The following is a 57,671-nucleotide window of genomic DNA, read 5'->3' as shown; positions in this document are numbered from 1 at the left end:
CTGGTATTGTTGACCGGTTCAATGAAGGTGAAAACGTTAAAGTTTATTTCAATATTAAAGGCACCAGATGGGAAAAGGATGGTAAAGTAAATTACATCACCAACCTGGACGCATGGCGTATGGAATCTGTAATGGCAGCACCTGCTCCAGGCGCAGACCCAATGCCTAACTACAACGCACCACAAATGCCTGCCGGTGACGGTGGAGACGATCTTCCGTTCTAAGCAGCACAAAGCATAAGGCGAAAAGCGAAAAGCTATTGAAGCGAATAACTGTTGCGAAAATGACATACGCACCGGCCATTCTCTTCAATAGCTTTTCGCTTTATGCTTTCCGCTTTTCCATATCTTTGCCACAGTTTTAGGATAACCACCTAACCGCTAGCATGATACAACAACTATCTCTTAAATTACTGCCGGCAGATGCCGCCTCTCATACACATATCATACAGCATGCCGCTGCTGCACTGAGTGTGAAACCCACTGATATTACCGGATTCAATCTACTGAAACGCTCTATAGACGCACGTTCCAGGCAGGTATTCTTTGTACTCACCTTACAGGTGTTTGTAAAGGAACCATTCATTGAACGCCAACATACCCATCCGGTATATCCTTCACTCCCGGCCAATGCCCCAAGAGTACTGATTGCAGGCGCAGGCCCTGCAGGGCTCTTTGCTGCACTACGACTCATAGAAGCTGGTCTGAAGCCCATTATTATTGAACGTGGCAAAGATGTTCGCGCCAGACGCAGAGATCTTGCCGCCCTCAATAAAACCGGTATCGTAAACCCAGACTCCAACTACTGCTTCGGCGAAGGTGGCGCCGGCACTTACTCCGATGGTAAACTATACACCCGCTCTAATAAGCGTGGCGATATTAACCGCATACTCAACATTTTTGTTCACTTCGGCGCAGAAGAAAAAATAATGATCGATGCGCATCCACATATCGGTACCAACAAACTCCCGCATATCATCACGGCCATGCGCGAGCAAATTATCAACAGTGGCGGAGAAGTACACTTTGAACAAAAAGTATCGGCCATACAAATAAAAGATGGCGCCGTTACCGGCGTGCAAACCGCCTCCGGACAACAATTCGAAGGCAAACACCTCATCCTCGCTACCGGCCACTCTGCCCGTGATATTTTTATCATGTTACACCAACAGGGCATTTTGCTGGAAGCCAAACCCTTCGCCCTCGGCGTGAGAGTAGAGCATCCACAGGAACTGATCGACAGCGCCCAGTATCACTGCCCTACACGCGGCGAATTCCTCCCACCCGCCAGCTACAGCCTGGTGGAACAGGTAGATGGTCGCGGTGTATTCTCTTTCTGTATGTGCCCTGGTGGCATTATCGCCCCCGCCGCTACAGATCCGGGCGAACTGGTGGTAAATGGATGGTCACCCTCCAAACGCAACAACCCCTTCGCCAATTCCGGTATGGTGGTTACCGTAGATGAATCCGACTTCGTACCCTTCGCTAAACATGGTCCTCTGGCTGCTATGTATTTCCAGCAAGCCGTAGAAAAACAAGCCTATATTGCCGGTGGAGGCAATTTCGTTGCCCCTGCACAAAGAATGACCGACTTCGTCAGCAAAAAAGTGTCCACCTCTTTGCCCGACTGCTCCTATGTTCCAGGCCTGCAAAGCGCCGACCTGCGCACCGTATTACCCAAAGTAGTACACCAACGCCTGGCAGGCGCCTTCAAAGCTTTTGGCCGCAAAATGAAAGGATACTACACGGAAAACGCCGTACTGGTAGCCACCGAGTCGAGAACCTCTTCTCCCGTACGCATTCCCCGCGACAATGATACACTGGAACACCCACAGGTAACCGGGCTGTATCCCTGCGCAGAAGGCGCCGGATATGCCGGCGGAATTGTTTCTGCCGCCATGGATGGAGAACGGGTAGCCGCCATCATTGCGGATAAACTGCGATAAGTAAGCAGGCAAACGTTGATGATTATTTATTGCCGATTAATCATTAATTTTTCACCATGAACTTACTCGAAGTCAAACACCTGAAAAAACATTATCAAACCCATAAAGCGGTAGATGATGTGAGCTTTGATATACAGCAGGGCAGCATCTTCGGACTACTGGGACCCAACGGCGCCGGTAAAACTACGCTACTACGCATGATTACCGGCATCTTCTATCCCGATGAAGGAGAGATACTTTTTAACGGCCAGAAATTTAACCCGGAAAGCGATGTACATCACATCGGCTACATGCCCGAAGAACGAGGACTTTATAAGAAGATGATGGTAGGGGAACAAACCCTGTACCTCGCTCAACTAAAAGGCCTTTCCAAAAAAGAAGCCACCAAAAAGATCAAATACTGGTTCGATAAGTTCGATATCAACTCCTGGTACCATAAAAAGGTAGACGAACTCAGTAAAGGCATGCAGCAAAAAGTGCAGTTCATTTCCACCATCCTACATGAACCTAAACTGCTGATACTCGATGAACCCTTTTCCGGTCTGGATCCTATCAACTCTAACCTGATCAAACAGGAAATTTTTAATCTCAGCAAACAAGGCACTACCATCATCTTTTCTACCCATCGTATGGAACAGGTAGAAGAAATCTGTGATCATATCATGCTCATCAACAAAGGGCATAAGATACTGGATGGCAGCGTACAACAGATACAACAGGACTTTAAACAGGGCCTCTTCAAAATAGGCCTGGGCACCATGCCTAACCCGGCGCAAATGGCCACCTGGCACTTCAACATCGTGGAAACACATGACAAAGCATTCACGGTAAAAATGAATGAAGACAGTACCACCAACGATATCCTGCTACATTTCATCCGCCAGGATATCCCGGTTACTTATTTCGAAGAAATGCTCCCCTCCATCAACGAGGTATTTATCACCCAGGTACAGCAAACAGAAACAGCCAACGCCAACCTGGCGGCTGTGCCACTCACCTGATTACGCTACTTACTTATGGAAAAAATATGGCTTATCATAAAACGGGAATTTTTTACCCGCGTCCGTAAAAAATCCTTCCTGGTTACCACATTGCTGGTGCCGCTTGCCTTTGCAGCCATGATTATTGTGCCCATCCTGCTGGCTACTTCGTCTTCAGCACACAAACGTATTGCAGTGGTAGACAACAGCGGCTTATTTGATAATAAATTCCCGGACTCCAAAGGAACCTATTTCAAATATCTCCATGATCAAAACATCGACAGCCTCAAACAACACTATGAAGATCAGGGCTATGAAGGCCTGCTCTACATTCCACAGTTTGATATCAACCGCCCTTCAGGATTTGAATTCTATAGCAGCGGTCAGGCCAGTATTACAGTAGAAAGCAGTATCAATAAAGATATCAACGATATCATTGAAAAAAAACGACTGGAGCTGCAGGGGATCGACCAGTCCAAAATGGATGGTATACGCTCCAATGTGGAAGTTACCTTCAAAAATGGCCGCGACGAGAAGAAAGGCAACTCCTGGGTGGCCTATGGTGTTGGCTATGCCAGCGGATTTATCATCTACATTGTGTTGTTACTGTTCGGTACCTCTGTGATGCGGGGCGTGATGGAAGAAAAGGTAAGCCGTATCGCGGAAGTAATGATATCCAGTGTTAAACCCTTTCAGCTGATGATGGGTAAAATCATTGGTATTGCAGCTGTAGGCCTCCTGCAGTTTTGCATATGGGGTATCCTTATCACAGCCATCTACTCTCTGATACCGTTATTCTTTTCTCCGGAAAGTATGCAGGCCGCTGCACAGGGTGGTGGTGCTATGGCGCAGGCCAGTCATGCTGACCAGGTAGAAATGATTCATAAAATGCGGGACGTGGTAGGCAGCATTCCCTGGGGCTTGATTATACCCTGCTTTATTTTGTATTTCCTGGGTGGCTACCTGTTCTATTCCTCCCTGTATGCAGCTATTGGCAGCTTAGCCAATGAAGATGCCAGCGATATACAACAATTAACGATTCCGGTTACAGTGCCCATCATCATTGGCATTATGATCATGATGAAAGCAGTGCAGGATCCGGGTAGTCCGCTGGCCGTATGGGGCAGTATTATTCCCTTTACCTCACCAATGGTGATGATGGCCCGCCTGCCTTATGGTGTTCCCGGCACGGTGCCTTACTGGCAACTGGCGCTCTCACTACTATGCCTGATAGGGGGATTTATTGGCACTACCTGGGTAGCCGGCAGAATATACCGTACCGGCATCCTGATGTATGGTAAAAAGATTACGCTGAAAGAAGCCGCAAAGTGGGTGGTGAGGAAGCCGTAGGAAGCTTTTAGCTTTTAGCAGTTAGCTTTTAGCAAAATGCAGCGAAGATGATGAGGATTATTCCCATATCTCCGCTGCATTTTGCTAAAAGCTAACTGCTAAAAGCTAAAAGCTAAAGGCTAACAGCCAACCGCTGTATCGTTTCCCGGTACTCGGTCCAGATTTCTTCCACTACCATCGCTGCCGGTTTTATTTCATGTATCAGCGCGCTTACCTGGCCTATTTCCAGTTCTCCTTCTTCGAGATTACCTTCAAACATACCAGCTTTAGCACGTGCGCGGCCCAATAAGGTTTTAAGGGCCGCAGCATCTGCGCCGTTATCTTCTGCAGCCTTGATGGCCTGGTAGAAATTGTTTTTGATTAAACGCACCGGGGTTAATTTCTTTAAACTGAGCATGGTATCCCCTTCTTTTGCATTGATCACCGCTTGCTTAAAATTTATATGGGAAGATGCTTCAGGTGTTGCTACAAAACGGCTGCCTATCTGTACACCGGAGGCTCCCAGCGCAAAGGCTGCTGCCATCGCCTTTCCGGTAGCAATACCGCCTGCTGCTATCACCGGGATTTTTACCTGTTCGCATACTGACGGAATCAGCACCATGGTGGTGGTTTCTTCGCGGCCATTATGGCCGCCTGCTTCGAAGCCTTCTGCTACCACGGCGTCTACGCCGGCTGCTTCACTTTTCAACGCAAAGGCAGCACTGGAAACTACGTGTACTACTTTTACACCAGCAGCTTTCAATACGGGTGTCCAGGTTTTGGGATTGCCGGCAGAAGTAAACACTACTTGTACCCCTTCTTCCAAAATAATATTTATCAACTGGTCTATATCCGGGTATAACAAAGGTACATTCACGCCAAAAGGCTTATTGGTAGCTTTTTTACATTGTTGTATATGTTCCCGCAATACATCCGGGTACATACTCCCGGCGCCTATCAGCCCAAGGCCACCGGCATTACTAACCGCACTGGCTAAACGCCAGCCACTTGCCCAGATCATACCAGCCTGGATAATGGGATATTGAATATTGAATAAAGAAGATATACGATTACTCATGAAACGAAATTACGAATTACGAATTACGAATTACGGATTTGGGGGTAGACAATAGCGCATATTCTTCGCTGATATCTACCCCCAAATCCGTAATTCGTAATTCGTAATTCGTAATTTTTTCTTACCCTAAATCTATTTCGGTATTATCGCCAATATTAAGGCTTTGGCTCAATCCCCGGATATTGGCATCGCTACCAATCAGGGAAGATTTCAATACTACTTCATATAGGTTACTGAAGGAGCCAATGATGGAGTCCTTCACAATTGAATAGTTGATCACGGTATTGTCGCCAATGGCCACGTTAGGGCCTATAATGGCGTTCTTAATATTACAGCCTTCCCCTATACTCACTGGCGGGATGATGATGGTATTTTCGTAAGGTAATACGGGGTTATTAGCCAGTTTATACTTCTTCAGCAGGATGGCATTGGTTTCCAGCAGGGTATCTTTCCGTCCGCAGTCAAACCAGTTGGATACTTTAAAGGCATTGAACTGTACGCCATATTCGATCATACATTCCAGGGCATCTGTCAGCTGAAATTCATCATGCGATTTTATCTTATTATCGATATTACGCTGGAGGCAATCGTACAGTTGCGTGGTTTCTTTGATCTTGTAAAGTCCTACCAATGCGAGGTTCGATTTAGGAATCTGTGGTTTTTCCACTACGCGGGTAATTTTGCCATGTTCATCCAGTTCTGCTACCCCGAAATTACGAGGGTCATCTACTTTCTTGAGCCCCAGCATAGAGTAGGGCGAAGCTATGATTTCCTTGAAATCACATTCACAAATGGTATCGCCTAATACAATCAGTATTTCGTCGTTACCTACTATATCGCGGGTAAGTGATAATGCGTGTCCGGTGCCTTCGCGACTGTTTTGTTGTACAAAGTGACAGGTCAATTGCGGGTATTTCTTCTCCACATAGTGCTGAATCTTTTCACCCAGGTACCCCACCACAAATACAAACTCTGTAATGCCTGCATCCACCAGCTGATCAATAATGATACTAAGAATGGTTCTGCCGGCTAAAGGTATTAATGCTTTAGGCTGTGTATATGTATGTGGACGAAGCTTGGTGCCTGCCCCTGCCACGGGTATGATTGCCTTCATTATCTGTTGTAGTTAGGATGTTACTATTGCACTCGAATATGCGAAAATACTATATTTAGCGGAAAGCATAAAGGTGAAAGCAAAAAGCCACGTGCACAAATGATTCACGCAACAGATCATTAAATATCTGCTACTATCTTCGCTTCTATAGCTTTTTGCCTTATCCTTTCTGCTTTCCGCTTGCTATTCATCCTCCTTTCATTTAATTTTGCCCAAAAATTTGGGCAACATGCAAAGAGACCAGCAAATATTTGATTTAATTGGCCAGGAATTGGAGCGTCAGCGCCATGGCATTGAATTAATCGCATCTGAAAACTTTACCAGCTACCAGGTAATGCAGGCAATGGGGCAGGTGATGACAAATAAATATGCCGAGGGCTATCCTGGCAAAAGATATTATGCAGGTTGTGAAATTGTAGACCAAAGCGAGCAACTGGCTATTGACAGAGCCAAACAAATATTTGGTGCTGCTTATGTAAACGTACAACCTCACTCCGGCGCACAAGCCAATGCGGCAGTGATGCTGGCTATCCTCCAACCTGGTGATAAAATACTGGGACTGGACCTGAGCATGGGCGGTCACTTAACCCATGGGTCAGCGGTAAACTACTCCGGAAAGCTCTACCAACCTCATTTCTACGGTGTTAACAAAGAAACCGGCCTGGTAGAATATGATAAGATGGAAGAAATTGCACAGCGCGAAAAACCAAAGTTGATTGTTTGCGGTGCATCTGCTTACAGCCGCGACTGGGATTATAAACGTATCCGCGAAATCGCTGACTCAGTTGGCGCCTTCGTAATGGCGGATATTGCACACCCCGCCGGTTTGATTGCCAAAGGTTTGCTGAACTCTCCATTTGCACATTGCCATTTCGTTACCACTACTACTCACAAAACACTGCGTGGACCTCGCGGCGGTATGATCATGATGGGTGCCGATTTCGAAAATCCATTTGGTCTGAAAACACCAAAAGGCGAAACCCGCATGATGAGCTCCCTCATTGATACTGCTGTATTCCCAGGTATCCAGGGTGGTCCGCTCGAACATATCATTGCTGCTAAAGCAGTGTCTTTCTTCGAAATATTATCTGACGATTATACCGTTTACGCCAACCAGATCCTGAAAAATGCACAGGCCATGGCGAAAAGCCTGGTAGGTAAAGGCTACGAAATCATCTCAGGCGGCACTGATAATCACCTGATGCTGATTGACCTCCGTAACAAAAATATCTCCGGTAAAAAAGCAGAACAAACACTCGTTAAAGCTGATATCACTGTGAATAAAAACATGGTGCCTTTCGACGATAAATCTGCCTTTGTTACTTCCGGTATCCGCGTAGGGGTGCCTGCTATCACTACCCGTGGCCTGAAAGAAGGTCATATGGGCCAGATCGTTGACTGGATCGACCAACTGCTGATGGATGCCGATAACGAAGCACTCATCACCAGCATCAGAGGTGAAGTAAATACGTTCATGCAACAGTTTACCCTGTATCCTGAACTGTAATAGCGCAGACAGCGTAAAGCAGAAAGCAAAAAGCCATTATCGCGTACATCACTCGCGATAATGGCTTTTTGCTTTCTGCTTTACGCTTTTCCCTTCCGAATCTTTTCTCTCCCGAAAAAATTCTTTGAAATATTAAAATCTCCCTTATCTTTATAGTGTACTAGTTAAGTAGTACACTAAATCACACGATATGATTAACATCCAATCCCTGACATTCAGCTATCGGAAAAACAAGCCGCTGTTTGAGCACCTGCAACTAAAACTGGAAGCAGGCCATATCTACGGTTTACTCGGAAAAAATGGAGCAGGTAAATCTACTCTCCTGAAGCAAATAGCCGGCCTGCTATTCCCCGATGGCGGCACCTGCGAGGTAATGGGCTATACCTCCGCCAAAAGGCAACCCGCCTTTCTCCGTGAACTGTTCCTGGTACCCGAAGAATTCTATTTGCCGAAAGTGAGTGTTAAAAAGTACGTCAACCTCTATGCTCCATTTTATCCCAACTTCGACGAGGCCGCCTTTTCCAGGTACCTGAAAGAGTTTGAAATTCCCCGCGAACAGCAGTTAACAGAGATGTCTTATGGTCAAAAGAAAAAAGTACTGATCAGCTTTGCTTTAGCCACCAACACCAAAGTGTTGATTATGGACGAACCCACCAATGGCCTGGATATCCCCTCCAAAAGCCAGTTCCGTAAGGTAATTGCAGCCGCTGTTACAGAAGATAAGTGCATTGTCATTTCTACCCACCAGGTACGTGACCTCGACAACCTGATAGATAGCATTGTGATCATAGATGGTCATAAAATTATTTTCCGGGAAGATGTACAAACGGTAACGGATAAACTGAGTTTCAAAACGGTGAGCCGTATGGAAGAAACCTCCGGTGTATTGTTTGCCGACAGTAGTCTCCGCGGCCATACCATTATTACTAAAAACACCGGCAACGAACAAAGTAAAATCGACATGGAACTCTTGTTTAACGCGGTATTGACTAATCAGCAACCTATCAGGGAAATATTCAACTAATTATATCTCATGCAAGCAAATAACGTTTTCAACCTACAGCGCATGCAGCTTTACCTGCAGAAGCACTTCGCAGATCAACTCCGGTTTTACCTGATGGGAACCTTAGCGATACTCGGATTAGCCGCTGCATTTGGCATACTAATGCCCCTGGCACATACCGAGATTCGTCAAACTAGTAATGTTGTTCCATTTTATTATATAGGCTTGTTTGCCGGCGGCCTGCTGTTCACCAGCAGATCTTTTAATGAACTGGCTCATAAAGAAAAAGGAATAGATTTTCTCCTGCTCCCGGCATCACAATTCGAAAAATTCCTGACCACATTTCTTATCAGCACTATTGGTTTCTTCGTGTTTTATCATGTAAGTTGCTACCTGGCTATCAATATCTTTGAAAAGGTACAAGTGTCTCTGACAGGCCGCCATATAGAAAGAGATTATAAATTCTTAAGTAACCCGAACGAAAAAGTATATTTCTACTACGCTTACTTTGTACTGCAATCCATCTTCCTGTTTGGCGCCACCTGCTTTCATAAATATAGTTTCATTAAAACCCTGCTCTGCATATTCGTCTTTCTGTTTGGACTATATGTAATTAATTGTGTACTGATTACGGTCCTCTTTGGCTGGCAAGGGGAATTCTGGAAAAGATCTGTACCCTTTTTCATGGTAGCTAAACTGGATGGGGGGCCTATCAGCTGGCATACTACTGTCTATGTCATTCCCCGCTGGTTGTCAGATACATACCTGTTTATTGTCCGGTTTATATTAGCCCCTGTATTTTGGACATTGGCCTATTTCAGATTGAAAGACCAGGAAATATAAAACTTTTGTGAGATGGAATTCAAAGAAACACAAGCCATATACGTACAAATCGCGGATTACGTCTGCGAGCAGGTACTCCTTCATAAGTGGCAACCAGAAGAACGTATCCCCTCTGTGAGGGAACTGGCGGTTTCACTGGAAGTGAACCCCAATACCGTGATGCGTACCTTCGAGCTGCTACAGCAACAGGAAATTATTTACAATAAAAGAGGTATCGGCTACTTCATCAGCCCTGATGCACTTAAAAAAATCAGACAGGTTAAAAAAGAAGCATTCATCAGTAATGAACTGCCCAGCTTCTTCCGCAACCTGTATTTGCTGGATCTCAGCGTGGATGAACTGAAACCTCATTACGAGAAATTCAAAAAAACTAATTTCAACTGATATGAAAACGAGTAAAAAATTAATGATCGGTTTTGCTGGTATACTCGTGCTTTTGATGCTATTTTCTGCTACGCTCTTAAGAGTGAATTATAGTAAAGGTATTACCAACGAGAAACAATACAATGCAACTCCGGATACAATTGACTTACATATTCAAGAAGATGCACTTGCCCCATTTCAGGTAGTCGTATTTAGGAATGGTCAGGATGATTTAGCCACGGAGAAAGTGCTCACCAGGGGCGATGGCGCTACGTATACTGAACAGATTACACAACGTGTTAATAATGTCAACATTCAACACGGGGAAAAATTTGAGCTGGTCCATAACGACAGTATAAGCAAGCGGCAATCGGGAGATACGCTGTTTGTCACGTTGATTAAACAGGGCGACATCACACTTATTTGTCCATCATTAAAAGCCATTCAAAACAACTATTGCAATATTTCTTTGAGTGAATTCAACCTGCCGCAGCTGCAAATTACAGCTGGTGCTAAAACAGAAGTTCATCTTACCAATAACCAGATAAAGTCTTTAACCTATAGCGGCGAAAAGGAAAATAGTCTCTCCCTGAATAGCAAGAATACCCTGGATAGCTTAAAGATTACCATGGGGAAAAATGGGGCACTCCGGATGGAAGATATCACCTACAAAGTAGCTGACATCAAAGTAGATAGCTTAAAAGCACTGGAAGTGTATGGCGGGACTATCAGCAGCATTAAACAAATTCATTAACAAGCGCGACACACGCTAAGCAATAATTTCTATCGATATAGTAAGGGCTTATTTTCTAATCAGCCCTCTTTCTTCAAAAAAATATCTAATAAAAAAAGCCCCGATTTTCATCGGGGCTTTTTGATGTATAGTATCTTAAAACTGCGTTGCCAGATAGGCCATGGTACCCATTCCTACCTCTATCGCCTGTTCATCAATATCAAAAGTAGGCGTATGTACACCGGAAGTAATTCCCCTGGCTACATTACCGGTACCCAACCTGAAAAAGCAGGCAGGTACTACCTGTGAATAAAAGGCAAAATCTTCTGCCCCCATCCTGATTTCTGTATCTCCTACATGCGCTGCATCAAGATACTCCGTAGCGAAATGACGTGCTTTGCGGGTTACTTCTTCATTGTTATACAACGTAGGATAACCCACCAGTATTTCAATGTCGATTTCAGCTCCCATCGCTTCTGCAATGCCGATGGCCTGCTTGCGGATCAACTCGTGTGCCTTAAAGCGCCAGGTTTCATCCATCGCCCGGAAAGTACCCATCAGCTTTACTTCGCTCGGGATAACATTGGTGGTAAATCCACCGTTGAAAGCACAGATGGATAATACAGAAGGAGAGAAAGGATTATTGTTACGGGAAATAATTTGTTGCAGACTCACTACCAGCTGGGAAGCCACGAGAATAGTATCTACGGTCAGATGTGGCTGCGCCGCGTGGCCGCCTTTACCCTTGATCGTAATATATATTTCATCGGCACTGGCCATGTATTTGCCTTCGCAGAAACCCAGCTTACCCGCTTCCAGGGAAGGATGCACGTGCATACCCAGGATAGCATCGGGGCGTGGATTTTCGAGCGCACCTTCTTCAATCATAATACTGGCGCCTCCGGGATGTTTTTCTTCTCCCGGCTGAAACAATACTTTGATCGTTCCTTCAAACTGATCTTTCAGTTCATGTAATATTTTGGTAGCGCCCAATACGCAGGAAGTATGTACATCATGTCCGCAGGCGTGCATAACGCCAGGATTGGTAGATTTATAAGATACTTCATTGGCTTCTGTAATCGGCAGTGCATCGATATCGGCACGGAGGGCAATTACTTTGGAAGCGGGGTTCTTTCCTTCAATCAGGGCAATGATGCCGGTACCGGCAACACCTGCCCGAAAAGGAACACCATAGGCAGTTAATTGCTGCTGTATATAAGCAGTAGTTTCAAATTCCTGGAAGGATAGTTCCGGATGTGAATGTAAATGCCGCCTGATGGCAGTAAATTCCGGTGCATAAGCCTTCGCCAGCTCTTTAATACGGTTCTTCATTCGACAGTTCTTTATCCAGTGACACGTTGATAATGGCAGGTACTACAAACACACCTCCTGAAAACAGGTCGGATAATTTGTCCCGTAATTCGGCTGCTTCTTCACGGGTTTTAAAATCGCCTACGCGCACTTTAAAATAGGGGGCCTGGTAATCGAGATAGGTACGATAATCGCCATAAAGCTGCATTACTTTTGCTTTGGCTTCATTGGCATCGCCGCGTTTGTTGGTGGAAATCACCTGTACCCGGAAACCGGACTGGTTGCGGATGGCGAGTGTGTTAATGTAGATCTGTTTTTTAATCAGCACATCCACACGACTATCTTTCACCACCCTTACGCCTCCGTTGGCGGCTGTTGCATTGTCTTGCGCCATGGCCGCCCAACTACTTCCCAACAAACAGCAAACCAGGATGAATAACTTTTGCATGAATACTGTATAATTAACTATGAATAATTATTTATTGCGCTGACGCGTCCTTACTTTCCTTCACAATGTTCACACTGGCACTGGCTCCTATTCTGGTCGCTCCGGCCGCTATTAGCTCCTGGGCGAATACAAAGGTACGAATACCACCCGAAGCTTTTATTTGTATGTTAGCCGGTAAATTAGCCCGCATCAGTCTTACTGCTTCTACAGTAGCTCCTCTTTCTGCATAACCGGTAGAGGTTTTCATGAAATCAACCCCGTATTTGGCATATAGCTGGCAACATTTCACGATCTCTTCTTCCAATAATATGCCACTTTCAATAATGATCTTGATTACTTTTTGCTTTTCCCGGATGATATACATGATATTGGCAATCTCTTTTTCCAGGTATTCCCAGTCATTGTTTTTGATAGCGGAGATGTTAATCACCAGGTCCAGTTCATCTGCCCCGTCTACAATGGCCAGTACAGTTTCAGCTACTTTAGCCTCTATTGCAGAATAGCCGAAGGGGAATCCTATTACGGTGGCTACTTTGGTATTGGTAGCACCCAGGAATTGTTTGGCCAGCTTCACATACAACGGGGGTACGCAGGCGGCTGCAAAATCGTACTCTACGCATTCCATGCACAATTTCTTTACATCTTCCAGTGTAGTAGTAGGTTTTAATATAGTATGGTCTATGTATTTATTGATATTCATGGAACAAAAGTAAAGAATTACGAATTACGAATTACGAATTACGGAGTTGTGGGGGAGATCTAAGCGGATTTTGATGGAGGATCAATGGTATTTTCTTTGTCTTTTATTGTTTTCTATATTGATCCAATAATGCGAAGTAATTCATTACAGTCAGTCATTAATGATGTAGCCAACACAGGCTCAAGTAATTGACAGTCTTTTAATATTTTTAACCAATAACGGGTTTCTCTCGCCTCCTTGTAGGATATACTTAATTTATTAATGAAATCCTTACGTGAAGAAGCCCCCACGGCTTCTTCAATATTAGCCCCTACTGAGGTTCCCGAGCGTAAGACCTGAAGTATCAGGGTCCTTTCAACACCATTCTTAATCAGATATTGGAACATTTTCACTATTCTAAGGCTAAATAAGTAGCTCTTATCCAGGAGTATATTCTTTTTCATGAGAACAAGGCATTAACAAACAAAAAAGGGCCGCAGTTCAGCATTTTAATATGCTAAATCTGCGACCCATAAAAAATATAATCTGCGTTTACTACATTTACCTCATCCTCACAAATCTTCCCACAACTCCGTAATTCGTAATTCGTAATTCGTAATTCTACTACGCATTCTTACCATGGCATTGTTTGTATTTCTTTCCGCTACCACAAGGGCAAAGGTCATTACGACCAATTTGTGGTCCCTGATGACGGATAGGCTCTGATTTCACTTCTTCTGCAGTCTGGAAATCCGGGCCGGCGACCTGATGACCGTTATGGTCTAACAGGTCTTCATGAGAGGCACGCATGCGGCTCATATCTGTTTTTTCTTCCACTGCTTCCCTGATTTCAGGCTCTGTTTCCTGTGCCTGGTTATTATTTACAGGGATACCGCATTTAGACAGGAAGGAAACGATATCGCGGCTGGTTTCACCATCCATTTCCCTGAACAGGTTGAATGCTTCAAACTTATAGATCAGCAATGGATCTTTTTGTTCGTACACCGCACTCTGTACAGATTGTTTCAGGTCGTCCATGGCGCGCAGGTGCTCTTTCCAGGACTCATCGATCAGGGCCAGGGTGATGCTGCGTTCCAGGGCGTTCATGGTTTCTAGCCCTTTGGTTTCTACTACTTTCTGTAGGTTCGCCATTACATTAATACCTTTCTTACCGTCTGTAAACGGAATAGAGATATTTTCGATGTGTTGACCCTGTTCTTCGTAGATACGCTCAATCACTGGCAGCGTGTTGCTGATCAGTTCATTTACTTTGCGGGTATAGTTACCTTTTCCTTCGTGATATAATTTAGATGCCAGTGTTGAAGCATCCGTTTTATTCAGTTCTTCACGGGTGATAGCCGTATCGATAGAGAAGTTCATGATAGCATCCATTTTGAACGCTTCATAATCTCCGCTTCCTTTGTGGGTATTCACCATGTTTTCCGCTACATCATAGAAAGCGTTGTCGATATCGATAGCCAGGCGTTCGCCAAACAATGCGTGGTTACGTTTTGCGTAGATCACGGTACGTTGCTTGTTCATAACGTCATCGTATTCCAGCAGGCGCTTACGGATACCGAAGTTATTTTCTTCTACTTTCTTCTGTGCTCTTTCGATGGAGCGGGTGATCATGCTGTGCTGGATCACTTCTCCTTCTTTGTAGCCCATACGGTCCATGAGGCCGGCAATACGTTCTGAACCGAACATACGCATCAGGTCATCTTCCAGGGAAACGAAGAACTGGGAAGTTCCCGGATCACCCTGACGACCGGCACGACCACGTAACTGTCTGTCTACACGACGGCTTTCATGTCTTTCTGTACCAATAATTGCCAGACCACCGGCTTCTTTCACGCCAGGTCCGAGCTTGATATCCGTACCACGACCCGCCATGTTGGTGGCGATGGTTACGGCGCCAGGCAAACCTGCTTCCGCTACGATCTGTGCTTCGCGGGCGTGCTGTTTAGCGTTCAATACGTTGTGTGGCACTTTATCGAAAGTCAGCATTTTACTCAGCAACTCGGATACTTCCACGGAGGTAGTACCTACCAGTACCGGGCGTCCTTTTGCCTGTAATTGCTTGATTTCATCGATAACGGCTTTATACTTATCCCTTTTGGTTTTATATACCAGGTCTTCCGCATCAATACGGGAGATGGGGAGGTTAGTAGGAATGGTTACCACATCCAGTTTGTAGATTTCCCACAGCTCACCAGCTTCTGTAGAAGCGGTACCGGTCATACCGGCCAGCTTGTGATACATACGGAAGAAGTTCTGCAGGGTAATGGTAGCAAAGGTTTGGGTGGCGGCTTCCACTTTCACATTTTCCTTGGCTTCAATGGCCTGGTGTAAACCGTCGGAGTAACGGCGTCCATCGAGGATACGACCTGTTTGCTCATCTACGATTTTCACTTTACCATCCATTACAACGTATTCTACGTCTTTATCAAATAAAGTGTAGGCTTTTAATAATTGTTGTACGGAGTGGATACGATCTGACTTAGCGGCAAAGTCTTGCAGTAATACATCTTTCTGCTGCAGTTTTTCTTCAGGAGAAACTGACAGTTTTTCAATTTCTGCCAATTCAGAACCTACGTCTGGCAGAATAAAGAAGTTAGCATCTTCTCCACCTTGTGTGATCAGGTGAATACCTTTATCGGTGAGGTCTACGCTGTTTTGTTTTTCTTCAATTACAAAGAACAGGCCTTCATCTACTTTAGGCATTTCGCGTTGCTGATCTGCCAGGTAGTAGTTTTCTGCTTTCTGTAAAATAACACGGTTACCGGCTTCACTGAGGTATTTGATCAGGGCGCTGCTCTTTGGCAAGCCTCTCCAGGCGCGCATCAGGGCCAGACCACCAGTCTTCGGATCATCTTTACCTTCCGCAATCAGCTTTTTAGCTTCCTGCAGGTATTGGTTTACCGATTTCTTCTGCATTTCCACCAGGTATTCGATACGTGGTTTCAGTGCGTGGAATTCCTGTTCTTCTCCGCGGGGGATAGGACCGGAAATGATTAATGGTGTACGGGCATCATCCACCAATACGCTATCCACCTCATCCACCATGGCATAGTGATGTTTACGCTGTACCATTTCATCGGGATTGTGTACCATGTTATCACGGAGGTAGTCAAAGCCGAATTCGTTGTTGGTACCATAGGTAATATCTGCCAGGTAAGCGTTGCGGCGTTCGGCCGTATTAGGTTGGTGTTTATCGATACAGTCTACTGTAATATCGAGGAATTCGAAGAGGGGGCCGTTCCACTCAGAGTCACGACGAGCCAGGTAATCGTTCACGGTTACGATGTGAACGCCTTGTCCGGCTAATGCGTTGAGGTAAGCAGGCAGGGTAGATACGAGGGTTTTACCTTCACCTGTAGCCATTTCTGCGATTTTACCCTGGTGTAATACGGTACCACCAATCAGCTGTACATCGTAGTGTACCATGTTCCAGGTAACGCGGCTGCCGGCAGCGTTCCAGCTGTTTTGCCAGATTGCTTTATCGCCCTGGATGCTCACGTAATCCCCTTTCAGGGCCAGTTGGCGATCCAGTTCAGTAGCGGTTACGGTAAGAGTGGTGTTATTAGTGAACCGGCGTGCAGTTTCTTTTACAACGGCAAAAGCCGCAGGCAGCAATTCTTTCAGTACTACTTCCAGTTGCTTGTCGCGGTCTTTTTTAAGTGTATCTATTTCCTGGTAAATGGCGTCTTTTGCGGTTACATCTTCTTCTTCGTCTGCAGCGGTTTGCTTATCCGCTATTTCTTTATCAATACCGGCGAGATGTTCGGCGATGCGCGCGCGGAAATCCTGCGTTTTACGGCGCAGATCATCTATTGACAGGGATTGTAGCTTTTCGTACTCCTCATTAATCTGCTGCACCACTGGAGCGATGGATTTAATATCCCTTTCTGATTTATTCCCTCCAAATAGCTTTGATAAAAAACCTAACATGTTAAATGTTTAATTACGAATTACGATTTCTATTTTATTGTAACCTAACCCCATCCAGGCTGAGTTCATTATCAGTTGATATTTCCTGCTTCCCCAGCCTGTGGCACTTAGGCGGCGGGCTTAGTCAGTTGGATAGACGGCATCCTGATTACTCAAATATTGTGCTTGTGAGGAAAGACTGTCAAGGTGTCAGTTTTACAGCTTTCTGGGCAAGGCCTGTAAAAGTAGGAATAAATTTGGTGATTTGGGAGAGATTTTACGGGGATTTCGCAATTTATCTACATCAATTAACATATCCTTGATATTTGGGGTAAAAGCAGGCAGGGGAGCGGTTTGTGAGAGAACAACAAGCATCCTGGATACCTTTTTTATTCACTTGTCAATGACCTGCTGCAACCACCATGCATTGTCATTCCCGGGAGGTATGCGCACACCCTGCAATAAGGACTATGCCTGTCACTACACCTTTTTACTGTAGCTGCAAAAATGACCTGATAGCACGATTATGCACTAAATCATTAACGATAATGTTTATATATTTGAACCAACTTATCCCAAAGGAGAGTGCACCCTATTACCTTAACAACCGCCAACAAATAACGAATCCCTATTGCCCGTACAAACCCACAGCAACATGATAAGAAACCTTATTCTAACTTTCATTGGATTATTGATTGTTTTCGTCAGTAATGGACAACAAGTTTATCAGATCCGTGCCGATAGTGTTCGTATCTACAATGTATGCGACACTGCAGAACTCATCCTTGAAAACCGGACCCAGGGTATTTCCGGCTTTTTGTATAACAAAGGCCGGGGGCGTACCGAATTCAAAAAAATCAGACTGGAAAAAATTGGCAACAGCCAGATTGCTATCTCCGGACAAGATACACTGGATTTAAGCACATTACCCGGATTAAGTGGTGTAGATACTATTTATCGTTCCGGTGATAATATCGTTTACAGGAAATATGGCCAGCAGTATAGCATTGCTGCCCCGGCAGGTAACTCCTCTAACTACATCCAAAATCAGAGCGCTGCTCCACAGGCTAACAGCACGTTCTGGATTAATAACGCCGGCATTATGCGAAGCCTTAAAACCGCCAGTAATATAGGCGATGGACATTGGGATCTCTACTCGGGCACCTCTCCTGTAAATACAAACATCCGATGGACGGTACTACTCACCAAAACAGAAAGTGGCGGCAACACAGGCGCCGACTTCTCCATTCAACGATATGCCGATAACAATGGTGGCGTCATCAGCGTTCCCTTGGTGATCAGCAGAGCTACCGGGATCGTGAACCTGAATAATGGCTTCAGAGGCGCCAACAGCTCCGGTATAACCGGTAGTGGCGCCGCAGGTAGCAATTATTCCTGGCTGGGCTTTTACGACAACGGCAACACAAATAGAAGTGGTTACGTTGGTAAAGGCAGTGCTACCACAACAGATATTCATTTAACCAGTGATAGCGGTAATGTTATATTGATTCCAAAAGGCACCGGTGTCATAGGGCAACTGATTGTATCCCCTACGATAGCGAATTATACCGGTGGACAAATCACATTAAGCCACCCGCTTGCCAACAACATTTCATTTGGGAAAATTGGTATTAATCCACCCGCATTTACCACACGTAGTGTGGGAACTAAAATTGTGCTGTTTGATAATATAACTGCCACATCAACAGATTACGCAATTGGTGTGGAAAACGATCATCTCTGGCAAACAGTTCCTACCACTGCGGCTACATCTGGCTTTAAATGGTACGCAGGCACCACATTGCTATCCCGCCTGGATGGCACAGGCGTGCAGGAATGGAGTAACATGGGCCGGTTTAAAGGCTATACCCAGGGCGGCACAGGAACAGGCGCTGAAATATACTTTGGCGGAGGAATGGCTTATTTCAACGGATTTGACCGTACCAATAACATCTACACACCAGTGGTACTACAAGGAGGCAATACCAGCACTGGCCGGTTATTTATTATTGATGGTACCGGCTACAAATTCCCCATGCTTTCCAATGTGGGATTATTAGGCACAGATGCCAGCGGTTATCTGACAGATAAATCTGCGGCCTATGCACCAGCAACTGGTGCTGCCAATTACATACAAAATCAGGCTACTGCCATACAGCCTTCCAGTAATTTCTGGATTTCCGGCGCTGCTGCCGCCAACAGATTTGCAGCATATGCTCCTGTAGCCACTACCTCCGGCGACTTCATGATGTTTGAAGGCAACTCTGTAGCTGGCGGAAATTTAAGATGGCGATTTCTCAGAGCAAATGCAGAAAACACAGGAAACACGGGAAATGATCTGCTCCTGCAGGCGGCTGATAACAATGGTCAGTTGTTATCTACTCCAATGAGCATAACGCGCTCCACAGGTGTTACCAACTTCTCTCAAATTCCTGTTGCCGCAGGTAATCCTGTATTTACAACTGCCAACCATACACCAGGAACCGTATTTGCCCCCACGTTAACCGGCAGTAATGTATTGGCCAGTTTCACGACTAACAGTGCCGGTCACGTTACAGCAGTTACCACCAGAACACTGGCAGCCACCGACATTGGCGCAGCTCCCGCTACTGGTAGCACCAGTTATATACAGGACAGAATTGCCTCCGCACAAGTAGCCAACAGCTGGATTTCAGGCAACAGTGTAGCAAATACATTGGCAGGGCTAAATCCCACTACCGCAGCTACACCCGGATCTCAAAGCATCAGGCTTTACAACGGTGATTTTGTGCCCGGCAAATTAAGATGGTCCATGGGACTAATGAACACCGAAACAGGCAGCAATTTAACAGGTTCAGATCTAATTTTATTCCGGTATACAGATGCTGGTGCATTACAAGGCACCGCTATGGTAATGAACAGAAATACGGGCCTTATCACAATGCCATATGGCTTCAGAGCGGGTAATGGGTCTGGCATTACCGGCACTGGTGTGGGTAACAGCAATTTGTCCTGGATAGGCTTTTTTGAAAATAATAATACCACCAGAAGCGGTTATGTAGGTAAAGGCAGTGCCTTAAATCCTGATATACACCTGGTAAGCGACAGTGGTAATGTGATATTGATACCCAAAGGAATAGCAACAACCGGGCAGTTGATTTTATCTCCCACGATGTTGAATTATACCGGTGGTCAGATTTTATTAAATGAGGCAACCGCAAATAATGTTGCTTTCGGCAACGGTGGTGTAAATCCCCCAACATTTACCACACGTAGTACCGGTACTAAAATAATGCTTTACGGTGGTATTGCCTCCAGCTCAACAGACTTCGCCCTGGGTGTAGAGAGTAATCATATCTGGCAGGCAGTGCCAACTTCCATCACTTCAATGGGATTTAAGTGGTATGGTGGCACCACGCAAATAGCCAGATTAGGTGCAACAGGGAACCAGGAATGGGCAGGTGCAGGAAGGTTCCAGGGAGCCCCCTCACCAACTTCTGATGGTACCGGAAGCGCTATTGAATTAGGATACGTGAGCGGTACCGGCGTAGTACAATCTGTTAATAAAACGGGTAACTTATACCTGCCTACACGCATTATTGGAGGTTCCGGCGCCGCCTCTCCTGCCTTTAAAACTTTCCTGGTTGATAATGCAGGTTATAGAATCGATCTCCTCAATGTTGGCATACTTGGTACTGATGCAAGCGGGTACCTGGCAGACAAATCTGCTGCTTTCGCAGCGGCAACGCATACGCATACACTCACTTTAACCGGTGCAGTAACAGGGAGTGGCGCAATAACGGGAAGCATTGCCACCACGCTGACTGCCTTCGATGCCGCCAAAATAACTACCGGAACAATAGCACCGGCGAGATTGGGTACGGGCACCGCCAGCAACACCACCTTCCTGAGAGGTGATGGCACCTGGCAAACTGTTTCAACGGCCGTACCTACCCTCCAAAGCGTTACTACCGCAGGCGCAACTACCAGTGTAGCGATTAGCTCTACTAACACCATTACTTCTACAGGATTTTATCAGTCTTCTCTAAGATCCCTGAAACAAAACATTAATGATTATACCGGCAACGCGACCGATATCATTAATCATTTTAAAATAAGAGAGTTCGAGTATAAAAAGAATCCAGGGAAAAAAGTAGTGGGTATTATCGCAGATGATGAAGCGGAAATTATCTCCGGAAAAAATCATGATCGCTTCGATATGATGAATGCCATGGGTTTACTACTCAAAAGTGTGCAGGAACTCCATCAGCAGAATGAAAAAATAAAACAAACCAGCGAACAGTTGCAAACAGAGAACAACGACCTGAAAAAACAATTGCAATCGCTGATGGAAAGAATGGAAAAATTAGAAAAACAGTCGTCCAAATAACTGCAGCCATGAAAAATATACTCATCATTTTTGGATGCTTTTGTTGTAGTTTTTACTCCTCGGCGCAAAGTTTTGTGCCCACGCATAACTATATTAAACAGAAAGTAACGGATGGATACTTTACTACAAAGGCCTCCGTGACATGGCCCAGCGACGACAAGTGCATTAACAAACAGGAGGCCCTCAATTACCTGAATATTGCTCCTTCTTATTTGCCCGCAGATGAGCGGTCTCCCTGGTTTTCAGAACTGGTACCCTGCCCCAACTCAGTGGTGTTAACTGCTATGCCCACACAAAATGTGTATGCTGCATGTGGATCATATATTTTGGGGACCGGCTACCCGGTGGATATTGAACATTTTTGTAATCGTTCCCGCATTACCGGTAATCCTTTCTGGGAGGCAAACCCAACAGAACAAAGCCTCTGCGGATTCGACTGTGCTCCGTCATCTACCATGGCATTAGCAAAAATGGCGGCCAATACAGATACCACTCACAAGGATACAACGCTAAAAAGCCTGCATACAGCCAGTTTGCTGGCAACCACTTATGGCGGCCCTATGAACAGGGCTGGTGTTTGGGCCAATGTACCCACTATGCAATGGGTAACCTTTTCCGTTAAAAGAACACTGACCAGAAGCGGTACCTATTATATCGGCGTAGCCGCCGATAATCAGTTTAAGGTAAGTATTGATGGAGTGGAAATAGCAAAATATACCAGCAGTAATCAGGGGGCTTTTGAATTTTGGTTTATCCTTCCGGTTACCATGACAGCCGGCACGCATGTCATTACTATTTCAGCTAAAGATGATAGTAGTCCTGCCGGCGTGGCAGCGGAAATGTACGACAATACGGAAGCAGAAATACGTGCGGCAACCAGTTATAGTATGCTAAATCTTGTTTTCAGTACCAAAGATATGGTAGGTAGTGCCACCTATATGTGTTATTGACAACAATAAAAAGCAAAAGCTATGGAGGCGAAGGACTAAAGTGGACACTATACCCGCTTTAATCATTCGCCTCCATAGCTTTTATGGTTAGGCCTTCAGCTATTGCTTAAAGACCAGCTGTATCGTCTTCTCTAATCCGCTAAAAAAATCGGATAAAAATGCCGGTATACTCCTGCAAATACAGGACGACCCCTGGCCTGGTGGCCCTCCAAAACATCTTCACGGCGCAAACCGTTCATCATAATAATATTACTGCCCCGGTGGGTTTAGGTGGCGGACTTCCCCACTAAGATGACCCATTAGCCCACGAAAAGAAAATTTTCAAGTAAAAAACAGGCGGATGGCGGTGTACCGGGTACTTTTGGCAGGATTCTTCCCAATACCAGCAAAGAAAATACATGATCATTTTTTTTCATCCCACCACAGTGGGACGCTTCAACCGCTTATCCTGAAATTTAACCGCCCTAATACGGCATTAACACTTCATTTAAAATGTAAAACAAGACATTAGCGAAAGAAATCAAATTTTTCCAGAAAAATGCACAGAATCCATACAAAAAGATGGAAATATGCAAATACTTTTTATAAATTTAAAGGTTTAATCGCCGTTTTTTAACTTTTATTTAGACAAAACATCCACGTTTATGGCAAATGTAATACAGCCACAAAAACTGTTCGTAGCCAGCTGCATGGCCCTGCTGGTAACATCGTTGTCCTTTGGTATCCGCGCAGGCATTCTGGGCGGACTTGGTGTTGAATTTCACCTGGATATTCAACAATTGAGTATTATTGCCGGTACCGCTTTCTGGGGCTTTCCCCTGGCAGTAGTATTAGGTGGTTTTATAGTAGATGCCATAGGCATGAAACGACTGCTCCTCGCAGCTTTCGTGTTGCACCTCCTGGGTATTGTGCTGACAATATTTGCCAATGGTTTCTGGTCCCTGTTTATATCCACCCTGTTTATAGGAATGGCTAACGGTACCGTAGAAGCGGCCTGTAACCCGCTGGTAGCTACCATTTTCCCGGATAATAAAACTACTAAACTCAACCACTTTCACCTGTGGTTCCCTGGCGGTATCGTAATAGGTACCCTGCTGGTATTCCTCCTTTCCAAGATAGGCCTTAGCTGGCAGCTGCAGGTAGCCACCATGATTATCCCTACACTGATCTATGGTTATCTCTTTTTGAAACTCGACTTCCCTGTTACTGAAAGGGTGGCTTCCGGTGTTTCTTCTGCCCAGATGTATAAATCCATCGCCAGCCCGCTGTTCATCGTGATGTTTATCCTCATGTTTGGTACCGCTATCACAGAACTGTTCACCGGACAATGGATCAACGTATTATTAAGCAACGTTACACAAAATGCGATCCTCATCCTGGCATTAACCGCCGGTGTGCAAACACTGGGTAGAGGCGTAGCCGGACCAGTGGTACATAAAATATCTCCTACCGGCGTATTGCTGTTCTCCGCCATCTTCTCTGCATTGGGCTTATATTTATTATCCCATGTATCGGGTAATATGGTGTTTGTGGCAGCATTTATTTTTGGTATGGGTGTTACCTATTTCTGGCCAACCATGCTGGGCTTTATCTCAGAAAACATTCCGCAGTCAGGCGCACTGGGCATGAACCTGATGGGTGGTGCAGGTATGTTTGCCGTATCTGTTTACATGTATTTCATGGGTGGTTTCTATGACAGCATTATCACCAAACAATTACCTGCCGGCGCTTCGCTGGATGCATACCGTTCTGCAGCTCCCGGCAGCCCCGAAGCGACTGCGTTTGCAAAGGCCACTGCGTTTGCCGGCCCCGAAATCCTCAATGCCACACTGATCATCCCTGTGATGCTCATCGTTGCATTTGCAGGCCTGTTCTTCTATATGCGCAACCGCAAAAAAACGGAAGTACCTGTTAAACATGTTGAAGTAGTATAACTAATAAAAGATAATTGTATATATGACACGGAAACTCAGAATGGGAATGATCGGAGGCGGTAAAGACGCCTTCATTGGAGCAATTCATCGTATTGCCGCTAATATGGACGGACTCATTGAACTGGTGGCAGGCGCCCTCAGTATCAATAACGACATCGCAGTAGAGTCAGGTAAAATGCTGTTCCTCGATCCGGAGCGTACTTACCTCGACTTCAAAACCATGCTGGAAAACGAAGCGAAAATGCCGGCAGATAAACGTATGGACTTTGTGACCATCGTTACGCCTAACTTTGCTCACTTCGAACCAGCTATGATGGCGCTGGATCTCGGTTTCAACGTAGTAATAGAAAAGCCAATCACTTTCTCTCTTGAGGAAGCCAAACAATTAGAAGCCAAAGTAAAAGCAACCGGCTTAACCCTGCTGCTCACACATACTTACACCGGCTATCCAATGGTAAAGCAAGCCAAACAAATGGTGAAAGACGGTGCTTTGGGTAAAATCCGTAAAGTATGGGTAGAATATCCACAGGGTTGGCTCAGCAAACTCAGTGAAAGAGAAGGCAATGCCCAGGCAGCCTGGAGAACAGATCCTAAAAAATCAGGTAAAAGCGGTTGTATGGGCGACATTGGTACCCACGCGGCCAACCTCGCAGAATATATTACCGGCGCTAAAATTGAAAAATTATGTGCCGATCTGAACATCATGGTACCCGGCCGTGCGCTGGATGATGATGGAGCAGTATTACTCCGCTTCGACAATGGCGCTGCTGGTGTGCTGATGGCATCACAGGTAGCTGCCGGTGAAGAAAATGCGCTGAAAATCCGCGTATATGGAGAAAAAGGTGGCCTCGAATGGGCGCAGCACGAACCCAATACCCTGCTGGTAAAATGGCTGGATAAACCTACTGAAATCTACCGCGCAGGTGGTGGCTATACTTTCCAATCCAGCTACATGACCCACAATACCCGTACACCGGGCGGTCATCCGGAAGGATACCTGGAAGCATTTGGTAACCTGTATCGCAACTTCGCACAAACTTTAGCGGCGAAAATCGACGGCGTTACCCCATCTCCGGAATCACTGGATTTCCCGGGTACAGCAGAAGGCGTACGTGGTATGGCTTTCATCGATAACGTAGTACGTTCTTCTCAGAGCGATGCAAAATGGACAAACTTCGAGATATAGTATCATAACCAGCACGAGTGTATGAAAACGATCAAAGGACCCGGCATTTTTCTGGCGCAATTCATGGGAGATGAAGCGCCTTTCAATAACCTGAAAACCATCTGTGAATGGGCAGCTTCTATCGGTTTCAAAGGGGTGCAAATCCCTTCCTGGGATAGCCGCCTGATAGACCTGCAGAAGGCAGCGGAAAGCAAAACCTACGCAGATGAAATCAAAGGCATCGTGAATGCAGCAGGACTGGAAATAACAGAACTAAGCAGCCACCTGCAGGGACAACTGGTAGCAGTAAATCCTGCCTTCACCGAAATGTTCGACGGATTTGCACCCGCACAATATCATAATAACCTGGCCGCCCGTACCGAATGGGCGGTAAACCAGCTGAAATATGCAGCGAAAGCCAGCCGTAACCTGGGACTCAATGCCCACGCTACTTTCAGCGGTGCTTTGTTATGGGCGCCAGCCATGTATCCATGGCCACAACGTCCGGCAGGACTGGTAGAAACCGGCTTCGCTGAACTGGCGAAACGCTGGCTGCCTATCCTCAATGAATTTGATGCCAACGGAGTAGATGTATGTTATGAAATCCATCCGGGAGAAGACCTGCACGATGGTATTACCTTCGAGCGCTTCCTGGAAGCTACCGGTAATCATAGCCGCGCCAACCTCTTATACGATCCAAGCCACCTGTTACTGCAATGCCTCGACTACCTCGAGTACATTGATATCTACCACGAAAGAATCAAAGCGTTCCACGTAAAAGACGCGGAATTCAATGCCACCGGACGCTCCGGCGTTTACGGCGGATACCAGTCGTGGATCAATCGCCCGGGACGTTTCCGCTCTCTCGGCGACGGACAGGTTGACTTTAAATCCATCTTCAGTAAAATGGCCCAATACGATTTTGCCGGTTGGGCAGTAATGGAATGGGAATGCTGTATCAAACATCCGGAAGACGGTGCCAGAGAAGGTGCGCCGTTTATCAAGGATCATATTATCCGTGTTACCGAAAAAGCATTTGATGACTTTGCAGGTGCCGGCACTGATGATGCTTTTAATAAAAGAATACTCGGTATTTAATTCAAATTTATCCATCGATCGTTTACGTAAACAATAACCAAATAAAAAAATCAACAAATGAGAAAGAGATATCTGGCGCCGCTGGTACTAAGTGTTTTATTCTTTGCAGCATGCGGAGGAGGTGAAAAAAAACAAGAGAAAGCTGACAGCGCAAGCACTCACGAAAGCGCAGCAGCAGATAATTCCATGGTATCACCTACTGCCAACAAACCTGTTAGCAAAGGCGAAACCCTGATGGCAGCAAGCGATTGCAAAACCTGCCACAAAGAAGAAATGAAAGTGGTAGGACCCGCACTGAAAGATATTGCCGGCAAATACCCTAACACACCGGAAAATGTGGATAAACTGGCCGATAAAGTAATCAAAGGCGGTTCAGGCAACTGGGGAGAAGTAGCAATGTTACCACATCCACAGGTTTCAAAAGAAGATGCGAAAGAAATGGTAAGCTATATCTTATCATTATCTGCCGCCAAATAATTGTTATCCAAACATAAACACAATTCATCCGGCATGAAAAAATTAATCATCGGAGCCTTCGCGGTAGGCGCTTTATTAGGTACTTCCGCGGTGAAAGCCCAACAATTAAATACCTTATCGGCTAAAGAAAAGAAGCAGGGATGGGTATTGCTGTTCGATGGTACTTCTACCAAAGGCTGGCACACTTACCTGCAATCTACCGCCAGCCCGGCCTGGAGCGTAGCTGATGGCGCCATCGGCCTGAACCAGGCAGCTAAAAAGAATGGCGCTCCCGGTGGTGACCTCGTTACTGATGCAGAATATGAAAATTATGAGCTGACGTACGAATGGAAAATTTCTCCTGGTGGTAACAGTGGCCTGATTTTCAGCGTTCACGAAGATCCCGCTTTAAGCCAGACTTACCTGTCAGGCCCTGAAATGCAGGTACTCGATGATGCCGGACATCCGGATGGCAAAAATCCCAAACACAATGCCGGTGAGTTATACGATCTCGTAAAAGCTTCCAGCAGACCTGCCAAACCAGTAGGTGAATGGAATTCCGCCAAAATATACAAGAAAAACGGCCACCTGATCCTCTGGCTCAATGGTGTGAAAATGGCAGAAACTACCATGGGTACCCCTGAATGGGATGCACTGGTGGCTAAAAGCAAATTCCACGATTGGAAAGACTTCGGCAAATATGCCAAAGGACATATCGCACTGCAGGATCACGGTAACGATGTATGGTACCGTAACATGAAAATAAAAGCTCTTTAAAATAAGCAGAAAGCGAAAAGCAAAAAGCAAAAAGCTATTGTAGCGAATGATCCAAGCGGATATTTAATCTTAGCATTCATCATTCACCACAATAGCTTTTTGCTTTCTGCCTTCGGCCTTCTGCTATTATTCATCAATTCCCACGTAAAACAATGAAAGCACTAACCGCGCTTATTGCACTCCTGTTCCTTGCCAGCACTTTTTCCGTGCAGGCAAAAGATAAAAACAAACACAAGACCAAAAAGGTACTCGTGTTTTCAAAAACAATGGGCTTTCGCCACGACTGCATTCCTGCTGCCAAATTGGCCATCATGAAACTGGGTAAAGAAAACGGCTTCGACGTAGATACTACAGAAGATGCCAGCGCCTTTACCACCGACAACCTGAAAAAATACGCCGCCGTGATTTTCAGTTGTACCACCGGCGATGTACTCAATGATGCACAACAGGTAGCATTCGAAAATTATATCCACAAAGGCGGCGCCTGGATGGGTATTCACGCAGCTACTGACACGGAATACGACTGGCCCTGGTATAACAAACTGGCCGGCGCCTGGTTCCTCAGTCACCCACATCAGCAACAAGCTACGCTGAAAGTCGTTGACCACAACCATCCCGCTACCAAAGACCTGCCAGACGAATGGATCCGCAAAGATGAATGGTACAATTTCAAAGACCTGAATCCTGATGTACACGTGCTGATCAAAATCGATGAGAGCAGCTATACCGGCGGTAAAAACGGTGATAACCATCCTATGTGCTGGTATCACAGCTTTGAAGGAGGACGTGCGTTCTATACGGAAATGGGTCACGTAAAAGAAGCTTACGAGGATCCCGTGTACCTGAAACATTTACTGGGAGGCATCCAATATTCAATTGGCAACTGGTCTCCTAAAAAATAACCCGCTATATCATGAAACATACCATAAAACTTATTTTGCTGCTGGCCCTCATTGTGGGCATAGCGGCGTGCAAAAAAACACGTCCGGGTAAACCGAGAGTTCTCGTATTTACCAAAACGGCAGGCTATCACCACGGCTCTATTCCAGCTGGTATCGCCGCTGTACAAAAACTGGGCGTGGAAAACGGATTTGAAGTTGACACCACTACCAACGCGGAAAAATTCAATGAAGATACCCTGCAAACCTACTCCACGGTGATCTTCCTGAATACCACCGGCGACGTCCTCAACAACTACCAGGAAGCAGACTTCGAAAGATATATCCAGGCAGGCGGTGGCTACGTAGGCGTACACGCAGCAGCAGATACGGAATACGAATGGGGTTGGTACAACCACCTCGCCGGTGCATGGTTCCAAAGCCATCCTCCGGGCGTTCACAAAGCAATGATAGACGTAATTGTAAAATCATTCCCTGCAACGGAAGGTCTTCCTGAAAAATGGGAACATACCGACGAATGGTATAACTATAAAAATGTAGATACCACTACCACCGTGCTGCTGAAGTTAGATGAAAAATCTTACGAAGGCGGTATCATGGGCGGTAATCACCCTATCAGCTGGTACCATGATTACGATGGTGGCCGTGCTTTCTACACCGGCCTCGGTCACACGGAAGAATCTTACACCGACAGCTTATTCCTGAAACACCTGGCTGGTGGTATTAAATACGCCATCGGTAAAAACCAGGTGCTGGATTACAGCCTGGCTAAAACCCTGCGCGTACCGGAAGAAGATCGCTTCACTAAAAATGTACTGGTATCCGGCGAGTTCTTCGAACCAACGGAAATGGCCGTACTCCCTAACCTCGACATCCTTGTGGCACAACGCCGTGGAGAACTGATGCTCTACAATGCAGCAGAAAAGAAATTGTCGCAGGTAGGTTTCCTGAAAGTATATCACCACACCGATGTACCTAAAGTGAATGCAGAAGAAGGATTCCTCGGCCTCGCCGCTGACCCTGACTTCAAAACCAACCACTTCATCTACGCTATGTATTCACCGGCGGATACGTCTGTGAACCGTTTGTCGCGTTTCAAATTTGAAAACAACAAACTGGATATGCAGTCTGAAAAAGTAATTCTCCAGTTCTACTCCCAACGCGATATCTGCTGCCATACCGGCGGTTCTATTGCCTTCGGACCAGGCGGACTGCTGTATTTATCTACCGGCGATAACACCACGCCATTTGATGAACCCGGTCAGAAATATGTGAGTAAAGGTTATGGCCCTACCGATGATCGTCCGGGTCACCTGCAATATGATGACCTCCGTGGATCTGCCAATACCAATGATCTGCGTGGAAAAATCCTCCGCATCAAAGTAGAAGCAGATGGCTCCTACACCATTCCTGAAGGCAACCTGTTCCCGAAAGGCACCAAAGGTACCCGTCCGGAAATATACGCCATGGGTACCCGTAACCCGTATCGTATGTCGATAGACCAAAAGACCGGCTATGTATATTGGGGAGAAGTAGGCCCTGACGCCAACAACGATGACTCGCTCCGCGGACCAAGAGGATATGATGAAATTAACCAGGCAAAGAAACCAGGTAACTTCGGTTATCCTATGTTCATTGCCAACAACAAGCCTTACCGCAAATACAATTACGAAACCGGTGAAAGCGGACCTTACTACGATCCGGCGAAACCCATGAACGAGTCCCGTAACAATACCGGCTTGAAAGAACTGCCTCCGGCTACTTCTGCCTTCATCTGGTATCCTTACGGCAAATCAGACGAGTTCCCGATTGTAGGTAGCGGCGGTCGTAACGCAGAAGCAGGACCTGTTTATCACAGTGAATTCTATCCGAAAGAAACCCGTTTCCCGGATTACTTCAACGACAAACTGTTTATCTACGACTGGATCCGCGGCTGGATCATGGCGGTTACCCTGGATAAAAACGGTAACTTCTCCAAAATGGAACGCTTCATGCCGCATACCAAGCTGAATGCCCCTATCGATATGGAAATGGGACCAGACGGCCGATTGTATGTATTGGAATATGGTAATGGATGGTTCAGCAAAAATGCAGATGCAGGCCTCTCCCGGATCGATTTTAACGGTGGTAACCGTGCACCGGTGGCAAACATCCACGCCGACCGCTTAACCGGCGGATTGCCCTTTAAAGTGAAATTAAACGCAGAAGACGCTGTTGATCCGGATGGCGACAAAATCACTTACCTCTGGAACTTCGGTAACGGTACTAAAAAGGAAACTACCGAACCAACAGTGGAATACACTTATACTACTGCCGGCGAATACCAGGTATATGTAGAAGTAGCAGACGACAAAGGTGCTAAAACAAAGAGCAAATCCCTGGACGTTTACGCAGGTAATGAAACCCCTGATGTAAAAATTGCCATCACTGGCAACCAGATGTTCTACTTCCCTGGCAAGCAGGTACAATACAGTGTGAACATCAGCGACAAGGAAGACGGCAACTCCGCAGATGGAAAACTCGACGTCAACAACATCTTTGTAAAAGCAGATTATATACAGGGACGTGATAAAGCGGGCGCGCCACAAGGCCACCAGATTATTACCGGCGCTATTGCAGGTAAAAATATCATGGAAGTATCTGACTGTAAAACCTGCCACAAACCAGACGAAAAATCTATCGGTCCTTCTTTCAAACAAGTAACCGAAAAGTATAAGAATGATCCTTCTGCCGCAGAAACACTGGCTAAAAAGATCATTAGTGGTGGTGGCGGTGTGTGGGGAGAAACAGCGATGTCTGCCCACCCGGGTATTTCCCTGGGAGAAGCCAAACAACTGGTGGAATACATTTACTCCATTGGTGGCAACGCGCCGAAAGTAAGCTCCCTGCCCGTTTCTGGCAGTATTAATCCTACTATGGGTGGTGAAGCCAAAGATAACGGCGTACTGTATATGCTGGCCAGCTACACCGATAAAGGTGGTCCTGGCATTAAGCCCATCACCGGTACTGCACAGGCAGAACTGATCAGTCCTGTACTGCCGGCAGCAGACTACAACAAAGCAGATGGCGTATCTACGTTTGCGGTAGACGGCATGAAATTCCTCATTCCTTCCAACACCGAAGGATGGGTAGTTTACAACAAGCTGGATCTGACAGACGTGAAAGGCATTGAGCTGACTTACATGGTACAGGAAACGCCACAGCAGGGTTATGTAGTGGAAGCTTTCGTTGATGATGCCAATGGCACCCGTTTGGGAGAAGTAACCATTGGACCGGGTGCACAGCCTAAAACGGCTAACAAAGTACATTACAACTTTGCCCCGGTAACAGACGGTAAAAAGCATAACCTCTATTTCCGGTTTAAAGCAACTGATGCTACACAGAAAGTACAGTTGGGAATATTATCATTTACTTTGCATCCGTAATAGAGAGCATAAAGCATAAAGCAAAAAGCTATTAAGGCGAATGATCAAAGCGAAAAATAATAATCGCTTAGGTCATTCGCCTTAATAGCTTTTTGCTTTACGCTTTATGCTTTCAGCTTAATTCGCATCCCACCATACGCGATCATTCAGTGTTACCTTCTGATCAGGTTGCGGGTTGGTCAGCGGCTCGCTGGCCGGATAAGGCCATCTGCGGGGAATGCTGTTAACCACTTCATCCTTGTAAGGCTTTAGCACAGGAAAGCCGGTACGTCTCCAGTCGTTATATACTTCCGGAGATAGGAAATTTGCGATATACTTCTCTGAAATAATCTGTTCCAGGGCGTTGGCAGTAGTTAACGCTGGTCTGGAAGCGAGATAGGTTTGCTGTGCTTCCGGAGAAATACCCAACATAGTCATATGCTGTGCAATGGCATTCTGGTAGATCGGCGCAGCGGCAGCGGCACCCTGTTTAATCAAAGTAGCTTCTGCTTTTATAAATAATGCTTCGCTATAAGTAGCCAGATAAAGGCTGGCTGCAGCACCGGCATAAAATTGATTCACGCGCGAAAATGATTCCCAATCGGGGGCTGGTACCTCACCTACTTTTCTGCCTATATAAACACCATCCTTACTTTTGGCTGCAATAACAGACAGGCGTGGATCTTTTCTAAATATCAGCGAATCAATAAATGACTTCGCCATTACTACACCACCTGCAGCTTCCTGGGTATTTACATACCACGGGCTTTCCGCCTGCCCACCACCAGTATAAGTTACAGCTGCATTATCTTTATTGTCAGCAAATCCATTAGCCAGCGCTGCCAGGGCCTTATCTGCCTGCCCGGCAGCAGTATGACCCGGCGCCTTGCTCAACCGCATCGCATAGCGCGCTTTAAGCATATACACAAACTTTTTCCATTGATCCATTTTACCGCTGTAAATGTAGTCTTCTGTTCCCGGAACTGCTGGTCCTGCAGGCTGTGCCATGTAATACAACGCGCTATCCAATGTTTGATCAATAGTAGCGTAAATCTCCTCTTGTTTGTCGTAAGGTGTCTGCTTCACCGTTGTCACTTTGAACCCTTTTGAAAAAGGAATATTGCCCCAAAGATCAGTAGTGATCGCCAGGTTGTATGCTATCAATACTTTCCCGATGGCTACATACCTGTTGTTATGCCGGCTTCTCGCAGAGTCAATCATCGTATTCAGGTTGTTGAAAACATGCGGATACAATGCCCAGCTCCAGGTATTTTCTACGTCTGGCGGAGTTACGTTGTAAGATTCTACGCTGGGGGAAGACTGGTTCAATGAAAGTTGCTGCATCCAGTACGATGATATGATGCCACAATAGCCACCTACTACCCAGGTACTGGTAGTAACTTCTGCCGGGCCCAAAATCATCGATTCCTGTACACTGGGCGGATTATTGGGATCATCGTTGATATCGAGGAACTTCTTACAACCGGTACCCAGCAAAACACTGCCGGCTACCAGGCATATCATCAGTTTATTTTTCATGTTGTTTCTTTTGAGTTTGATTAAAATGTAACCTTTACGCCAGCAATAATGCCTCTGTTTGACGGTACAGAGAAATTGGTAAACCCTTCACCATTACCACTTCCGTACAAACCAACCTCTGGATCTGATCCGGAGTATTTTTTATGCAGGATAAAATTGGTACCAGTGAGCGTAACTGCAGCCGACTTGAAGAAGGAGTTCTTCAACAGACTTGCACCCAGGTTGTATCCCAGCGTTACCTGCCGTAATTTAAGGTAGGAGCCATCTTCCACGCTATTTTCGCTTACTGCAGAATAGTAAGTTTTGTAGTACGTTTCATCCAATACTATTTCCTTTGTATTAGGAGCACCGGTTTTCTGATTTACACCAGGCAATACCACCTTATTACCTCTGTTCTCTGTACCTTTCGCGGTACCATAGTAATAGAGAGAAGAGTTATCCAGGTTAATCACGTCACCACCATGCTTGGCAGCCAGTACAAAAGAGAAACTAAATCCTTTATAAGTCAGATTACTGGTGAGTCCACCCAGCCATTTGGCAGTGGCATTACCAATAGGTCCGAAATCGTGACCAACAATAGGATAACCATTATCTGTCAACAACAATTCGTGCTTATCGTTACGCACGAAACTATTTCCATAAATAACATTATATGGTTGGTTAGCATACGCAAAAACACCCAACCCTGTAAAACCGGCCAACTGGATATAGTTTACACCATCCGCGAGATTTAATACCTTATTATCAATTTTCGTATAGTTGATACCGATAGTCCAGTTCAGGTCTTTTGTTTTCACTGGTGTAAAGCCTAATGAAACTTCAATTCCCTTGTTCTCCATGGCACCTGCATTCAAAGAGGCTGCATTGTAACCGGTTGCAGCAGACAATGGAGATCCTGGAGTGATCAAATCACTACTACGCCTGTTGAAATAAGAAACCTCCAGTGAACCTCTGTTCTTCAAAAACCTGGCTTCAAATCCTACTTCAAATTCTTTCAGGGTTTCATTCTTTAATGGGAAATTATAGGTCGTATTCAGCGTATATCCGTTTGCACCGTGGAAAGGGAAATACACGTTACTAATACTATTACCTCCGGCAGCCTGAAACCAATTATTACTTAGCGAATATGGCTGTACGTTATCGTTACCTACTATAGAATAAGACACGCGTATTTTACCAAAGTTCAGGATAGGATCATCCTGCATATGCAGTGGCTCCGTAAAAACAAACCCCGCGCTCACAGAACCATACGGATAAAATTGTTTATCCTTCGACAATACAGAACTTCCATCATAACGACCGGTAAGCGCCAACGTCAGCATACGTTTATACTCCGCGTTTGCCTGACCATAAAACCCTACTTTGCGGGTTCTGTAGTAGCCATAAGTAGAGGTTACTTTATCCGCATTGGTAATGTTATAGAACTTTTCCACAGATAAGCCTACACCCTGTATAAAGTTATTGTCGTTGTAATTAGTGAGAATATTATTTCCCAGGAGGACACTGGTATACCAATCTTTTCCAAACTCCTTCCGCGCTTCTACCATCAAATCATTACTGAACTGCTGATATCTGATATCCCTTTGGTACACCTGCCCTATATCGGGTGTAGAACCATTATTCCCCCAACCTATAGCACCGGGTGCTTCGTGGTAGTTAGTCCCATTCACATACATATCTGCACCCGCTCTTTCTGTAATGGTGAGCCATGACTTTGGGCTATAACTGAGTGATATTACCGGAATAATACGATTGTTTTTGTCTGCTAATCCAGTGTTATCTAATACCCAGTAAGGGTTATTACGGGAGCCACGGTATAAACGCTGGCTTCCATCCGGGTTGGTGGTTGGAAACGGATCCCAGGAAATAGGAGCACCGTATATCGTCCAAAGTGGATTCACAAAGTTGTTTCCCTCCAGGTAACGGTGGTTATTAGTCTGTATGTAATTGAACTGTGCAGACAACTGCAGGTTATCCATCAACTTCACACCATAGCGGGTAAACAGGGAGTGCCTGGAATAATCCGTATTGGGGATAGTACCATTGGTTTTCAAATAAGAGTAAGACACGATGTAATTAGACTTATCTGAGAAACCGCTTACATTAATGTTATTATCTGATGTATGCCCTGTTTTGAAAAATTCCTTCATAGGGTTGTGCTTCTGCACCGGCTTGCCATTTACTTTCAATGTATCCATCAATGGTCCCCAGGAAGAAGATCCATGTTCTCCATTATTCCCATCCACGTATTCACCGCCGGTTCCCTGGGCGTATTTATCCTGAAATTCAGGTAAGATAGGTGTTTGGAAAGAATAGCTGCTACTGAAAGATACAGTTGGTTTTCCTTTACCAGATCCCATACCATTTTTAGTAGTAATAACAATAGCTCCTCTCGCAGCAGCAGAACCATAAATAGCCGTAGCGGCCGCACCTTTCAGTACCGTCATTGTTTCAATGATATTAGGATCAATATCACTGCCTCTGTTGGAGGTACCACCATTGTATTCCGCTCTGTTAGGATTACCAGCTTCACTGTTGTCCATAATCATTCCGTCTATTACGAACAAAGGCTGGTTATTCCCTACCAGTGAGGTACTACCACGAATCACAATTCGGGCAGAACCACCAGGCACACCGCTGGAGTTATTCACTTGTACACCGGCTACTTTTCCCGCTAGTGCATTTACTACGTTGTCTTGTTTTGCCTCTGTGAGGGTAGCGCCTTTTACTTCCTGCACACTATAGGTGAGCATTCTTTTATCCCGCTTAACACCCAACCCGGTAACAACTACTTCTGTAATGTCCTTGGAATTGTCTGTCATAGAAATGGTAACAGGGGCTTTACTGTTAGCTTTTACAGTTACCGTTGTAAACCCGATAGCAGTTACCAATAGTACTTCTCCATCCTTTGCTTCAATTTTAAAGGAGCCATCCGCAGCAGCTGCTACACCTGCATTACGGCCTTGCACGTGAATAGAGGCGCCTGGAACAGGCGATCCGTCTTTAGTCAACACCTTCCCGGTTACAACCGGTGATTGGGCATAGGCAAAAGCTACCGCTAACAGCAGCCATGCTGCCATTGCAATTGTTTTTTTCATAAAAATTAAATTGTTGAGATTAAGCAGCCGGCATTACGCGCGCAAACGCATTTCCAGCCAGCGTTGTAAGCAACGCGGAAAAATGATTATTGATTAATGGTAAAGATTTTGTGCCTTGTAAATACTATTCGCCTAACGGCAGGTTCATAACATGTGCTATTGGTTGATACATTCTACATACCAACGCCTATCTTACTTTCAGCGGAAGCAGGATGCATAAATACGATTTGATTGGAAGTAAAATTAGGCCACATTTGCTGATGTGGTCACACCAGAATTAACCAATTTCGTGCAGATATTAACTCGGGGCAAAAAAGTAAAAACTAGAAAACATAGGCCATCGAAGATGCCGCAAAACCATTGACAGTACTAAAGAAGAACCGATAAAACACCTTCAGAAAAGGCACATAGCAGTTGTAACAGGTAACAAATAAAAGCAAATAGCCGACTTCAAAATCTGCATATTCTTCCATTTCCATCCTTCCAATAAAGTTAAAATATGCGCACTTTGAAATAAAATCTGCGTGCGCTATCTATTCAATGGCACACGCAGAAACCGCCACTACGCAGTAATAATCGTATAATTTTTAATCAGGAACTGATCTGCAAAACCCATCTTCAGGTAAATACCAATACCCATTTTAGACGCCTGCAACGTAGCATACGCAGCATTCAAATCAATAGATTGATTCAATACAAATTCCATGATTTCATTGGCAAAGCCTTTCTGCCTCATTTCAGGAATAACGCCTACACCATGAATACCTGCTATACCATCCGCACAATGCAATATCGCCGTGCCTACCGGCTGATCTCCCAAATAGGCCAGGTAAAAACGAACATCATTAAATAACTTTTTAAGAATCTCTCCGCTGATCCGGTACCCAAACGACTGCGGATATATTGCAGCCCAGGCTTCCGCCTGCGCATTACTGCTCACCTGCTCATAACGGAGATGACGCGCGCCTGTAAACGGCCGCTCCAGCTTCAACGACATGCCTGCCTGTTCAAATGCCTTTTCCCCACCTTGTGCGGTAATATATTCGTCTGCGTTAGTGCCGTAAATATCCCAATAAGGAATCGTCATTTTCCCGGAGGGCAATGTCGCTAACGCAGCCGTCAGCGTTTCCGGTGTAACATCCTGTTTGAACCATAAACGATTGGGCCAGTCAGAATCTGGTATCTTACAATAACTATACGCGGGTGTTTCTACTAAACCGTTAAAAGGAATACCAGCTGTTCTCCACAGGGAGGTTAGGTTGTCAAGATTGGTTTTAATAATATCAATAGGAGGTGTCATATTCTGCGTGATTAAATAATGCCCACAATATCGTTTTTCTCACGCAAAAAAATAGGCTGCCTCCGGAACTACCGGAAACAGCCCTGTCTGATCACTGTATAAAACTATTTCTTAGGCTTTGCCCCCATGTAAAAAGTAAGGGTACCACCATTCATAATATCTGTATGCGTGATATACAACCTGTTTAATGGCGCACCATTCAATACTACCCGTTGCACGTATACGTTTTTGTCGCTTTGATTTTTAACATCTACCACAAACGTTTTTCCATTCTCCAATTGCAGCGTGGCTTTATCGATGGCCGGGCTTCCCAGTGAATACTGATCGCTACCCGGGCATACCGGATAGAAACCTAAAGTGGTAAAAATGTACCAGGCACTCATCTGGCCGCAGTCGTCATTACCGCCTAAACCATCCGGCCCGGGATGATACATTTTTTTCAGGATCATGCGCACCCGTTCCTGTGTTTTCCACGGGTAGCCGGTCCAGTTATAGAGGTAGGCTACGTGATGCGAGGGTTCGTTTCCATGTACGTAATTACCGATAATACCATCGCGGGTGATATCTTCCGTTTCAGCAAAAAACTTATCCGGTAACTCCATGGTAAACAACGAGTCCAGGTGAGCCGTAAATTGTTTCTTACCTCCCATCATGGCAATCATTGCATTGGGATCATGTGGTACATATAAACTGTAATTCCAGGCGTTGCCTTCTATAAAGCCCTGGTCGTGCGTTTGCAGCGGATCAAAATTGGCTTTAAAAGTACCGTCATTCAATCGTGGACGCATAAATCCGGTGTTACCGTCGTACACGTTCTTATAGTTCGCAGATCGTTTGATGAATTCTTCATAAATATCAGTTCTGCCTAACTTCTTTGCTACCTGTGCAATACACCAGTCGTCGTACGCGTACTCCAGTACTTTGGAAACCGATGAACCATTTCTGTCTTCCGGAATATATCCCCGGTCAATATAATATTCCAGGCCATCATAGCTCCGGTGACGGGCAGTAGTTACGCAGGCATCCAGTGCTTTGTTGACATCAAAAGGGGCATTCCCTTTCATGATGGCATCTGCAATAACAGAAACGCTGTGGTAGCCAATCATACACCAGTTTTCATTGGCATAGTGCGCCCATACCGGCAACATATGCTGTGCGCTCTGTTCATAGTGATGAAGCATAGACTGAATCATATCGGCATTACGCTGCGGCTGTATAACGTTAAACAGCGGATGCAATGCGCGATAAGTATCCCACAGGGAAAAAGTAGTATAATTCGTGTAGCCGTTAGCGGTATGAATGTTCATATCTAGTCCGCGATATTGCCCATCCACATCCATATAGGTGGTAGGGTTGATAAACGCGTGGTACATAGCCGTGTAGAAGTTCTCTTTCTCTTCCCGGCTGCCAGATTCAATATGAATTTTATTCAACTCTTTGCTCCACAACGCTTGTCCATCACGCTTCACCTGTTCAAAATCCCAACCGGGAATTTCTGCACGCAGGTTTTTCAACGCGCCTTCTGTACTTACTGGCGACAACGCCATTTTTATTTTAATCTTTTCACCTGGGGAGGTTTTAAAATCGAAGTAGGCGCGAATTTGCCTGCCGGCCATTTCCGGGAAGTTGGTGGTCTGGTCAAACTTTCTCCAGAAGCCTTTATATACATCCTTTGCATTGTTCTGTTGACCGTACTGTACAAACGGCTTGGAGAACACCATCGCAAAATATTCTATCCTCGTACGTGCCCAACCGTTAGTTTGCCGGAAGCCGGTTACCAGGGTATCATTTTCCACCCGGATAAACGTCCATACATTTTTATTCTCGTAATTATAAATACCCGACATCATATCCAGGATGATATGTGCCTGGTCGGTACCCGGGAAAGTATACTGATGAAATCCTACCCGGTTGCTGGCAGTCAATTCTGCCAGGATATTTCCCTCTTCCAGTTTCACTTTATAGTAAGCGGGTTCCGCTACTTCTGTACTATGAGAAAAAGGAGAGCGGTAGCCACTTTCAGGATGATCTGCCGTGCCTGGGTTTAGTTGCAGGGCGCCCACGGTGGGCATAATTAAAAAGTCGCCCAGGTCGGAGTGCCCGGTACCACTGAAATGTGTATGACTAAACCCTACAATGGTTTTATCTTCATACTGATACCCTGCACAATACTTATACACATCCGGGTTATATTTTCCATTCATTTCATAAGGAATGGTATCGGTTTCCGGGCTGAGCTGCACCATGCCGAATGGCACAGTAGCGCCGGGATAGGTATGTCCCATTCGCTGGGTGCCGGTAATCGGTTTTACATACTGTATTATATTCTGCTGTGCCATTGCTGACACAGCAGAGAAGAGGATAACGGGTAATAAAATTTTTCTCATCTCGGTTGATTTAGCTGTTAGCAGTTAGCTATTAGCTGTTAGGTGACTTTCCGCTGCATTTCTAACAGCTAATGGCTAACAGCTAAAAGCTAAAGAGAGTACATCCCGAAGAGTCGGGATGAAATATTTCAGTGAACAATGAAAATCGTTTACAGATCTATTTGTTCGCTGTAGGCGAATAAGAATATGGATAGTCAGCAGCGTTCGCGCCTCTTGATTTCTCAGGAGTAGCGCCCATTTTGAATTCCAGGGTACCGCCTTTCTGCAGGTCCTGGTGGCTGATCCAATTCTTTGAATAAGGCTGTCCGTTTAAAGACGCACTTTGTACGTACAGGTTAGTATCGCTGTTGCCTGGTGCGTTGATCACCATTTGTTTACCGTCTTCCAGTGTCATGGTAAGTTTGGAAAACAGGGGGGTACCTAACACATATTGTTGTGTACCGGGACATACAGGATAAAAGCCCATCGCCGAGAAAACATACCATGCGCTGGTTTGACCGTTGTCTTCATCACCGCAGTATCCATCCGGGGTGGCTTTGTACAAACGGCTCATTACCTGGCGTACCCAGTATTGGGTTTTCCATGGCTGACCTGCATAGTTATATAAGTAGATCATGTGTTGAATGGGTTGGTTGCCATGTGCATACTGTCCCATGTTCATGATCTGCATTTCGCGTATTTCGTGGATAACGGTGCCGTAGTAGCTTTCATCAAAGATGGGTGGCATGTTGAAAACAGAGTCCAGCATGTTGGCAAACATTTGCTGGCCGCCCATCAGCTTAGCGAGACCTTGTACATCGTGGAATACAGACCAGGTATAGTGCCAGCTGTTGCCTTCTGTGAATGCATCTCCCCATTTGAATGGATTGAAAGGGGCCTGAAATTTACCGTCTTTGTTTTTGCCACGCATCAGTTTTGTTTCCGGATCGAAGATATTACGGTAGTTCTGAGAGCGTTTTTCAAACAGTGCAATTTCACTCTTAGGACGGTTCAGTGCTTTCGCCAGTTGGAAAATGGTGAAGTCATCGTAAGCATATTCCAGGGTGCGGGCTGCGTTTTCATTTACGTTTACATCGTATGGTACGTAGCCGAGCGTGTTATAGTATTTCACACCTAATCTGCCAACTGAGCTCATAGGCCCTTCGTTTTCGGTGTTTTTCAGAATAGCCTTGTACAGGTTATTGATATCATAACCACGGATACCTTTCAGGTAAGCGTCGGCGATGAGGGAAGCTGAGTTGGAGCCAATCATACAGTCGCGGTGACCAGGGCTGGCCCATTCCGGCAACCATCCGCTTTCGTTATATGCATTGGATAGTCCTTCCATGATATGCGCGCTCAGCGTAGGATACATCAGGGTGAAGAAAGGATGCACCGCGCGGAAAGTATCCCAGAATCCGTTGTCCGTAAACATATAACCGGGTAATACCTGACCGTTGAACGGACTGTAGTGTACGATTTCGTTTTTCGCGTTGATTTCATAGAATTTACGCGGGAACAACATGGTACGATACAGGGAAGAGTAGAAAGTACTTACCTGTTCGCTGGAACCGCCTTCTACAGACAGTCTGCCCAGTTCTTTATTCCAGATATCTTTTGCTTTTTTGCAGGTGGCATCAAAGTTTTCGTTGCCTATTTCACGTTGCAGGTTCAGTTCTGCCTGTTCAAAGCTGATAAAGGAAGAAGCAGTTTTGATTCCTACCTTTTCGCCTTTCGTGGTTTTAAAGCCTACAATAGCACCAGTATGATCGGCCTGTAATTCCAGCTGACCTTTTACCAGCACGCTGTCGTGCCAGATGTTGGCAACAGTAAACGGCTTATCGAAGGTGATAACGAAATAGTTCTTGAAGTTGGAAGGTACGCCACCACTGTTTTTGGTGGTATATCCGATGATCTTCTTTTGTTCCGGTAATATTTTAATATAGGAACCGTGATCAAATGCGTCTACCACGATGTAGGCGCTGTCGGTGGCCGGGTAGGTAAACCGCAGCTGGGCTGCTCTTTCAGTAGGTGTAATTTCTGTGGTAACATCCGGATCAGCGAGGTATACACTATAATAATAAGGCTTCGCTACTTCTGATTTATGTGAAAACCAGCTGGCGCGGGCATTTTGATCAAATTTCACAGCACCTGTCACCGGCATGATGGCAAATTGTCCATAATCATTGATCCATGGAGAAGGTTGGTGTGTTTGTTTGAATCCCCTGATTTTGTCAGCGGTATATTGATAAGCCCAGCCATTACCCATGGTATTGGTTTGCGGCATCCAGAAGTTCATGCCCCAGGGCAGGGCAATGGCGGGATAGGTATTACCATTCGACAGGCTTACTTTAGAATCAGTTCCCATCAGGGTGTTTACCCACTCCGCCGGCTCAGCTACTTTAAGCACTGTTTGGCTAAAAGCGCCATGCAATGACAATAAAGCGGCTGCTAACAGTCCAACTTTTTTCATGAATCAGATATTATAAACAATAAAAATGATCTCTTCGCTAATAACACGCAAAGCTTGCGTAAGTTAACGTGAAATTTTCACAAAATCGATTTAGCACAGGTATAGAAAAAAAAGATTCTACGAATCCTTTCTTCTGTAATCAAAAGCTGGTACTAAAATTATAATTTTTTTAATCATTTGCAAGTATTTAACGCTTTTTTCACGACGAGGGTCGGGAGATCCTGCCGGCTGCGTTCCTACCGCGTCTGTCAGGCAGATCCCCGTAAAATAAATTTGCCAGGCAACTCTATGGCATTTTTCTTCAAGGGCCCGCTATTCTTATCTAACTGGTGCATTAACAGGTCAATAGCCGTTTTGGCAATACCCTCAATCGGCTGTTCTATCACGGAAATACCGGGAGGATATAAACGGAAGATGTCGTGGTCATCGAAGCAGAGCACCGCAATATCATCCGGCATCTTCAGGCCCATACGGGCCAATACTTCCAGTCCCAGGATACCCAGGTAGTTGGTAGAAAAGAAGATGGCTTCCAGCTCTGGATTGGCTTCTATAAAGTCCTGCAGCTGTTTGAGCGACTCTTCCCGCTGCTTGTGATACTGCAATTGCAGGATGTATTTCTTCCGGGAAGGGATTTTATGGTCTTTCAGCGCAGTCACATAGCCCCGTAAACGTTCTTCTATCTGTATCAGCTTTACGTCTACCATTACAAAGGCTATCTTGGTAAATCCTTTACCAATGAGGTGTTTCATGCCCTGTTGTACACCATCGAAGTTATTGATGAGTACATAAGGCGTTTTAATCGAAGGGAAGAAGCTATCCATCAGTACTACCGGTTTATGCTGTTGTACCAGGTGTTGTATTTCCTTTTCCATACCTGGTGCCGGGGTAATCAGGTAGCCGTCTACCATTTGCCGGCCCAGCATCCTGATCAGCTCTCCGCCTTTCTGGGCATTATTTTCCGTACTACAGTAGACTACGTTATAGCCCCTGCGTTCCGCTTCTGTTTCAATGGTTTTAGCCAAACTGGCAAAGAAGCTACCGGAAATACTTTCTACAATAAGGCCCAATGTTTTGGATTGCCCGGTACGAAGATTCACCGCCATACGGTGGGGTTCATAACCCGATTTCTCTGCCACCTGCATAATATGCATGGCCACTTCATCCCGGATCCGCATTTGCTTTCCCTTTCCGTTCAATACAAACGAAACCGTAGAAGGGGCCACCCCGGCCATTTTAGCAACATCTTTGAGGGTTAGTCTCTTCATGTATAGTGATTGGTTTTGGCAACTGTGAAATGTCTGGTATAGGAACATTTCACATAACCGGATAGTTATAGAAAATAAGCGCTCCTCTTGTTTTGACAGATTCACCAAAACTGAAATTACAAAAATACCTGTAATAACTCCGGGAGAAGAAAAAAAAGGCTATCTTTCGGTTAACCGGAACGGAATAATATATCTCCCTGGACCGCGTTATAATAATTCATCGGCTCCGTTTTGCCAACTTTCTCACAACTGTAGTAAACACTGCGTATGAAGTCTCTTACTCGTCTAACTGATCCGGTTTATGTAAAGCCTGACCATGAAACAGCACTCGACCGCCTTTTCAAAAGCTGGATAAGGGATGAGCGCGATCTTCCGTTTGTATACCTGACGGTGAAAATTACACTGACACTATGGCCACTGGCTATTATCCTCTATATCCCCGGTATGAATAACTGGATTTGGTGGACCGCGGCCATTGCCTACCAGTTCCTCAACAACGTTACTTTCAAAGGACCATTCGGCCTTATGCTGCATTGCACCAGCCACCGGCAGTTCTTCATTAAAAAATACCAGTTCTGGAATAGCTACCTGCCCTGGGTGATTGGCCCACTGTTTGGCCAAACCCCGGAAGCCTATTACTCCCACCACATAGGCATGCACCACCCCGAAAATAATATGCCGGACGATGATAGCTGCACCATGATGTACCAGCGCGACTCTCTCCGGGGCTTCCTTTTATACCTGTTTAACTTTATTACACAAGGCGTGTGGGATACCGCACGCTACCACCTGCGCAGAAAAAGAACAAAGCTCATGGTGAAGCTGGTCAGGGGAGAATTGTTATTCATTGCCGCCTGCGTTGGCCTGTCGTTCATCAACTTCCCGGCTACTTTTGTGGTATTTATATTACCCTTCGTCATTTCCCGCGTAATTATGATGGTGGGCAACTGGGCACAACATGCCTTTATAGACGCCACAGATCCGGAAAATTCTTACAAAAACAGTATTACCTGCATCAATACGAAGTACAACCATAAATGCTGGAACGATGGCTATCACATCAGCCACCACGTTAAACCCAGCATGCACTGGACCGAACACCCGGTATATTTTACCAAAACACTGGATGAGTATATCAGCAACGATGCCATTGTATTTGAACACATTCACTTTCTCCATGTATGGGCTTACCTGATGGGTAAACGCTACGATTTGCTGGCCAAACATTTTGTCAACATCGGCGGACGCTTCCAGACAGATGCAGAGATTATTTCCTTCTTAAAACAACGTACCCGTAAAATTACAGCGGTGGCAGCACCTGTAGCCATCGCTGCCGCCTAGGAAAAAATTAGGAATTAGGAATTACGGATTTGTGAGGAGATTAAGACAGATGACCAACATTAACTGATCTTCCCACAAATCCGTAATTCCTAATTCGTAATTTCCCCCTTCATAACCACATTTTAATGAAATAAATAGGCAAAAAATCGTAAGAAAAGTGTCAGTCGCCTTCTGCCCAATCCCTAAAAACCGCCACCACGCTACACTTTAACGTAAAATCATAAAAGTTATATTATATTATCTTAATGAATATGCTTATTCATAACAATAAGTAACTAAATTTGCGCTCTAACTTTTTTTATTAAAGTAAAAAATATGCGTACTGTTACACTGAAAAGGGTTGTGGTTACCGGCTTGGGAGCATTAACACCTATCGGGAATGATGTAAATACTTTTTGGAACAATATGAAGGCTGGCGTTAGTGGCGCTGGTCCCATTACCAAATTCGACACCACAGAGTTTAAAACAAAATTCGCCTGTGAAGTGAAAGGATTTGATGTGGAAAAATATATGGAAAAAAAGGAAGCCCGCAAAATGGATTGTTTCACGCAGTATGCCATGGCAGCTGCTCAGGAAGCCGTGCTGGATGCTGGTCTTGACAAAGAAGGAATTGACAAAACTAAAATAGGTGTCATCTGGGCTTCCGGCAATGGCGGGATGCTCACGTTCGAAGAACAGATCGTTGAATTTACACAGGGCGGCTTTATTCCTAAGTTCAACCCTTTCTTTATACCTAAATTAATATGCGACATTGCAGCTGGTCAGATAGCCATGAAGTACGGCTTTATGGGTATTAACTTCTGTACTGTTTCTGCCTGCGCATCTTCTACCAGCGCACTGGTAGATGCTTTCAACTATATCCGCTTGGGTAAAGCCAATGCGATTGTAACCGGAGGTTCTGAAGCCCCCGTAACCCGCGCCGGTATTGCCGGTTTCAATGCCCTCAAAGCATTATCTACCCGCAACGACGATGCTCCTCACGCATCCCGTCCGTTCGATACTGAGCGTGATGGTTTCGTAATGGGCGAAGGCGCTGGCGCTATCATCCTGGAAGAATACGAACACGCCATCGCCAGAGGTGCTACCATCTATGGTGAAATGATTGGCGGTGCAATGACCTGTGATGCTTACCACCTCACTGCTACCCATCCGGAAGGCCTGGGTGCACGCCTGGGAATGGAACAAGCCCTGGAAGATGCAGGTATTGCTACTACCGACGTAGATTACGTAAACTCACATACTACTTCCACTCCGGTGGGCGATCTCAGCGAACTGAAAGCCATCGTGGCCGCGTTTGGGGATCATGCACCAAAACTCAATATCAGTGCTACCAAATCCATGACAGGTCACCTGTTAGGAGCAGCTGGTGCTATTGAAGCCATCGCATGTATCAAAGCTACCCAGGAAGATATCATTCCGCCTACCATCAATACTACGGTACTGGGCGAAGGTATCCCTACCAACCTGAATCTCACACTGGGTACTGCACAAAAACGCGAAGTGAATGTTGCCATGAGCAATACCTTCGGTTTTGGTGGTCATAATGCGATCGTAGTATTCAAAAAATATATTGGTTAAGCCGAAAGCTTAAAGCATAAAGCAAAAAGCTATTAAAGCGAATAATAGAAGCGATTGATTATTAAATCTCCGCTAATATTATTCGCTTTAATAGCTTTTTGCTTTATGCTTTGAGCTTTATGCTTTCACAATAATGGTGTAGCTTAGTAGTTTAATATTATGGCAAAGAAAAAAGAGAATGTACCCGCTACTACCGTTGCGCAAGCCCCGGCAGATGAACAAATAGCCATCTTTGGCGCACGGGAGCATAACCTGAAAAACCTGGACCTGGAGTTGCCCAAAAATAAACTGGTGGTTATCACTGGCATTAGTGGCAGCGGCAAATCATCACTAGCTTTTGACACAGTGTATGCTGAAGGACAACGCCGCTACATGGAGAGCTTTTCCGCTTATGCCCGCCAGTTTATCGGCGACATGGAAAGACCCGATGTAGACAAGATCACCGGCCTTTCTCCCGTTATTTCTATAGAACAGAAAACCACCAATAAGAACCCGCGTTCTACTGTTGGTACTATTACGGAGATATATGACTTCCTGCGCCTGCTCTATGCACGCGCCGGCACTGCCTACTCCTATAATACCAATAAACCGATGACGCGCTTCTCGGAAGAGGAAATCCTGGCGCATCTTTTCAAACATTATAACAATAAAAAACTGGCCATCCTCGCTCCACTGGTGCGGGGACGTAAAGGCCACTACCGGGAATTGTTTGAACAGGTGCGCAAACAAGGCTACCTCAAAGTGCGGATCGACGGAGAAATACAGGACCTGAAAGAAAGAATGCAGGTGGATCGTTATAAAATCCACGACATCGAACTGGTGATAGACCGCATACAGGTGCAGGAAAGCGCCCGTACCCGTATCAGCCAGAGCGTACAAAAAGCGCTCACCATGGGTAAAGGCCTCCTGTTTATCATGGACCATGATACCAACAAGGTAAGCCAGTACAGTAAACAACTCATGTGTGAAGATACCGGCCTTTCTTACGAAGAGCCCAGTCCCAACACTTTTTCCTTTAACTCGCCCTATGGCGCCTGTCCCCGCTGTAAAGGTCTTGGTAGCATCTACCAGATCAATATGGATGAAATCATTCCGGACTACAGCATATCCATCACCGATGGCGGCCTCAAACCATTAGGCGAAGCCCGCGACACCTTTACCTTCAAACAGGTACAACAACTCGCTAAAAAATATAAGTTTTCCTTAACCGGTCCTATTTCCGCCATCCCGCAAAAAGCCCTCAACGTATTGTTGTTCGGCGATGAAAACGGGAAGCTGGAAGTAGATATGAACTACGACGAAGGCAGTGGCAATACAGAATACGCCACCGAATACGAAGGCGTAGTAAATATGGTACGCCGCTATTTTAATGATACCTCTTCCGATCATGTGCGCAGCTGGGCCGAAGGCTTTATGCAACTCAGCACCTGCCCAGAATGTAACGGCGCCCGCCTCAAAAAGGAAAGCCTGTTCTTTAAAATCGATGAGAAAAATATATCTGAACTGGGTAACATGGACCTGGATAAGCTCCTGGCCTGGTTTGGTGATATCGAAGACCGTCTCGAGAAAAAACAAAATGCCATCGCCAAAGATATCCTCAAAGAAATCCGCGAGCGACTCGGCTTCCTCCTCAATGTAGGCCTCAATTACCTGACACTGAACCGTCCTACCCGGACCCTGAGTGGTGGCGAATCACAACGTATCCGGCTGGCCACCCAGATCGGATCACAGCTGATGGGAATTACCTATATCCTCGATGAACCGAGCATCGGCCTGCACCAGCGCGATAATATGCAACTGATTGATGCCCTCCGTAACCTGAAGGAAATGGGGAATACCGTGATTGTTGTAGAACATGATAAAGACATCATGCTCCACGCCGATCACCTGGTAGATATTGGCCCTGGCGCCGGCAAACACGGCGGACAAATCATTGCACAAGGAACACCTGCAGAAATACTCAAGCTCAATACGCCTACTGCCGGCTACCTCAATGGTAAAACTGCCGCGGAAATACCTGCCCGCCGTAAAGGTAATGGCAACTTCCTGGAGCTGAAAGGCGCTTCCGGCAACAACCTGAAGAATGTAAACCTGAAACTGCCCCTGGGCACTTTCATCTGCGTTACCGGCGTTTCCGGCAGTGGTAAATCTACCCTGATCAATGAAACCCTGTATCCCATTCTCTCTAAACATGCATACGACTCCAAAGCAGTTCCCATGCCCTATAAAAGCATCAAGGGACTGGAGTTTATTGATAAGGTGATTGAGATTGATCAATCGCCTATTGGTCGTACACCACGCAGCAACCCCGCTACTTATTGCGGATTCTTTACCGATATCAGAACCTTGTTCGCCTCTGTACCAGAAGCCAAAATCAGGGGATATAATGCAGGCCGTTTTTCGTTCAACGTAAAAACAGGCCGCTGTGATGTTTGTGAAGGCGGCGGCATGCGCGTCATAGAAATGAACTTCCTGCCGGATGTATACGTACATTGCGAAAAGTGTAATGGTCGCCGTTATAACCGCGAAACACTGGAAATACGCTATAAAGGCAAATCCATCTCCGATGTACTGGATATGACCGTAGATGAAGCCGTGGAATTTTTCCAACCGGTGCCCTGGATTTACCGTAAAATAAAAACCCTCCAGGATGTTGGTCTGGGCTACATTACACTGGGACAATCCGCAGTTACCCTCTCCGGAGGGGAAGCACAAAGGGTAAAACTGGCCACCGAACTTTCCAAGAAAGATACCGGCAAAACCATTTATATCCTCGATGAACCTACTACAGGCCTGCATTTCCAGGATATACAACTGCTCCAGAAAGTATTGAATAAACTGGTAGACCGCGGCAACACGGTACTGGTCATAGAACACAACCTGGACGTTATCAAAATGGCAGACTATATTGTAGACCTTGGACCAGAAGGCGGCGGAGGTGGCGGTACCATTTTATGTACTGGTACGCCGGAGCAGGTAAGCACCTGTAAAGACAGCCATACCGCCCGATTCCTCAAAAAGGAGCTGGGAATTTAATATCTTGCCAACTTGTAAGCAATCAATGAAAAGGATTTACCAGATATTACTCACAGGTTTCATTTTTGCCGGCATCATCGCCTGCGAAAATGAAACCAAGGTATGTGATCAAACACTGCGCAATGATCTGCATATCCACTTTAAGCGCGATAGCGCCAACGGTCTGTTCATCAGGGATACTATTATGCCCAAGGTAACGGCGTATGCGCTAAAAAAAGATACCATTTACAAGAAACAACCCTTGATAGATGTGTTCTTTCAACTTTCACCCGTGGCCGATAGCAGCCAGTTTTACCTACAGGTAGATTCTACTGCAATAGCTGATACCCTGACTTTCCGGTACTCACGCGTGAAACAATTTATCTCTCCGGGTTGTGGGTTTGGTACCTATTTCAACCTGGATACCGTTCTTACTACCAAACATACCATCGGGTATATTCAGATTAATAATAAGTCCGTAACCAGCAGCAATGACACGCATCTTCTTATATATTTCCTTGTCAGTCAGTAGTATTCTCTTTACTGTTGCTGCTGTTGCTCAAAATAAGCCGGCAGCCATTAAACCGGATACCCTGCACAAAACGATCAAAGCAGATACTACCCATAAAATGGTGGTGGATTCTGCCCATAAAATAATTATACCCGCTAAAGACAGCTCCTGGTACATTCCCGGTGGTATACGCGTGGGCGTGGATCTTAGCCGCATCGTTTCTGCAATCTACTATCCTTACCGCAAAGAAGTAACAGTAGTTGCCGATGCCCGTATCAACAGTAATTTATATGCCGCCTTTGAAGGAGGATTCACCAGCACACCGTATAGCGATACCAACTATACCTACAAGGGCAGCGGCATATTTATGACATTGGGGGTAGATTATAATTTCCTGAAAAGACAATACCCTACGGAGAAAAACATGTTCTATGGCGGTATTCGTTACGGCTTCTCCCACTTCAGCTATGAAGTGCCTACCTATAAAATGAAAAGTGCCTATTGGGGAGATCAGCTCACCGGCAGCATCCCCAAAACAAATGTAAACGCACACTGGATAGAACTGGTAGTAGGCATGAAAGCGGAAATTCTCAAGAACTTCTTCATGGGTTGGAACATCCGCGAACGCATTCTCATCAACAATGTAAAAAAGCCGGACTTTACACCACTGGTCATCCCGGGTTTTGGTAACGGCTCCAAGAGATCTGTATTCGATGTGCAATACACCGTCTCTTACATAATTCCTTTCTATCGCCTGAAAGAGCATGCGCCTAAAGTGGAGGTTAAACAGAAAAAAATACCGAAAAGATAAGCTGAAAGCAGAAAGCGGAAAGCAAAAAGCTATTATAGCGAATGATCAAAGCGGATAAATAATTCAAATACTCGCGCTAATCATTCGCTATAATAGCTTTTTGCTTTCCGCTTTCTGCTTTCAGCTCCTCAACATCTCTATATGCGGAATCCCATCTTCCAAATAAGTATCACTGGTTTGCTCAAAGCCCAGGGAGGTATAAAACCGTTGCAAATATTGTTGCGCACCAATTTTAATAGGCACCTTACCATAATGCCCCTGCACCTCCAATATAGAACGCTCCATCAGCTCCCGGCCGGCCCCTTTTCCTCTTGCCAGGGGCGAAGTAACTACCCGCCCAATAGAGGCTTCTGTATATTTAATTCCCGGCGCAAAAAGGCGGGTATAAGCCAGCAGTTGGCCCTGTTCATCCAGCCCCATTAAATGCAGCGCTTTCTGATCGGTATTATCCAAATCCTGGTAAGCACAATTTTGCTCTATAATAAATACTTCACTCCTCAAACGTAGGATGGCATAGAGCTCTGCTACCGTTAGTTCCTCAAAGGTTTTTATCTTCCAAATCATACCCTCAATTTGCTCATAAATTTACTGGATGCTTTCAATAATACTATTATTTTTATGCCGACAGATGAATATTTAGCCCAATCGTGCAAACCATGACAGACAAGCAAACGCCGTTCCTCTCCATGGAACATATCACCGTAAGGTACCTCGACAAAACCTTATTCGATACCCTTACCTGGCAGATCAACAAAGGAGAGCAATGGGCCATTACCGGTCCCAGTGGCGCCGGTAAAACCGCCCTGCTAAATACCATACTCGGTAAATTCAATATTATCAATGGTAGCATTCATTACCATTTTTACGACGACTATTGCAGCCGTCATACCATCACCGATCCCTGGTTCAACTACCGCAACCTGATTGCTATGGTAGGCCACCATCATACTTTCCGGAATCTTTCCAATACCACCACCGACTTCTATTATCAGCAACGCTTCAACAGCATGGACGCCGATAATTCCCCCACCGTGATGGAATACCTGGAAATAACCACTGTACCGGCACTGGTACGGGCACTGCGTATTGAGCCACTGCTTGAAAAACGCCTTATCAAATTATCTAATGGCGAAACCCGTAGGGTCATGATTGCCCGTGCGCTCCTGCAGCAACCACAACTGCTGATGCTGGACAACCCTTACATTGGTTTGGATGTACAGACCCGCAAAGATTTCAGCCAGATGATCAACGAAATCATTGCCGCTGGTACCACCGTTTTACTGGCCACTACGCCTCAGGAAATACCCGATCATATTACCCACGTACTCACGCTGGAAAATGGCGCCATTACAGGAAAATATACCCGCGAAGCGTTTTTACAGTTGCCCCTGCCGGCTCCTGTAACCGCCTCCCTGCCCACGATGGCTACCGATAAGATAACCGCATTGGTACAAAACAGCGCCAGCACCCCCTTTGAAACCATTGTACGCATGGAAGATATCCATATCAAATATGGCGAAAACACCATTCTCAATGGCATCAACTGGACGGTGAAACCCAACGACAAATGGGCTTTACTCGGCCCCAACGGCGCTGGTAAATCTACCCTCCTCAGCCTGATCAATGGCGATAACCCACAGGCATACGCCAACAAGTTATGGCTGTTCGACCGCAAACGCGGCACCGGGGAAAGCATCTGGGATATTAAAAAGAAAATAGGCTTTGTATCGCCTGAATTACATCAGTACTTTACCTCCCGCGATAACTGCCTGAAAGTAGTATGCTCCGGTTTCTCCGATGTCATCGGCAGCACCAGGCCTGCCACACCGGAGCAACTGCAAATTGCCAACGACTGGATGAGTGTACTCGATATTTCCGAACATGCTAACGCGCCATTCAAACAGGTGTCTGAAAGTGCCCAGCGTCTTACCTTGCTGGCACGCGCCCTCGTGAAAAATCCGCCCCTGCTGATTTTTGATGAACCTTGCCAGGGGCTGGATGCACAACAAAAAATACACTTCAGGCAGGTAATAGAACAACTCTGCGCCCATATGCCCGTTACCCTCATCTTTGTTACACACTACGAAGAAGAACTGCCAGATTGTGTAGATAAGTTTATCCGCCTGCAAAAAGGCGAAATGGTGTAGCGGAGATTGTCCTGGGGCAGGATTAGACTGATTATACTGATTATATTTTTTTGATTTAGAAAGATATAGAGAAGATGGTAGATGTATTAGCCTCCTTCCGTCTGTATCTTTTTAAATCAAAAAAATATAATCAGTCTAATCAGTCTAATCCTGTTCTAAGACAAAAAATCGCGAAAATCAGCCTAACCCAGCCCCAACGCCCCATATCAATAAATTTCCCGACATTCGCACCTAATAGTTAATCACCCTAACATCCTTACTGATGCACCCATTAAAACGGCTTACTGTTGTAGCAGCCTTATTTCTTTTCATGGCCACCCTGTTTGTTATCAGTGGTTGCCGTACCACCCGAAAAGAAATGAATCCGGAATTTGCCCGGTATATTGAGGCATACACCGCTGGTATCATCTCTAAACAAAGCGCCATCAGGGTTCACCTGACCGGGCAAACCAATGTCACACACACCCAGAACGAAGCCCTGGACAAGGAGGTATTCGAATTTTCTCCTTCTATCAAGGGTAAATCATACTGGGTGGATGCTACCACCATTGAATTCCGGCCGGATGAAAATCTGCAGCCTGGCAAAACCTACCAGGCCAACTTTAAGCTGGGTAAAATCATTGATGTTCCTAAAGAACTGAAATCTTTTGATTTTGAGTTCAAGATTATCAAGCCCTCGTTTTCTATTGAAAACTTCGGGCTGAAAGCCAGTAGTAACAATACCCTCGACCGCATGACCTGCACCGGGGCCGTGTATACCGCCGACGTAGAAGATCCGCAGGCCATCGAAAAAATACTCACTGCCCAGGTAGGCGGCAAAAGCCTGCCCATCACCTGGCAACACAACGCCACCGAACGTACTTCCCGCTTCACCATTGCCAATATTGCCCGCGCTAATATTGGCCGCAACCTGGAACTCAACTGGAATGGCGCCCCGCTGAAAGTGGAGAATGTCACCGAAAAAAAGACCATCGAAGTGCCTGCCATTGGCGACTTCAAAGTATTAGACGTTAAAGCCGTATCCGATCCGGAACAACACCTGCTCGTACAATTCTCCGATCCTGTTAGCATGGCTCAAACCCTGGAAGGACTTATCGGTATCAGCGGTCAAAGCGACTTACGCTATACCATTGATGGTAGCGAAGTAAGCGTATATACCCCCACCAGGCTAGAAGGCAACTACAACGTATTGGTAGATGAAGCGGTGACAAACATCACAGATAAACGCCTGGGCAAAACCTTTAGCGCCAACGTTAACTTTGAAAATACATTACCTTCCGTCAGCATTCCCGGCAAAGGCGTGATTCTGCCGGAAAGCAATAAACTGGTGATGCCGTTTGAAGCCGTAAACCTCAACGCTGTAGACGTTACCATCATCAAAATTTATGAAAATAACGTCCCTCAATACCTGCAACGCAATGACCTGGACGGCAGCCAGGAACTACGTCGTGTAGGCAAGCCCGTAGTAGAGAAAACTATCCGCCTCGATGTGGATAAATCAGTGAACCTGCACAAGAAAAACCGCTTCTTCCTCGACCTCGATAAAATGCTCCGTACCGAACCAGGCGCTATTTACCGTATCACCATCGGCTTCCGTAAAGCATATGCCATGACCGCCTGCTCCGCAGACACCACCGGCAACAAAACATATGTCTCCATCTATGAAGACGAAGGCGACGAAGGAGATTATTACGGCGGCGAAAAAATTGATGAAGACGACTCCTTCTGGCAGCGCTACGACAGCTACTATCCTTACGGATATAACTGGGACCGCCGCAATGACGCCTGCTCTAACTCTTATTATAGCAAAGACAAATGGGCTTCCCGCAATATCATTGCTTCCAACATTGGCCTGATCGCCAAAAGAGGCAATGATAACAGCATGATGGTAGCGGTAACGGATATACGCGATACCAAACCAATGATAGGCGTAGAACTGGAACTCCTCGACTATCAAAACCAGGTAATCTATAAAACCAAAAGTGACGGAGAAGGACTGGCTTCCTTTGACCTAAAGCGCAAACCTTACCTGCTCATCGCCAAAAAAGAAAATGAAAGAGGCTACCTGAAACTGGATGACGGTAGCTCCTTGCCATTGAGCCGCTTCGATGTAAAAGGAGAAGAAGTACAAAACGGTATCAAAGGCTTCCTCTATGGCGAACGTGGCGTATGGCGCCCCGGTGATTCTGTTTACCTCACTTTCATCCTGGAAGATAAAGGCGCGAAACTACCTGCCGATCACCCGGTCACCTTAGAATTATATAACCCAAAAGGACAACTATACAAACGTATTAATCAACATGAAGGTCTCAACGGCTTCTATAGCTTTGCCACCGCCACCGCACCAGATGATCCTACCGGTAGCTGGGTAGCGAAAGTAAAAGTAGGCGGCGCCACCTTCCAGAAAAATGTTCGCATAGAAACCGTGAAGCCTAACCGGCTTAAAATAAAGATGGATTTCGGCAATAATGTTTCTTTGTCGAAAGGCAGCTCTACGGGCACCCTGTCGGCCATGTGGCTGTTTGGCGCTACCGCCCAGCACCTCAAAGCCAAAGTAGACGTATCACTCGTACAAAGCACCACCAACTTTAAAAACTTCACAGACTATTCCTTCGATGATCCGGTAACGCATTTCGATGCGGAAAATAAAACCATTTTCGAAGGCCCACTCAACGAAAATGGCACGGCTCCTGTGAATGCCGACCTCCAACTGGGTAAAGTGGCACCCGGACAACTCAAAGCCAACTTCGAAGTAAAAGTATTTGAACCAGGAGGCGATTTCAGTATCGATCACTTCTCCATGCCATACAATCCATTTACTTCCTATGTAGGCTTACGCATGCCAACAGGCGATCGCACCACCGGTATGCTACTCACCGACCAGCCACATAGCATTGACCTGGTAGATGTAGACGGCAACGGTAACCTCAGCAGAGGCAGCAAAGAAGTGCAGGTAGAGCTGTACAAGATAAAATGGAGATGGTGGTGGGATGAAGGCTCCGATGATGACTACTCCAACTTTACACAAGACAGCTACAACCAGTTGCTGAGTAAAGAAACAGTGACCCTGCAGGATGGTAAAGGCAAATGGAATTTACAGATAAATTCTCCGGACTGGGGAAGATACCTGGTAAGAGTGAAAGACCTGCAAAGTGGCCATACAGCAGGTAAATCCATCTACCTCGACTGGCCGGGCTGGGCGCAGAGAATGCAGAAAGAAAATCCTGCAGAAGCCTCCATGCTTGTATTCACATCCGACAAACAACAATACAAAACCGGCGATGATATTACCCTCACCATCCCCAGCAGTGAAGGCGGACGCGGACTGGTAAGCATCGAATCAGGCAGTAAAGTATTGAAGACCTATTGGATCACCACCAAACAGGGACAAACCACCTTCAAATTCAAGGCGGAGAAAAACATGACGCCTAATATATACGTGAACGTTAGTTTGCTGCAAAAACATGCGCAAACCCTCAACGACTTACCCATCCGTATGTATGGCACTATCCCTGTTTCCGTGGAAGATCCCGGTACCATTCTGAAACCAGTGATTACCATGTCTGATAAGCTGAAGCCGGAAACAGAAGCCAGCATATCTGTAAGCGAAAGCAATGGTAAACCAATGACATATACCATTGCCATTGTAGATGAAGGCCTGCTGGATCTTACCCGCTTCAAAACACCGGATCCACATAGCGCCTTCTATGCAAGAGAAGCGCTGGGCGTAAAAACGTGGGATCTCTATGATTTCGTTATTGGCGCCTGGGGAGCAGATATGGATCGTATCCTCAGCATTGGTGGTGACGAAGGACTGGACAAAAATGCCGGTGGTGCTAAGGCCAATCGCTTTAAACCCGTGGTTAAATACATGGGGCCTTTCTACCTGAAAACAGGACAAAAACAAACCCA

Annotated in this window: 40 protein-coding genes (2 of these 40 running past the window's edge); 26 read left to right on the top strand and 14 right to left on the bottom strand. The window is 45.7% G+C overall.

All coding sequences use genetic code 11. From position 1 onward, the window contains the following. From AC5ZC7_RS32480 to AC5ZC7_RS32465, 4 genes are all read left to right on the top strand, one after another. Positions 1 to 224, top strand: partial view of a DUF3127 domain-containing protein gene (locus AC5ZC7_RS32480; RefSeq protein WP_291920533.1) — the 3' portion only. It extends 157 nt beyond the left edge of the window; 224 of the gene's 381 nt are visible here — the last part of the coding sequence; its start codon lies off the left edge, out of view; it ends in the stop codon at positions 222 to 224. A gap of 161 nt (positions 225 to 385) precedes the next feature. Next, the gene (locus AC5ZC7_RS32475; protein WP_496161217.1) at positions 386 to 1,945 is read left to right on the top strand and encodes an FAD-dependent protein; all 1,560 of its coding nucleotides are present in this window, start codon (positions 386 to 388) and stop codon (positions 1,943 to 1,945) included. 56 nt (positions 1,946 to 2,001) lie between these two features. Next, the gene (locus tag AC5ZC7_RS32470) at positions 2,002 to 2,946 is read left to right on the top strand and encodes an ATP-binding cassette domain-containing protein (protein ID WP_496161218.1); all 945 of its coding nucleotides are present in this window, start codon (positions 2,002 to 2,004) and stop codon (positions 2,944 to 2,946) included. A gap of 15 nt (positions 2,947 to 2,961) precedes the next feature. Then, positions 2,962 to 4,275 (top strand): ABC transporter permease, encoded by a 1,314-nt coding sequence (locus AC5ZC7_RS32465; protein ID WP_496161219.1) that lies wholly within the window; start codon positions 2,962 to 2,964, stop codon positions 4,273 to 4,275. Between the two features lie 112 nt (positions 4,276 to 4,387). Here the strand turns inward: AC5ZC7_RS32465 and AC5ZC7_RS32460 are convergent, their stop codons facing one another. Beyond that, entirely contained in the window at positions 4,388 to 5,332 is a 945-nt protein-coding gene (locus tag AC5ZC7_RS32460) for a DUF561 domain-containing protein (protein ID WP_496161220.1), read from the bottom strand. A 121-nt stretch (positions 5,333 to 5,453) separates the two neighbouring features. Beyond that, positions 5,454 to 6,446 carry a sugar phosphate nucleotidyltransferase gene (locus AC5ZC7_RS32455; protein ID WP_496161221.1) on the bottom strand — a complete coding sequence of 331 codons (993 nt, stop codon included), beginning with the start codon at positions 6,444 to 6,446 and terminating at the stop codon, positions 5,454 to 5,456. 229 nt (positions 6,447 to 6,675) lie between these two features. On the opposite strand from AC5ZC7_RS32455, the gene glyA reads away from it, so the two are divergent. The 5 genes from glyA (at position 6,676) to AC5ZC7_RS32430 (ending at position 10,916) form a co-directional block, all read left to right on the top strand. Further along, entirely contained in the window at positions 6,676 to 7,953 is a 1,278-nt protein-coding gene (glyA, locus tag AC5ZC7_RS32450) for a serine hydroxymethyltransferase (protein WP_496161222.1), read from the top strand. A gap of 190 nt (positions 7,954 to 8,143) precedes the next feature. After that, the gene (locus AC5ZC7_RS32445; protein ID WP_496161223.1) at positions 8,144 to 8,977 is read left to right on the top strand and encodes an ATP-binding cassette domain-containing protein; all 834 of its coding nucleotides are present in this window, start codon (positions 8,144 to 8,146) and stop codon (positions 8,975 to 8,977) included. 9 nt (positions 8,978 to 8,986) lie between these two features. After that, positions 8,987 to 9,799 (top strand): hypothetical protein, encoded by an 813-nt coding sequence (locus AC5ZC7_RS32440; protein ID WP_496161224.1) that lies wholly within the window; start codon positions 8,987 to 8,989, stop codon positions 9,797 to 9,799. Between the two features lie 12 nt (positions 9,800 to 9,811). After that, positions 9,812 to 10,183, top strand: a complete 372-nt coding sequence (locus tag AC5ZC7_RS32435; RefSeq protein ID WP_496161225.1) for a GntR family transcriptional regulator — start codon at positions 9,812 to 9,814, stop codon at positions 10,181 to 10,183. Between the two features lies 1 nt (position 10,184). Beyond that, complete coding sequence (locus AC5ZC7_RS32430) at positions 10,185 to 10,916, top strand: hypothetical protein (RefSeq protein WP_496161226.1); 732 nt, start codon at positions 10,185 to 10,187, stop codon at positions 10,914 to 10,916. Positions 10,917 to 11,051: 135 nt separating this feature from the next. Here AC5ZC7_RS32430 and AC5ZC7_RS32425 read toward each other — a convergent pair whose 3' ends face one another. The 5 genes from AC5ZC7_RS32425 to secA form a co-directional block, all read right to left on the bottom strand. Further along, positions 11,052 to 12,227 carry an amidohydrolase gene (locus tag AC5ZC7_RS32425; RefSeq protein WP_496161227.1) on the bottom strand — a complete coding sequence of 392 codons (1,176 nt, stop codon included), beginning with the start codon at positions 12,225 to 12,227 and terminating at the stop codon, positions 11,052 to 11,054. Further along, positions 12,211 to 12,654 (bottom strand): SPOR domain-containing protein, encoded by a 444-nt coding sequence (locus AC5ZC7_RS32420; RefSeq protein WP_496161228.1) that lies wholly within the window; start codon positions 12,652 to 12,654, stop codon positions 12,211 to 12,213. The genes AC5ZC7_RS32425 and AC5ZC7_RS32420 overlap by 17 nt, the downstream gene beginning before the upstream one ends. A 31-nt stretch (positions 12,655 to 12,685) precedes the next feature. Continuing rightward, positions 12,686 to 13,354 (bottom strand): deoxyribose-phosphate aldolase, encoded by a 669-nt coding sequence (deoC, locus tag AC5ZC7_RS32415; protein ID WP_496161229.1) that lies wholly within the window; start codon positions 13,352 to 13,354, stop codon positions 12,686 to 12,688. 113 nt (positions 13,355 to 13,467) lie between these two features. Further along, positions 13,468 to 13,797, bottom strand: coding sequence for a four helix bundle protein (locus tag AC5ZC7_RS32410; RefSeq protein WP_496161230.1), 330 nt, complete (start codon positions 13,795 to 13,797; stop codon positions 13,468 to 13,470). Between the two features lie 160 nt (positions 13,798 to 13,957). Further along, on the bottom strand, positions 13,958 to 17,284 hold the full coding sequence (secA, locus tag AC5ZC7_RS32405) for a preprotein translocase subunit SecA (RefSeq protein WP_496161231.1): 3,327 nt from the start codon (positions 17,282 to 17,284) through the stop codon (positions 13,958 to 13,960). Positions 17,285 to 17,918: 634 nt separating this feature from the next. Between secA and AC5ZC7_RS32400 the strand changes: the two genes are divergently transcribed. The 10 genes from AC5ZC7_RS32400 (at position 17,919) to AC5ZC7_RS32355 (ending at position 32,336) form a co-directional block, all read left to right on the top strand. Further along, entirely contained in the window at positions 17,919 to 21,632 is a 3,714-nt protein-coding gene (locus AC5ZC7_RS32400; RefSeq protein WP_496161232.1) for a hypothetical protein, read from the top strand. Between the two features lie 8 nt (positions 21,633 to 21,640). Next, positions 21,641 to 22,582: a hypothetical protein gene (locus AC5ZC7_RS32395; protein WP_496161233.1), complete on the top strand. Its 942-nt coding sequence runs from the start codon at positions 21,641 to 21,643 to the stop codon at positions 22,580 to 22,582. A gap of 158 nt (positions 22,583 to 22,740) precedes the next feature. After that, on the top strand, positions 22,741 to 22,872 hold the full coding sequence (locus AC5ZC7_RS32390; RefSeq protein WP_496161234.1) for a hypothetical protein: 132 nt from the start codon (positions 22,741 to 22,743) through the stop codon (positions 22,870 to 22,872). 354 nt (positions 22,873 to 23,226) lie between these two features. Then, positions 23,227 to 24,516, top strand: coding sequence for an MFS transporter (locus AC5ZC7_RS32385; RefSeq protein ID WP_496161235.1), 1,290 nt, complete (start codon positions 23,227 to 23,229; stop codon positions 24,514 to 24,516). A 22-nt stretch (positions 24,517 to 24,538) separates the two neighbouring features. Continuing rightward, complete coding sequence (locus AC5ZC7_RS32380; RefSeq protein WP_496161236.1) at positions 24,539 to 25,702, top strand: Gfo/Idh/MocA family protein; 1,164 nt, start codon at positions 24,539 to 24,541, stop codon at positions 25,700 to 25,702. Between the two features lie 21 nt (positions 25,703 to 25,723). Then, entirely contained in the window at positions 25,724 to 26,779 is a 1,056-nt protein-coding gene (locus AC5ZC7_RS32375; protein WP_291920499.1) for a sugar phosphate isomerase/epimerase family protein, read from the top strand. A gap of 57 nt (positions 26,780 to 26,836) precedes the next feature. Then, positions 26,837 to 27,256 carry a c-type cytochrome gene (locus tag AC5ZC7_RS32370; RefSeq protein WP_496161237.1) on the top strand — a complete coding sequence of 140 codons (420 nt, stop codon included), beginning with the start codon at positions 26,837 to 26,839 and terminating at the stop codon, positions 27,254 to 27,256. A 33-nt stretch (positions 27,257 to 27,289) separates the two neighbouring features. Further along, positions 27,290 to 28,012 carry a 3-keto-alpha-glucoside-1,2-lyase-like domain-containing protein gene (locus tag AC5ZC7_RS32365; RefSeq protein WP_496161238.1) on the top strand — a complete coding sequence of 241 codons (723 nt, stop codon included), beginning with the start codon at positions 27,290 to 27,292 and terminating at the stop codon, positions 28,010 to 28,012. A 152-nt stretch (positions 28,013 to 28,164) separates the two neighbouring features. After that, the gene (locus AC5ZC7_RS32360; RefSeq protein WP_496161239.1) at positions 28,165 to 28,914 is read left to right on the top strand and encodes a ThuA domain-containing protein; all 750 of its coding nucleotides are present in this window, start codon (positions 28,165 to 28,167) and stop codon (positions 28,912 to 28,914) included. A gap of 11 nt (positions 28,915 to 28,925) precedes the next feature. Further along, on the top strand, positions 28,926 to 32,336 hold the full coding sequence (locus AC5ZC7_RS32355) for a ThuA domain-containing protein (RefSeq protein ID WP_496161240.1): 3,411 nt from the start codon (positions 28,926 to 28,928) through the stop codon (positions 32,334 to 32,336). A gap of 117 nt (positions 32,337 to 32,453) precedes the next feature. On the opposite strand, the gene AC5ZC7_RS32350 is transcribed toward AC5ZC7_RS32355, so the two are convergent. The 6 genes from AC5ZC7_RS32350 to AC5ZC7_RS32325 all read right to left on the bottom strand — a co-directional run bounded on the left by AC5ZC7_RS32350 (position 32,454) and on the right by AC5ZC7_RS32325 (position 44,356). Further along, the gene (locus AC5ZC7_RS32350; RefSeq protein ID WP_496161241.1) at positions 32,454 to 33,854 is read right to left on the bottom strand and encodes a SusD/RagB family nutrient-binding outer membrane lipoprotein; all 1,401 of its coding nucleotides are present in this window, start codon (positions 33,852 to 33,854) and stop codon (positions 32,454 to 32,456) included. Positions 33,855 to 33,874: 20 nt separating this feature from the next. Then, positions 33,875 to 36,952, bottom strand: a complete 3,078-nt coding sequence (locus tag AC5ZC7_RS32345; protein ID WP_496161242.1) for a SusC/RagA family TonB-linked outer membrane protein — start codon at positions 36,950 to 36,952, stop codon at positions 33,875 to 33,877. Between the two features lie 562 nt (positions 36,953 to 37,514). Continuing rightward, a complete protein-coding gene (locus AC5ZC7_RS32340) occupies positions 37,515 to 38,252 on the bottom strand; it encodes a GNAT family N-acetyltransferase (RefSeq protein WP_496161243.1) in 738 nt (245 codons plus the stop codon). Between the two features lie 104 nt (positions 38,253 to 38,356). Further along, positions 38,357 to 40,639, bottom strand: a complete 2,283-nt coding sequence (locus tag AC5ZC7_RS32335) for a GH92 family glycosyl hydrolase (protein ID WP_496161244.1) — start codon at positions 40,637 to 40,639, stop codon at positions 38,357 to 38,359. A gap of 157 nt (positions 40,640 to 40,796) precedes the next feature. Continuing rightward, entirely contained in the window at positions 40,797 to 43,091 is a 2,295-nt protein-coding gene (locus tag AC5ZC7_RS32330) for a GH92 family glycosyl hydrolase (protein WP_496161245.1), read from the bottom strand. A 248-nt stretch (positions 43,092 to 43,339) separates the two neighbouring features. Further along, positions 43,340 to 44,356 (bottom strand): substrate-binding domain-containing protein, encoded by a 1,017-nt coding sequence (locus AC5ZC7_RS32325; RefSeq protein WP_496161246.1) that lies wholly within the window; start codon positions 44,354 to 44,356, stop codon positions 43,340 to 43,342. Positions 44,357 to 44,623: 267 nt separating this feature from the next. Here AC5ZC7_RS32325 and AC5ZC7_RS32320 point away from each other — a divergent pair, with 267 nt between their 5' ends. The 5 genes from AC5ZC7_RS32320 to AC5ZC7_RS32300 all read left to right on the top strand — a co-directional run bounded on the left by AC5ZC7_RS32320 (position 44,624) and on the right by AC5ZC7_RS32300 (position 51,612). Beyond that, a complete protein-coding gene (locus AC5ZC7_RS32320; RefSeq protein WP_496161247.1) occupies positions 44,624 to 45,697 on the top strand; it encodes a fatty acid desaturase in 1,074 nt (357 codons plus the stop codon). 315 nt (positions 45,698 to 46,012) lie between these two features. Continuing rightward, entirely contained in the window at positions 46,013 to 47,275 is a 1,263-nt protein-coding gene (gene fabF / locus AC5ZC7_RS32315; RefSeq protein WP_496161248.1) for a beta-ketoacyl-ACP synthase II, read from the top strand. A 159-nt stretch (positions 47,276 to 47,434) separates the two neighbouring features. Beyond that, positions 47,435 to 50,311: an excinuclease ABC subunit UvrA gene (uvrA, locus tag AC5ZC7_RS32310; RefSeq protein WP_496161249.1), complete on the top strand. Its 2,877-nt coding sequence runs from the start codon at positions 47,435 to 47,437 to the stop codon at positions 50,309 to 50,311. A gap of 25 nt (positions 50,312 to 50,336) precedes the next feature. Beyond that, positions 50,337 to 50,822, top strand: a complete 486-nt coding sequence (locus AC5ZC7_RS32305) for a DUF6452 family protein (RefSeq protein WP_496161250.1) — start codon at positions 50,337 to 50,339, stop codon at positions 50,820 to 50,822. Further along, positions 50,782 to 51,612: a DUF6048 family protein gene (locus tag AC5ZC7_RS32300; RefSeq protein WP_496161251.1), complete on the top strand. Its 831-nt coding sequence runs from the start codon at positions 50,782 to 50,784 to the stop codon at positions 51,610 to 51,612. Before AC5ZC7_RS32305 ends, AC5ZC7_RS32300 begins: the two co-directional genes overlap by 41 nt. Before the next feature lie 120 nt (positions 51,613 to 51,732). On the opposite strand, the gene AC5ZC7_RS32295 is transcribed toward AC5ZC7_RS32300, so the two are convergent. Continuing rightward, positions 51,733 to 52,176: a GNAT family N-acetyltransferase gene (locus AC5ZC7_RS32295; protein WP_496161252.1), complete on the bottom strand. Its 444-nt coding sequence runs from the start codon at positions 52,174 to 52,176 to the stop codon at positions 51,733 to 51,735. A gap of 92 nt (positions 52,177 to 52,268) precedes the next feature. On the opposite strand from AC5ZC7_RS32295, the gene AC5ZC7_RS32290 reads away from it, so the two are divergent. Both AC5ZC7_RS32290 and AC5ZC7_RS32285 read left to right on the top strand, forming a co-directional pair. Further along, positions 52,269 to 53,759 carry an ATP-binding cassette domain-containing protein gene (locus tag AC5ZC7_RS32290; RefSeq protein WP_496161253.1) on the top strand — a complete coding sequence of 497 codons (1,491 nt, stop codon included), beginning with the start codon at positions 52,269 to 52,271 and terminating at the stop codon, positions 53,757 to 53,759. A 262-nt stretch (positions 53,760 to 54,021) separates the two neighbouring features. Further along, on the top strand, positions 54,022 to 57,671 hold the 5' portion of the coding sequence (locus tag AC5ZC7_RS32285) for an MG2 domain-containing protein (protein ID WP_496161254.1). The gene runs 1,942 nt beyond the window's last position; only the first 3,650 of its 5,592 coding nucleotides appear in the window; the start codon lies at positions 54,022 to 54,024; its stop codon lies beyond the right edge, outside the window.

This window comes from Chitinophaga sp. 9-1-y, from assembly GCF_059511905.2.
Note: the sequence above shows the minus strand (reverse complement) of the source record. Positions and strands in the feature narration are given on the sequence as shown.

Coding starts and splice junctions, on each gene's coding strand:
- AC5ZC7_RS32355 (WP_496161240.1), top strand. CDS start 28,926: ATGAAACATACCATAAAACTTATTTTGCTGCTGGCCCTCATTGTGGGC.
- AC5ZC7_RS32345 (WP_496161242.1), bottom strand. CDS start 36,952: ATGAAAAAAACAATTGCAATGGCAGCATGGCTGCTGTTAGCGGTAGCT.
- AC5ZC7_RS32365 (WP_496161238.1), top strand. CDS start 27,290: ATGAAAAAATTAATCATCGGAGCCTTCGCGGTAGGCGCTTTATTAGGT.
- AC5ZC7_RS32435 (WP_496161225.1), top strand. CDS start 9,812: ATGGAATTCAAAGAAACACAAGCCATATACGTACAAATCGCGGATTAC.
- AC5ZC7_RS32425 (WP_496161227.1), bottom strand. CDS start 12,227: ATGAAGAACCGTATTAAAGAGCTGGCGAAGGCTTATGCACCGGAATTT.
- AC5ZC7_RS32375 (WP_291920499.1), top strand. CDS start 25,724: ATGAAAACGATCAAAGGACCCGGCATTTTTCTGGCGCAATTCATGGGA.
- AC5ZC7_RS32335 (WP_496161244.1), bottom strand. CDS start 40,639: ATGAGAAAAATTTTATTACCCGTTATCCTCTTCTCTGCTGTGTCAGCA.
- AC5ZC7_RS32350 (WP_496161241.1), bottom strand. CDS start 33,854: ATGAAAAATAAACTGATGATATGCCTGGTAGCCGGCAGTGTTTTGCTG.
- AC5ZC7_RS32385 (WP_496161235.1), top strand. CDS start 23,227: ATGGCAAATGTAATACAGCCACAAAAACTGTTCGTAGCCAGCTGCATG.
- AC5ZC7_RS32320 (WP_496161247.1), top strand. CDS start 44,624: ATGAAGTCTCTTACTCGTCTAACTGATCCGGTTTATGTAAAGCCTGAC.
- AC5ZC7_RS32400 (WP_496161232.1), top strand. CDS start 17,919: ATGATAAGAAACCTTATTCTAACTTTCATTGGATTATTGATTGTTTTC.
- AC5ZC7_RS32470 (WP_496161218.1), top strand. CDS start 2,002: ATGAACTTACTCGAAGTCAAACACCTGAAAAAACATTATCAAACCCAT.
- AC5ZC7_RS32455 (WP_496161221.1), bottom strand. CDS start 6,446: ATGAAGGCAATCATACCCGTGGCAGGGGCAGGCACCAAGCTTCGTCCA.
- AC5ZC7_RS32440 (WP_496161224.1), top strand. CDS start 8,987: ATGCAAGCAAATAACGTTTTCAACCTACAGCGCATGCAGCTTTACCTG.
- AC5ZC7_RS32340 (WP_496161243.1), bottom strand. CDS start 38,252: ATGACACCTCCTATTGATATTATTAAAACCAATCTTGACAACCTAACC.
- secA (WP_496161231.1), bottom strand. CDS start 17,284: ATGTTAGGTTTTTTATCAAAGCTATTTGGAGGGAATAAATCAGAAAGG.
- uvrA (WP_496161249.1), top strand. CDS start 47,435: ATGGCAAAGAAAAAAGAGAATGTACCCGCTACTACCGTTGCGCAAGCC.
- AC5ZC7_RS32430 (WP_496161226.1), top strand. CDS start 10,185: ATGAAAACGAGTAAAAAATTAATGATCGGTTTTGCTGGTATACTCGTG.
- AC5ZC7_RS32370 (WP_496161237.1), top strand. CDS start 26,837: ATGAGAAAGAGATATCTGGCGCCGCTGGTACTAAGTGTTTTATTCTTT.
- glyA (WP_496161222.1), top strand. CDS start 6,676: ATGCAAAGAGACCAGCAAATATTTGATTTAATTGGCCAGGAATTGGAG.
- AC5ZC7_RS32325 (WP_496161246.1), bottom strand. CDS start 44,356: ATGAAGAGACTAACCCTCAAAGATGTTGCTAAAATGGCCGGGGTGGCC.
- AC5ZC7_RS32420 (WP_496161228.1), bottom strand. CDS start 12,654: ATGCAAAAGTTATTCATCCTGGTTTGCTGTTTGTTGGGAAGTAGTTGG.
- AC5ZC7_RS32290 (WP_496161253.1), top strand. CDS start 52,269: ATGACAGACAAGCAAACGCCGTTCCTCTCCATGGAACATATCACCGTA.
- AC5ZC7_RS32445 (WP_496161223.1), top strand. CDS start 8,144: ATGATTAACATCCAATCCCTGACATTCAGCTATCGGAAAAACAAGCCG.
- AC5ZC7_RS32465 (WP_496161219.1), top strand. CDS start 2,962: ATGGAAAAAATATGGCTTATCATAAAACGGGAATTTTTTACCCGCGTC.
- AC5ZC7_RS32360 (WP_496161239.1), top strand. CDS start 28,165: ATGAAAGCACTAACCGCGCTTATTGCACTCCTGTTCCTTGCCAGCACT.
- deoC (WP_496161229.1), bottom strand. CDS start 13,354: ATGAATATCAATAAATACATAGACCATACTATATTAAAACCTACTACT.
- AC5ZC7_RS32295 (WP_496161252.1), bottom strand. CDS start 52,176: ATGATTTGGAAGATAAAAACCTTTGAGGAACTAACGGTAGCAGAGCTC.
- fabF (WP_496161248.1), top strand. CDS start 46,013: ATGCGTACTGTTACACTGAAAAGGGTTGTGGTTACCGGCTTGGGAGCA.
- AC5ZC7_RS32380 (WP_496161236.1), top strand. CDS start 24,539: ATGACACGGAAACTCAGAATGGGAATGATCGGAGGCGGTAAAGACGCC.
- AC5ZC7_RS32390 (WP_496161234.1), top strand. CDS start 22,741: ATGCCGGTATACTCCTGCAAATACAGGACGACCCCTGGCCTGGTGGCC.
- AC5ZC7_RS32305 (WP_496161250.1), top strand. CDS start 50,337: ATGAAAAGGATTTACCAGATATTACTCACAGGTTTCATTTTTGCCGGC.
- AC5ZC7_RS32300 (WP_496161251.1), top strand. CDS start 50,782: ATGACACGCATCTTCTTATATATTTCCTTGTCAGTCAGTAGTATTCTC.
- AC5ZC7_RS32395 (WP_496161233.1), top strand. CDS start 21,641: ATGAAAAATATACTCATCATTTTTGGATGCTTTTGTTGTAGTTTTTAC.
- AC5ZC7_RS32460 (WP_496161220.1), bottom strand. CDS start 5,332: ATGAGTAATCGTATATCTTCTTTATTCAATATTCAATATCCCATTATC.
- AC5ZC7_RS32475 (WP_496161217.1), top strand. CDS start 386: ATGATACAACAACTATCTCTTAAATTACTGCCGGCAGATGCCGCCTCT.
- AC5ZC7_RS32410 (WP_496161230.1), bottom strand. CDS start 13,797: ATGAAAAAGAATATACTCCTGGATAAGAGCTACTTATTTAGCCTTAGA.
- AC5ZC7_RS32330 (WP_496161245.1), bottom strand. CDS start 43,091: ATGAAAAAAGTTGGACTGTTAGCAGCCGCTTTATTGTCATTGCATGGC.